75 protein-coding genes and 3 tRNA genes (1 of these 78 cut by a window edge) are annotated in these 51,790 nt (G+C 63.1%); 46 read left to right on the forward strand and 32 right to left on the reverse strand.

Going from position 1 to position 51,790, the window contains the following annotated elements; genetic code table 11:
- Window positions 1-428 precede the first annotated feature (428 nt).
- The 24 genes from ACTJK4_RS13925 to ACTJK4_RS14040 form a co-directional block, all read right to left on the reverse strand.
- Complete coding sequence (locus tag ACTJK4_RS13925) at window positions 429-1,499, reverse strand: tyrosine-type recombinase/integrase (RefSeq protein WP_440818163.1); 1,071 nt, start codon at window positions 1,497-1,499, stop codon at window positions 429-431.
- A 4-nt stretch (window positions 1,500-1,503) separates the two neighbouring features.
- Window positions 1,504-1,752, reverse strand: coding sequence for a DUF4224 domain-containing protein (locus ACTJK4_RS13930; protein ID WP_440818164.1), 249 nt, complete (start codon window positions 1,750-1,752; stop codon window positions 1,504-1,506).
- 52 nt (window positions 1,753-1,804) lie between these two features.
- Entirely contained in the window at window positions 1,805-2,440 is a 636-nt protein-coding gene (locus tag ACTJK4_RS13935; protein WP_440818349.1) for a hypothetical protein, read from the reverse strand.
- Between the two features lie 35 nt (window positions 2,441-2,475).
- Window positions 2,476-3,087: a J domain-containing protein gene (locus tag ACTJK4_RS13940; protein ID WP_440818165.1), complete on the reverse strand. Its 612-nt coding sequence runs from the start codon at window positions 3,085-3,087 to the stop codon at window positions 2,476-2,478.
- A complete protein-coding gene (locus ACTJK4_RS13945) occupies window positions 3,080-3,325 on the reverse strand; it encodes a hypothetical protein (RefSeq protein WP_440818166.1) in 246 nt (81 codons plus the stop codon). Before ACTJK4_RS13945 ends, ACTJK4_RS13940 begins: the two co-directional genes overlap by 8 nt.
- On the reverse strand, window positions 3,322-5,226 hold the full coding sequence (locus tag ACTJK4_RS13950) for a DNA cytosine methyltransferase (protein ID WP_440818167.1): 1,905 nt from the start codon (window positions 5,224-5,226) through the stop codon (window positions 3,322-3,324). The genes ACTJK4_RS13945 and ACTJK4_RS13950 overlap by 4 nt, the downstream gene beginning before the upstream one ends.
- Window positions 5,223-5,768, reverse strand: a complete 546-nt coding sequence (locus ACTJK4_RS13955; protein WP_440818168.1) for a hypothetical protein — start codon at window positions 5,766-5,768, stop codon at window positions 5,223-5,225. Before ACTJK4_RS13955 ends, ACTJK4_RS13950 begins: the two co-directional genes overlap by 4 nt.
- 9 nt (window positions 5,769-5,777) lie before the next feature.
- Window positions 5,778-6,164, reverse strand: a complete 387-nt coding sequence (locus ACTJK4_RS13960) for a hypothetical protein (RefSeq protein ID WP_440818169.1) — start codon at window positions 6,162-6,164, stop codon at window positions 5,778-5,780.
- A gap of 69 nt (window positions 6,165-6,233) precedes the next feature.
- Window positions 6,234-6,551, reverse strand: a complete 318-nt coding sequence (locus ACTJK4_RS13965) for an HNH endonuclease signature motif containing protein (RefSeq protein ID WP_440818170.1) — start codon at window positions 6,549-6,551, stop codon at window positions 6,234-6,236.
- 226 nt (window positions 6,552-6,777) lie between these two features.
- Window positions 6,778-7,425: a hypothetical protein gene (locus ACTJK4_RS13970; protein ID WP_440818171.1), complete on the reverse strand. Its 648-nt coding sequence runs from the start codon at window positions 7,423-7,425 to the stop codon at window positions 6,778-6,780.
- 25 nt (window positions 7,426-7,450) lie between these two features.
- Window positions 7,451-7,819 (reverse strand): hypothetical protein, encoded by a 369-nt coding sequence (locus tag ACTJK4_RS13975; protein ID WP_440818172.1) that lies wholly within the window; start codon window positions 7,817-7,819, stop codon window positions 7,451-7,453.
- A complete protein-coding gene (locus tag ACTJK4_RS13980; RefSeq protein ID WP_440818173.1) occupies window positions 7,816-8,019 on the reverse strand; it encodes a hypothetical protein in 204 nt (67 codons plus the stop codon). The genes ACTJK4_RS13975 and ACTJK4_RS13980 overlap by 4 nt, the downstream gene beginning before the upstream one ends.
- Window positions 8,016-8,237: a hypothetical protein gene (locus ACTJK4_RS13985; protein ID WP_440818174.1), complete on the reverse strand. Its 222-nt coding sequence runs from the start codon at window positions 8,235-8,237 to the stop codon at window positions 8,016-8,018. Before ACTJK4_RS13985 ends, ACTJK4_RS13980 begins: the two co-directional genes overlap by 4 nt.
- Window positions 8,238-8,374: 137 nt before the next feature.
- Complete coding sequence (locus tag ACTJK4_RS13990; protein ID WP_440818175.1) at window positions 8,375-9,181, reverse strand: hypothetical protein; 807 nt, start codon at window positions 9,179-9,181, stop codon at window positions 8,375-8,377.
- A complete protein-coding gene (locus ACTJK4_RS13995) occupies window positions 9,138-9,755 on the reverse strand; it encodes a hypothetical protein (protein WP_440818176.1) in 618 nt (205 codons plus the stop codon). Before ACTJK4_RS13995 ends, ACTJK4_RS13990 begins: the two co-directional genes overlap by 44 nt.
- Window positions 9,755-10,210, reverse strand: coding sequence for a hypothetical protein (locus ACTJK4_RS14000; RefSeq protein WP_440818177.1), 456 nt, complete (start codon window positions 10,208-10,210; stop codon window positions 9,755-9,757). The genes ACTJK4_RS13995 and ACTJK4_RS14000 overlap by 1 nt, the downstream gene beginning before the upstream one ends.
- Window positions 10,207-11,235 carry a hypothetical protein gene (locus ACTJK4_RS14005; protein ID WP_440818178.1) on the reverse strand — a complete coding sequence of 343 codons (1,029 nt, stop codon included), beginning with the start codon at window positions 11,233-11,235 and terminating at the stop codon, window positions 10,207-10,209. The genes ACTJK4_RS14000 and ACTJK4_RS14005 overlap by 4 nt, the downstream gene beginning before the upstream one ends.
- 30 nt (window positions 11,236-11,265) lie before the next feature.
- Window positions 11,266-11,559 (reverse strand): KTSC domain-containing protein, encoded by a 294-nt coding sequence (locus ACTJK4_RS14010; protein WP_440818179.1) that lies wholly within the window; start codon window positions 11,557-11,559, stop codon window positions 11,266-11,268.
- 30 nt (window positions 11,560-11,589) lie between these two features.
- A complete protein-coding gene (locus ACTJK4_RS14015) occupies window positions 11,590-11,796 on the reverse strand; it encodes a hypothetical protein (protein WP_440818180.1) in 207 nt (68 codons plus the stop codon).
- On the reverse strand, window positions 11,796-11,972 hold the full coding sequence (locus ACTJK4_RS14020; RefSeq protein ID WP_440818181.1) for a hypothetical protein: 177 nt from the start codon (window positions 11,970-11,972) through the stop codon (window positions 11,796-11,798). The genes ACTJK4_RS14015 and ACTJK4_RS14020 overlap by 1 nt, the downstream gene beginning before the upstream one ends.
- Window positions 11,973-11,981: 9 nt before the next feature.
- Entirely contained in the window at window positions 11,982-12,674 is a 693-nt protein-coding gene (locus ACTJK4_RS14025; RefSeq protein ID WP_440818182.1) for an SGNH/GDSL hydrolase family protein, read from the reverse strand.
- A 24-nt stretch (window positions 12,675-12,698) separates the two neighbouring features.
- Entirely contained in the window at window positions 12,699-12,848 is a 150-nt protein-coding gene (locus ACTJK4_RS14030; protein ID WP_440818183.1) for a hypothetical protein, read from the reverse strand.
- Window positions 12,845-13,189 carry a hypothetical protein gene (locus ACTJK4_RS14035; RefSeq protein ID WP_440818184.1) on the reverse strand — a complete coding sequence of 115 codons (345 nt, stop codon included), beginning with the start codon at window positions 13,187-13,189 and terminating at the stop codon, window positions 12,845-12,847. The genes ACTJK4_RS14030 and ACTJK4_RS14035 overlap by 4 nt, the downstream gene beginning before the upstream one ends.
- A gap of 138 nt (window positions 13,190-13,327) precedes the next feature.
- On the reverse strand, window positions 13,328-14,134 hold the full coding sequence (locus ACTJK4_RS14040) for an XRE family transcriptional regulator (RefSeq protein WP_440818185.1): 807 nt from the start codon (window positions 14,132-14,134) through the stop codon (window positions 13,328-13,330).
- 44 nt (window positions 14,135-14,178) lie between these two features.
- On the opposite strand from ACTJK4_RS14040, the gene ACTJK4_RS14045 reads away from it, so the two are divergent.
- Window positions 14,179-14,424: a helix-turn-helix domain-containing protein gene (locus tag ACTJK4_RS14045; RefSeq protein WP_440818186.1), complete on the forward strand. Its 246-nt coding sequence runs from the start codon at window positions 14,179-14,181 to the stop codon at window positions 14,422-14,424.
- A gap of 13 nt (window positions 14,425-14,437) precedes the next feature.
- On the opposite strand, the gene ACTJK4_RS14050 is transcribed toward ACTJK4_RS14045, so the two are convergent.
- Entirely contained in the window at window positions 14,438-14,767 is a 330-nt protein-coding gene (locus ACTJK4_RS14050) for a hypothetical protein (RefSeq protein WP_410843479.1), read from the reverse strand.
- 86 nt (window positions 14,768-14,853) lie between these two features.
- On the opposite strand from ACTJK4_RS14050, the gene ACTJK4_RS14055 reads away from it, so the two are divergent.
- From ACTJK4_RS14055 to ACTJK4_RS14265, 43 genes are all read left to right on the forward strand, one after another.
- Window positions 14,854-15,231: a hypothetical protein gene (locus tag ACTJK4_RS14055; protein ID WP_440818187.1), complete on the forward strand. Its 378-nt coding sequence runs from the start codon at window positions 14,854-14,856 to the stop codon at window positions 15,229-15,231.
- The gene (locus tag ACTJK4_RS14060; protein ID WP_440818188.1) at window positions 15,228-15,392 is read left to right on the forward strand and encodes a hypothetical protein; all 165 of its coding nucleotides are present in this window, start codon (window positions 15,228-15,230) and stop codon (window positions 15,390-15,392) included. Before ACTJK4_RS14055 ends, ACTJK4_RS14060 begins: the two co-directional genes overlap by 4 nt.
- Window positions 15,389-15,979 carry a hypothetical protein gene (locus ACTJK4_RS14065; protein WP_440818189.1) on the forward strand — a complete coding sequence of 197 codons (591 nt, stop codon included), beginning with the start codon at window positions 15,389-15,391 and terminating at the stop codon, window positions 15,977-15,979. Before ACTJK4_RS14060 ends, ACTJK4_RS14065 begins: the two co-directional genes overlap by 4 nt.
- Window positions 15,972-16,922, forward strand: coding sequence for a hypothetical protein (locus ACTJK4_RS14070; RefSeq protein ID WP_440818190.1), 951 nt, complete (start codon window positions 15,972-15,974; stop codon window positions 16,920-16,922). The genes ACTJK4_RS14065 and ACTJK4_RS14070 overlap by 8 nt, the downstream gene beginning before the upstream one ends.
- A 28-nt stretch (window positions 16,923-16,950) precedes the next feature.
- The gene (locus ACTJK4_RS14075) at window positions 16,951-17,676 is read left to right on the forward strand and encodes a hypothetical protein (protein WP_440818191.1); all 726 of its coding nucleotides are present in this window, start codon (window positions 16,951-16,953) and stop codon (window positions 17,674-17,676) included.
- Window positions 17,673-18,146 carry an XF1762 family protein gene (locus tag ACTJK4_RS14080; RefSeq protein ID WP_440818192.1) on the forward strand — a complete coding sequence of 158 codons (474 nt, stop codon included), beginning with the start codon at window positions 17,673-17,675 and terminating at the stop codon, window positions 18,144-18,146. Before ACTJK4_RS14075 ends, ACTJK4_RS14080 begins: the two co-directional genes overlap by 4 nt.
- Complete coding sequence (locus tag ACTJK4_RS14085; RefSeq protein ID WP_410817612.1) at window positions 18,143-18,571, forward strand: hypothetical protein; 429 nt, start codon at window positions 18,143-18,145, stop codon at window positions 18,569-18,571. Before ACTJK4_RS14080 ends, ACTJK4_RS14085 begins: the two co-directional genes overlap by 4 nt.
- The gene (locus tag ACTJK4_RS14090; protein ID WP_440818193.1) at window positions 18,568-19,281 is read left to right on the forward strand and encodes a hypothetical protein; all 714 of its coding nucleotides are present in this window, start codon (window positions 18,568-18,570) and stop codon (window positions 19,279-19,281) included. Before ACTJK4_RS14085 ends, ACTJK4_RS14090 begins: the two co-directional genes overlap by 4 nt.
- Window position 19,282: 1 nt before the next feature.
- Complete coding sequence (locus ACTJK4_RS14095) at window positions 19,283-19,465, forward strand: hypothetical protein (protein WP_440818194.1); 183 nt, start codon at window positions 19,283-19,285, stop codon at window positions 19,463-19,465.
- 2 nt (window positions 19,466-19,467) lie between these two features.
- On the forward strand, window positions 19,468-19,671 hold the full coding sequence (locus ACTJK4_RS14100) for a hypothetical protein (protein WP_440818195.1): 204 nt from the start codon (window positions 19,468-19,470) through the stop codon (window positions 19,669-19,671).
- A 37-nt stretch (window positions 19,672-19,708) separates the two neighbouring features.
- Complete coding sequence (locus tag ACTJK4_RS14105; RefSeq protein ID WP_440818196.1) at window positions 19,709-19,870, forward strand: hypothetical protein; 162 nt, start codon at window positions 19,709-19,711, stop codon at window positions 19,868-19,870.
- Between the two features lie 44 nt (window positions 19,871-19,914).
- On the forward strand, window positions 19,915-20,340 hold the full coding sequence (locus tag ACTJK4_RS14110) for a hypothetical protein (protein ID WP_440818197.1): 426 nt from the start codon (window positions 19,915-19,917) through the stop codon (window positions 20,338-20,340).
- Complete coding sequence (locus ACTJK4_RS14115) at window positions 20,337-21,806, forward strand: PBSX family phage terminase large subunit (RefSeq protein ID WP_440818198.1); 1,470 nt, start codon at window positions 20,337-20,339, stop codon at window positions 21,804-21,806. Before ACTJK4_RS14110 ends, ACTJK4_RS14115 begins: the two co-directional genes overlap by 4 nt.
- Window positions 21,807-21,851: 45 nt before the next feature.
- A complete protein-coding gene (locus ACTJK4_RS14120; RefSeq protein WP_440818199.1) occupies window positions 21,852-22,340 on the forward strand; it encodes a hypothetical protein in 489 nt (162 codons plus the stop codon).
- A gap of 17 nt (window positions 22,341-22,357) precedes the next feature.
- Window positions 22,358-23,974 carry a DUF1073 domain-containing protein gene (locus ACTJK4_RS14125; RefSeq protein ID WP_440818200.1) on the forward strand — a complete coding sequence of 539 codons (1,617 nt, stop codon included), beginning with the start codon at window positions 22,358-22,360 and terminating at the stop codon, window positions 23,972-23,974.
- Entirely contained in the window at window positions 23,974-24,786 is an 813-nt protein-coding gene (locus tag ACTJK4_RS14130) for a phage head morphogenesis protein (protein WP_440818201.1), read from the forward strand. Before ACTJK4_RS14125 ends, ACTJK4_RS14130 begins: the two co-directional genes overlap by 1 nt.
- Window positions 24,767-26,002 carry a DUF2213 domain-containing protein gene (locus tag ACTJK4_RS14135; protein ID WP_440818202.1) on the forward strand — a complete coding sequence of 412 codons (1,236 nt, stop codon included), beginning with the start codon at window positions 24,767-24,769 and terminating at the stop codon, window positions 26,000-26,002. Before ACTJK4_RS14130 ends, ACTJK4_RS14135 begins: the two co-directional genes overlap by 20 nt.
- A 12-nt stretch (window positions 26,003-26,014) precedes the next feature.
- Window positions 26,015-26,713 carry a structural cement protein Gp24 gene (locus tag ACTJK4_RS14140; protein WP_431068195.1) on the forward strand — a complete coding sequence of 233 codons (699 nt, stop codon included), beginning with the start codon at window positions 26,015-26,017 and terminating at the stop codon, window positions 26,711-26,713.
- Entirely contained in the window at window positions 26,710-27,720 is a 1,011-nt protein-coding gene (locus ACTJK4_RS14145; protein ID WP_440818203.1) for a major capsid family protein, read from the forward strand. The genes ACTJK4_RS14140 and ACTJK4_RS14145 overlap by 4 nt, the downstream gene beginning before the upstream one ends.
- A 1-nt stretch (window position 27,721) precedes the next feature.
- Window positions 27,722-28,132, forward strand: a complete 411-nt coding sequence (locus tag ACTJK4_RS14150) for a hypothetical protein (RefSeq protein ID WP_440818204.1) — start codon at window positions 27,722-27,724, stop codon at window positions 28,130-28,132.
- A 2-nt stretch (window positions 28,133-28,134) separates the two neighbouring features.
- A complete protein-coding gene (locus ACTJK4_RS14155) occupies window positions 28,135-28,548 on the forward strand; it encodes a DUF4054 domain-containing protein (protein WP_440818205.1) in 414 nt (137 codons plus the stop codon).
- Window positions 28,535-29,014 carry a hypothetical protein gene (locus tag ACTJK4_RS14160; protein ID WP_440818206.1) on the forward strand — a complete coding sequence of 160 codons (480 nt, stop codon included), beginning with the start codon at window positions 28,535-28,537 and terminating at the stop codon, window positions 29,012-29,014. Before ACTJK4_RS14155 ends, ACTJK4_RS14160 begins: the two co-directional genes overlap by 14 nt.
- A complete protein-coding gene (locus ACTJK4_RS14165; RefSeq protein ID WP_440818207.1) occupies window positions 29,011-29,403 on the forward strand; it encodes a hypothetical protein in 393 nt (130 codons plus the stop codon). The genes ACTJK4_RS14160 and ACTJK4_RS14165 overlap by 4 nt, the downstream gene beginning before the upstream one ends.
- A gap of 4 nt (window positions 29,404-29,407) precedes the next feature.
- Window positions 29,408-29,791, forward strand: a complete 384-nt coding sequence (locus ACTJK4_RS14170) for a hypothetical protein (RefSeq protein ID WP_440818208.1) — start codon at window positions 29,408-29,410, stop codon at window positions 29,789-29,791.
- A gap of 3 nt (window positions 29,792-29,794) precedes the next feature.
- A complete protein-coding gene (locus tag ACTJK4_RS14175) occupies window positions 29,795-30,340 on the forward strand; it encodes a phage neck terminator protein (protein ID WP_440818209.1) in 546 nt (181 codons plus the stop codon).
- A 3-nt stretch (window positions 30,341-30,343) separates the two neighbouring features.
- Window positions 30,344-32,065 (forward strand): DUF3383 domain-containing protein, encoded by a 1,722-nt coding sequence (locus tag ACTJK4_RS14180; RefSeq protein ID WP_440818210.1) that lies wholly within the window; start codon window positions 30,344-30,346, stop codon window positions 32,063-32,065.
- Window positions 32,066-32,076: 11 nt separating this feature from the next.
- Entirely contained in the window at window positions 32,077-32,511 is a 435-nt protein-coding gene (locus ACTJK4_RS14185) for a phage tail fiber protein (protein ID WP_440818211.1), read from the forward strand.
- Window position 32,512: 1 nt separating this feature from the next.
- Window positions 32,513-32,962: a hypothetical protein gene (locus tag ACTJK4_RS14190; protein WP_440818212.1), complete on the forward strand. Its 450-nt coding sequence runs from the start codon at window positions 32,513-32,515 to the stop codon at window positions 32,960-32,962.
- A gap of 14 nt (window positions 32,963-32,976) precedes the next feature.
- Window positions 32,977-33,129, forward strand: a complete 153-nt coding sequence (locus tag ACTJK4_RS14195) for a transcription elongation factor GreA (protein ID WP_440818213.1) — start codon at window positions 32,977-32,979, stop codon at window positions 33,127-33,129.
- 2 nt (window positions 33,130-33,131) lie between these two features.
- Window positions 33,132-35,108 (forward strand): glycoside hydrolase family 73 protein, encoded by a 1,977-nt coding sequence (locus tag ACTJK4_RS14200; protein ID WP_440818214.1) that lies wholly within the window; start codon window positions 33,132-33,134, stop codon window positions 35,106-35,108.
- Between the two features lies 1 nt (window position 35,109).
- Window positions 35,110-35,760, forward strand: a complete 651-nt coding sequence (locus ACTJK4_RS14205; protein WP_440818215.1) for a phage baseplate protein — start codon at window positions 35,110-35,112, stop codon at window positions 35,758-35,760.
- The gene (locus tag ACTJK4_RS14210) at window positions 35,760-36,059 is read left to right on the forward strand and encodes a phage baseplate plug family protein (protein ID WP_440818216.1); all 300 of its coding nucleotides are present in this window, start codon (window positions 35,760-35,762) and stop codon (window positions 36,057-36,059) included. The genes ACTJK4_RS14205 and ACTJK4_RS14210 overlap by 1 nt, the downstream gene beginning before the upstream one ends.
- Window positions 36,056-36,922, forward strand: coding sequence for a baseplate hub protein (locus tag ACTJK4_RS14215; RefSeq protein WP_440818217.1), 867 nt, complete (start codon window positions 36,056-36,058; stop codon window positions 36,920-36,922). Before ACTJK4_RS14210 ends, ACTJK4_RS14215 begins: the two co-directional genes overlap by 4 nt.
- Window positions 36,915-37,685: an oxidoreductase gene (locus ACTJK4_RS14220; protein WP_440818218.1), complete on the forward strand. Its 771-nt coding sequence runs from the start codon at window positions 36,915-36,917 to the stop codon at window positions 37,683-37,685. Before ACTJK4_RS14215 ends, ACTJK4_RS14220 begins: the two co-directional genes overlap by 8 nt.
- On the forward strand, window positions 37,685-38,038 hold the full coding sequence (locus ACTJK4_RS14225; RefSeq protein ID WP_410843784.1) for a hypothetical protein: 354 nt from the start codon (window positions 37,685-37,687) through the stop codon (window positions 38,036-38,038). The genes ACTJK4_RS14220 and ACTJK4_RS14225 overlap by 1 nt, the downstream gene beginning before the upstream one ends.
- Window positions 38,039-38,046: 8 nt before the next feature.
- Window positions 38,047-39,279, forward strand: a complete 1,233-nt coding sequence (locus tag ACTJK4_RS14230; RefSeq protein WP_440818219.1) for a baseplate J/gp47 family protein — start codon at window positions 38,047-38,049, stop codon at window positions 39,277-39,279.
- Window positions 39,279-39,935: a DUF2612 domain-containing protein gene (locus tag ACTJK4_RS14235; protein ID WP_440818220.1), complete on the forward strand. Its 657-nt coding sequence runs from the start codon at window positions 39,279-39,281 to the stop codon at window positions 39,933-39,935. The genes ACTJK4_RS14230 and ACTJK4_RS14235 overlap by 1 nt, the downstream gene beginning before the upstream one ends.
- A gap of 2 nt (window positions 39,936-39,937) precedes the next feature.
- A complete protein-coding gene (locus tag ACTJK4_RS14240) occupies window positions 39,938-41,944 on the forward strand; it encodes a hypothetical protein (RefSeq protein ID WP_440818221.1) in 2,007 nt (668 codons plus the stop codon).
- Window positions 41,945-41,952: 8 nt separating this feature from the next.
- Window positions 41,953-42,153, forward strand: coding sequence for a hypothetical protein (locus ACTJK4_RS14245; protein WP_440818222.1), 201 nt, complete (start codon window positions 41,953-41,955; stop codon window positions 42,151-42,153).
- A 66-nt stretch (window positions 42,154-42,219) separates the two neighbouring features.
- Window positions 42,220-42,591, forward strand: coding sequence for a hypothetical protein (locus ACTJK4_RS14250; RefSeq protein WP_440818223.1), 372 nt, complete (start codon window positions 42,220-42,222; stop codon window positions 42,589-42,591).
- Window positions 42,588-42,815: a hypothetical protein gene (locus tag ACTJK4_RS14255; protein WP_440818224.1), complete on the forward strand. Its 228-nt coding sequence runs from the start codon at window positions 42,588-42,590 to the stop codon at window positions 42,813-42,815. The genes ACTJK4_RS14250 and ACTJK4_RS14255 overlap by 4 nt, the downstream gene beginning before the upstream one ends.
- Window positions 42,790-43,275 carry a lysozyme gene (locus ACTJK4_RS14260; RefSeq protein ID WP_440818225.1) on the forward strand — a complete coding sequence of 162 codons (486 nt, stop codon included), beginning with the start codon at window positions 42,790-42,792 and terminating at the stop codon, window positions 43,273-43,275. Before ACTJK4_RS14255 ends, ACTJK4_RS14260 begins: the two co-directional genes overlap by 26 nt.
- Window positions 43,272-43,805, forward strand: coding sequence for a DUF2514 family protein (locus tag ACTJK4_RS14265; RefSeq protein ID WP_440818226.1), 534 nt, complete (start codon window positions 43,272-43,274; stop codon window positions 43,803-43,805). The genes ACTJK4_RS14260 and ACTJK4_RS14265 overlap by 4 nt, the downstream gene beginning before the upstream one ends.
- A gap of 12 nt (window positions 43,806-43,817) precedes the next feature.
- Here ACTJK4_RS14265 and ACTJK4_RS14270 read toward each other — a convergent pair whose 3' ends face one another.
- The 3 genes from ACTJK4_RS14270 to ACTJK4_RS14280 form a co-directional block, all read right to left on the reverse strand.
- Window positions 43,818-45,884 (reverse strand): acyltransferase family protein, encoded by a 2,067-nt coding sequence (locus ACTJK4_RS14270; RefSeq protein WP_440818227.1) that lies wholly within the window; start codon window positions 45,882-45,884, stop codon window positions 43,818-43,820.
- A 196-nt stretch (window positions 45,885-46,080) separates the two neighbouring features.
- Window positions 46,081-46,156 (reverse strand) — tRNA-Lys (locus tag ACTJK4_RS14275).
- Window positions 46,157-46,195: 39 nt separating this feature from the next.
- Window positions 46,196-47,122 (reverse strand): LysR family transcriptional regulator, encoded by a 927-nt coding sequence (locus ACTJK4_RS14280; protein ID WP_316868750.1) that lies wholly within the window; start codon window positions 47,120-47,122, stop codon window positions 46,196-46,198.
- Window positions 47,123-47,214: 92 nt separating this feature from the next.
- Here ACTJK4_RS14280 and ACTJK4_RS14285 point away from each other — a divergent pair, with 92 nt between their 5' ends.
- Window positions 47,215-48,318 carry a YeiH family protein gene (locus tag ACTJK4_RS14285; RefSeq protein WP_440475876.1) on the forward strand — a complete coding sequence of 368 codons (1,104 nt, stop codon included), beginning with the start codon at window positions 47,215-47,217 and terminating at the stop codon, window positions 48,316-48,318.
- Between the two features lie 149 nt (window positions 48,319-48,467).
- Window positions 48,468-49,202: a DUF899 domain-containing protein gene (locus ACTJK4_RS14290; RefSeq protein ID WP_440818228.1), complete on the forward strand. Its 735-nt coding sequence runs from the start codon at window positions 48,468-48,470 to the stop codon at window positions 49,200-49,202.
- A 39-nt stretch (window positions 49,203-49,241) separates the two neighbouring features.
- On the opposite strand, the gene ACTJK4_RS14295 is transcribed toward ACTJK4_RS14290, so the two are convergent.
- The 4 genes from ACTJK4_RS14295 to recJ all read right to left on the reverse strand — a co-directional run.
- Window positions 49,242-49,332, reverse strand: a tRNA-Leu gene (locus ACTJK4_RS14295).
- A 79-nt stretch (window positions 49,333-49,411) separates the two neighbouring features.
- A tRNA-Asn gene (locus ACTJK4_RS14300) sits at window positions 49,412-49,487 on the reverse strand.
- 110 nt (window positions 49,488-49,597) lie between these two features.
- The gene (gene fdxA / locus ACTJK4_RS14305; protein ID WP_004626101.1) at window positions 49,598-49,927 is read right to left on the reverse strand and encodes a ferredoxin FdxA; all 330 of its coding nucleotides are present in this window, start codon (window positions 49,925-49,927) and stop codon (window positions 49,598-49,600) included.
- 178 nt (window positions 49,928-50,105) lie between these two features.
- A protein-coding gene (gene recJ, locus ACTJK4_RS14310; protein WP_440818229.1) for a single-stranded-DNA-specific exonuclease RecJ crosses the window boundary here: on the reverse strand, window positions 50,106-51,790 show its 3' portion. The gene runs 10 nt beyond the window's last position; 1,685 of the gene's 1,695 nt are visible here — the last part of the coding sequence; its start codon lies beyond the right edge, outside the window; its stop codon occupies window positions 50,106-50,108.

Raw genomic sequence — 51,790 nt, forward strand, 5'->3', positions numbered from 1 at the left:
GCTTGCTGTCGTGTGTCGAAGGTGCGGTAGATGGGCTTGTGTCCGCGCTTGCGGACTTCGGCGCGCCAGTAGGCGCCGCGTTGGCTGATGTATGCCATTCCGGAGACTCCATGCGAAAGGTTGATGTTTCGCTTGGCCCGGTTCTCCGTTCCGGCAGAATTCCGGCAAAGGGCACGGTTTCGGCACTGCGCCCCTCGCTAGGGACGAAAAAAAAGCACCGACGATTGCTCGCAAGTGCTTGATTTTCTTACCCTTGGGGAGGGTGGTGGGGCGTGAGTGACTCGAACACTCGACCTACGGATTAAGAGTCCACCCCAATTTATAGGTGCGTCAATCACTTAGGTATAAAGACCGTTCCGCAAAACATCCGGACGAGGTGCCCGCAGACCCGCATTCCACCGTATGGCGAGCCCGTTTTGCGGAACGGTTTACCGGGTAGGTTTCACCTTGTCGCCGCGGCGCTGCCGCACGTAGTGCTCGGTCATGGCGAGAGATGAGTGGCCGAGCTGGATCTGCGCCTGGCGAATGTCCCCCGACATGTCGGTTTTGTCCGTGCCAGCCTTTGCGCGCAGGTCGCGAAACTGGAACGCATCCTTGTCGATGCCGGCAGCCTCGCGTGCCTTGTCGAAGCGCGAGCGCAGAGCGTCGCGGCCCAGCCGCTGCCCCGACTCGTTGACCACCAGCGCAGTGCTCACGACCTTGTAGCCCTTCTTACGCGCGCGGATGCGCTCGACCACGACGGCCAGCTCGCCCACCACGGCAATGCGCAGCTTCTTCTTCGTCTTGCCCTGCTGGATCTCCAGCTCGTTGGTGCCGTTGATGTGGCGCTCGTCGAAGCGCAGGGTGTCGGCCGGGCGCTGACCGGTCAGGTAGGCCAAGTCCATTGCGTCGCGCAGCGGCTGATCGGCAGCCTTGTACACGGCGGCGAACACGTCATCTTCGACGTACACATCGCGACCTTCCTCGGCGTTGCGCTTCACGCCCGCGCACGGGTTCGGCGCCTTTGTGAGGCCAGAGTCGCGGGCATAGTTGAACACGTGCGAGAACAGCGCGACCTCCCGGTTTGCACGCACATGGCCGGCGTCGTGCGGTGCCGTTCGGCCTTTCTCCTCGTACCACTTACGCGCTTTCTCGGCGCGCCAGCGGAAATAGGCCCGAACGTGCGTCGGTTCGATCTCGTCGAGCGGCGCGCCCGCGAAGAACTCGCGCAGGTTGTCGAGTTCCTTCACGTTGTCGCTGCGCGTGCGCGGTGATTTGGTGGGCAGCACGTCGCCAACATAGCGGGTCGCCGCCTGGTCGAATGTCACAATCGGGCCGGCGGGAGCCTTGGCCTGCTCCAGCTCGGACCACTTTCGCACGGCCTCGACGTAATCGGTACCCAGCGAGAGTTCCTTGCGTGGCTTGCCGCCCAGGTCGTAGAAATAGTAGGTCTTCGCGCCGCGATGGCGCGCACGCATGCCGGCAGGCAAGTTGGTGTTGCGCGTCGGTTTCCTGCCCATGATGTCAGCCTACGAGCGAAAGGGTGGGGGGCTGCCACTTCTTCTTCGGTTCGGCGGCCGCGACCTCGGCGGTTCGGCGCCCCTCGATCGCGGCGCGCGCGACGATTGGCCGCCCGCGCGCATTTTCCCAGAACGGGATGCCAGCCGCGCGCAGCCAATCGATCTGCAGTTGTTCGCGCTTGCGGTTGTTCTTGCCGGTCTTCACGCCGGTCAGCTCTTCGATTTCTTGAGGGGAGAGGAAGGTGTCGCTCATTTCAGGCCCCAGTCTCGTTTCGTCGTTTCGATGATGCGTTGTGCTGCTTCTTTCATACCTTCTTGAACTCCACCACCCACACCCAGGGGTTCGAGGCCCATGAGCCGTTGCCGTTGATGGTGTCCCACAGATGCTGATAGCCAAAGCGGAAGCTTCCCGCGTTGGATGCGCCCGGGAATAGAACCTCGCGTCCGCTGACTTCATCCACGCACACGGCGCCCTCCGCGCGAGCGTCTTCATCGCTGCAGTCGTTCAGCCGTTCGACGCGCACGCCGGTGACTTCCAAGGTGATGCGGCTCGCCCAACGCGGCATATGCAGCGATGGAACGGTGCGCCCCTTCAGAGCCGCTTGTGGCATGTACCAATCGTCGGGAATATCGCCGCCGCTGAAGTGTTTTCCTTCACCGCCTGCAACGTAATCAACCCACACGTTGTCGCAGTCGCATCCCATGTCGTAGCACGTATGCACGATTCGTGGCGACCATGTTTCGCGAACCCACAGGCGGTCACTGGGCTTGCCATAGGGGCAGCGAATCGGTGACGCGAGGGTCGCACTACCCACGTATAAGTCCTGACCCTCATCGTCAGTGGCCAGCGTATGACGCGACGCAAAACCGGGGTGCATTGGTTGCGGCTTGAGGATTCGTCGCGTCTGCGTCTTCCGGCCATCGAGAATGGCGCGCACCATGGCGCCGCTGAACAGGATCGGACGTTCTTTTGCGCTCACGGTGCCACCCCCAGTTCAGCCTTTGCCTGCTGCCACGCCGCATTTACCGCTGCCATCCGCTCAAGCGAGCCGCCGCGGTCCGGGTGGTGCTCGGCAGCTTGTCGGCGGAACGCCGCGCGCACGGTGTCGATGTCGCGCTCACCAGCGGCCACGCCCAGCACCTCGCGCCAAGTCTTCTCGGCGCCCGGCGCGGCCAGCGCAGCGAAGCCGGTGAAAGCCGCCTCCAGCATGTCTCCAGTGCCCCAGCGCGCGATGCCGCGCAGCGCCTCGATCGTCTTGGCGATGGCCTGCATGTTGTGCTCGATCTTGCGCCAGCGGTCGCAGGCGAACGACATCTGGCGCTTCTTGTAGACGAAGTAGACGGCCACGCCCACGTCATCCGGCTGGCGCTGGTTGGCGAGCGGCAGGCCGTCGCGGCGCAACGCCACGTTCGTGCTCACGACGATCTGCGGATCGGCAGCGAACCGGCCGCCGCACAGCAGCGTCACCTCGCGCACGATGTTGTCGCGCGCACGGGCGAACGTCACATCGAACTTCGCTGCTTCGCGGTTGTAGGCGAGGGTGCGCGGCCGGCCGGCGGGCCACTGCAGTGGGTATGCGTCAAACATTGCTCTCTCCGGTGGCTGCGGCTTCGAACACATCGTTGATGGCGCGTTTGACTTTCGGCAGGCAGTCATCGCACAGATCGAACGAACGACTTGCATCAGCCACGGCCATACCCTGAAAGTCGAGCCCGTTCTCTTTGATCTTGATGCCACCATCGAGACGACTGTTTTTTCCGGTCATCTCGACGCCGCAGCAATCGCAGGTCGTGATCGTGCGCGCCGGTATCGTCTTAGTTGTCATGCGGCCCCCAGAATCTGTTCGACCGACAGCGCCACCGCGACCGGCCGCACCCAGACAGGCGTCGCGGAAAGCTGGAAGGTTTCGCCGGATTCCGCCAGCAGCAGGGTGGTGCCCATTACTCCGCCAATTGCCTTCCCTGCGAGCTTTGGCACTGCGTTGCCGATGCGCTCGCGCCACGCTTGATCGCTCAGGCCGTCCAACTCCAGGTACTCCTCGGGCTCGATCAGCGACTGCAGTGCAGCCAGCTCAAGCGTGGTGAACGGACGGTGCCACGTGCCGTCAAGCGCGCGGATGATCGCCACCAGCTTGTCATTTGGTGCCGGCATGCGCGGATCGGCGACCGACCATCGGCCGTTGTCGTGCCCAGCCGCCGCCGATACAGCGCCGCTCGGTTGATCCCAACCTACAACGCCGTAGTGGCCGCCGGTCAGGTAATTGTCGCCGCGCTCGCGGCGCATGCCGGGGCGCGGGTCTGCCACTGCAAGTGCGCCACTGCCAAAGCGAGCACCTGTCACCGTCGCAGCAGGCTCATCGAAGGGCGTGACCTTCAACTTGCTGGCGTGAGCCGATTCAGGCCAACCGGTACGCGGATCCGCCACCGCGAAAGCGCCCTGGCCAGTCGTGCTGCCAGCGATGATCGTTCCCGTGGCATCGCCCCAGGGCGTCACAGCGTATTTGCCGAACGTTGGGCCGTCACGGCGCGGATCGGCCACGCATTGACCGGTACCGTGCGCACTGGTGACGGCGCCCGCGGCCTGCGTCCAAGGGACGATCCGATATTCGTTGCTGTGCTTCTCAGGCCCCATGTGGCGTGGATCGGCCACGCTGAACGTGCCTTGGCCCGGCGACTTCACGCCGATGATCGCGCCTGAGGGCTCCTGCCAATTGAGCACGCCGTACTGCTGGTATTGGGCGGCGTTCGCGGGGCCACGCGGATCGGCAATCGAGAACGTGCCGTTCGTGGGGCCGCTACGGCCGGCAATGGTGCCGCTGGGCTCGCCCCAATGACCGACACCCAGCACGCCGTTGTGCATTTCCGGCACGATCAGATAGTCGCGCAGGTGGCCGTTCTCGATCGCGAGCTTGTTCAAGCTGCGCCAGTCGCTTCCGGCCTCGACGAAGGCCAACCGTACCCACGTCTTCCACTGCAGCGAGGGCACGCGGTGCATCGGGCCGCCGGCCAGGTCGCCCGGCAGCGGCATGCGGCCGAGCACGGTGCCTACGCCCTGCAGGCGCTTGACGGGCGGCTCGTACAGAAACGCCGGCACCTTCGCTGTGTGTCGCGCGACGAGCAGGAAGCGCTTTCGGCTCTGGGCAAGGCCGCCGATCTCGCCGCAATCGTGCGTCGTCTCGTTCACTGCGTAACCATAGTGGCGCAGAATCTGTCCGATTTGGTCCAGCAGGTGGCGCCCGCGCGTAGCTAAACGCGGCACGTTTTCGAACACGATCAGCTCGACCGGATCATCCTTCCATGCCTCGCACATCAGCCACACGCAGCGCAGCGTCAGTTCGTTGAGCGCCTGGTACTTCGGCGTGCGGCTCAGCGTTTCCGAAAGTAGACCCGAAGCGCCCTTGCACGGCGACGAGATGAAGACGCAGTGCGGATGCTGGTAACTAGCAGCTCGGCGGACGTCTTCGGCAGTCGCTTCGCGCCATTCCTTCGGCGGTTCGGCGCCGTGAAACGCGGTGTACTGCTGGCGTGTGAAGAGGTCCATCAGCGTGCAAGGAACGCCCACCAGCTTTGCGAAGTCACGCACGGCGGCTGGGTCGTTGTCGATGCCGCCGATGCAGGTCCAGGTCGCCGTCATGTTGCCGACCTGTGAGACAGCTTCCTGAAAGCCTTTGGCGCCGCCGCCCAGGCCACTGCACATGGTGAAGACGTTGTAGTTGCGGCGGATCATGCTGCACCGCCCTTGCCGTTGATCGGCGGAAGCGGGCGGGTTACGCCGGCGCAGGGAGGCGTTTCTGTGATGAAAGCGACCGGCCTCTGTGAAATCGCGGCAGCTCGATCAAGGTAAGCGTGTTGGCTCTTCTCGCGCGCGCCGCGCGGCGAGTCGTTCTTGCCCTTCGTCTTCAGCTCAGCGACGCCATTGGTCGCCACGTCGGCCGGGCGCCATTGGTGGCCGCACGAATGGCACATATGCGAGCGGTGCGGCGGGTTGCTCCAGGTCACCACCTCGGTCTCGGTGAGCGTGTCCAGGCCCGAGCGCGACAGCGCGGTACCGGTCTCGACGGCATCGACGTGCTGCATGCCGCAGTTCGGGCACAGCAGCACCATGTCGACGGGCTTCGTGGCCGCCGCCAGCGCGGTGAGCTGCTCGTCGACCCAATCGGTCATGGTGGCGCCCGGCGGGCAGCCGTGCCGTGCCAGCACCGCCTCGATGTCTTTCAGTGCCATCCGCATGGCGTCGTACAGCGCGCGGGATACGGTTTCGTTTTGCATGTGTTCCTCTCAGATCCAGGCGGCCTCTGGCGCGCGGTGCGGGCGCCAATCGCACATCCATTCCTCGTGCGCCGCGGCAATGTCGGCTTTCATCTCGGCTTCTTCCGGGTCGGCGCGCAGCGCTTCGACTGCCGGGTCTTCCGGCCCGTACACCCACACGTCGATGAATCGGTTCTTGATCGCGCGCGGCTTGCCCAGATGCACCTCCTGGCGGTCGCGCATCTTGTGGATGTGCACGAGGCACGTTTGCGGCGACAGCCCGGTCCATGCAGCCAGCTCGCGCGTGGTGCATCCCTTGGCTTTGGCAGCCATCAGCGCAGTGCACACCTTGTGCGCGTTGCGCTCGCCGCGCCGCTTGCCGCCGTTGACGATGTTCTGCAGGTTGAGGTGGGCCATGGCCGTGCTCGATGGAAAGAAAAAGGGGCGGCGCCGACGGGGGAGTGCGCCGCCCAAAGGGGGGGATCGTTACGTTGGATGAAGATCGTGCTTGTGTTCACGTGCATGCTCTGCTCTGGACAGGCACTCCAGGTTTCCCGGCGCATCGTTCATGGAATCCTTATCTTTGTGATGGACTACGCAGCCCTTCGGCACCGGGCCGTTAAGCGATTCCCATACAAGAACCGCCCGCAAACGCCACACGTTGGGTTCGGCGACTTTCCGATACACGCGAGAAGCGCCAGACCCTTTGTCTCTCCTGATCGTTTCCGATCCAACTGGAAGGCGGTTGTGGGTGGTGCGGCCCTTCTTGAACTCGGACTTCGGGCTCAAGTGGATGCCCTTCATGCCTTTGTTCCAAGAACCGATTTCGCGCTGAAGGCAGCCGCAAGACCTGCAATCGCCGTTGAGTAACGAATAGGCTCTGACGGTTTTGGAATTCCCGCAGTCACACGCGCAAACACACCATGTGCGGCGAGGGCGGCTTACCTTCTCGACCACGGTCAGTTTCCCGAATCGTTGGCCGACTTCGAGTTTCGATCTGGGCATTCCCACAACGCTCTCCAGAATCCGGCTACGCAGTGATCTTGGTGTGGTCCTGCGCCAAATCAGAATTGGCAAAGGGATCGTCGCTGCCGCCTTTCTTCTCGGCCGCCGTCTTCTTGCTGGCGCTCTTGCCGTCGGCCGGCTTGAGTTCCTGTTGCCGTTCTTCCGGCGCGATCAGGCTGATCTCGATTTCGGTCTGTGCCATGTGGTCGATGCGGCCCTGCACGTCGGCGCCCGGCTTCGAGTAGGCGTTGAAGACGACGGTGACGGTGCCGCCCGGTTGCAGGTTCACTGCGAAGTCGGACAGTTCCACCTCGGCCAGGCGGATCTCCGACGCCTCGCTGGCGCCGCAGTGGTAGATCAGTTTGTAGCCGGCCAGCTCTTTCGCGAGCTTCAGCGGCATGTTGACCAGCGGCAGCTTGCGCTGCGTGAGGTCGACGTCCTGTCGCGGCAGCGACATCTCTTCCTGCCCCTTGTCATTGGTCTGCGTCTTGCCGTTGTCCTTCTCGTAGAAGGCTTTGCGCAGGCCAGGCTCCAGCACATCGAGCACCATGTTGCTGGTCTGATACTCGAATTTCACGCTGCATGCGTGCTCGCGTTTGTCGCCCTTGAACTCGGCGACGTTGGTGACGCTGCGGACTTTGACCAGTTGCCGGTCGATCTCGAACATGTTCATGGTGGTGCTCCGTGGGGGTGGGGTATCAGTAGGGCGTGTCGTCGTCTTCGAGCAGCTCGGGCTGCGTCGCGGGCATTCCGCCGATCGACGGCAGATCCTGCAGAGAGCGACGCAGCTCGTACGTGTTGATCGGCTGCACGCGCAGTTGACGCGCGGCCATGCATGCGGTGGCCTCGTCGACGAAGCTGATGCCGTAGATGGCACCGTTGCCGAAGAGCTTCGTGAAGGCCTGCGTGGCCGGGTTGCTGCCGGCTGCATCGCAGGCAGGCACGTCAATGCGCACGAAGGCACAACCGCCGATGGTCTGCTCGGTCACACGGCCGGCGATGCGCTGGTGGCCGAACAGCTCGACGATGGCCCACTGGTCGAATTTCTCTGCGGTGAGGGTGGTCATTGCGGGTTCCTGTTCTTGGGGAGACGGGCGTCGATGTCGCGGATGCGCGCGACGACGCGCTCGGGCACGGCGATCACTTCAACGTCGTTCTCGATCGTGCGCACGGCTGGCCGCAGCAGCTCACGGTCAATGGGTGGCAGCGTTTCGAGGTGCGGAGCGATCCGCGCGAGCGCTTGGCGGATGGCGCAATCGGCGGTCATGCAGCACCCCGCGCACGCAGCATTGCGTCAGCGCGCATCACGCGCCAGGCAGCGCGGAAGTCGGCCTCGAACTGGAGCACCGCCAGCCAGCCGTCGACGGGGCCGCTCGGGCAGGGGCGGCCGACGAGCAGCGCCTTTACCGAGTCCGCGTAGTCGCACCCTTCATCGCCCTGATTCTCGTCGCCGATGTGGGCGATGAAGTAGTCGCGGAGAGACATTCCAGGGGAGTTCGCAATAGATCGCTGCGATCCATCTCGACGCTGTTCGACGACCATTTCGCCGCTCGGAAACGCCGAGCCGCCGTCTGAAGCCACGTCAGTGCACTCACGGTAAAAGCGGTTTTCGGACTGGTCCATTACGCGGCCCTCGCAGCGAGAACGGCGTCTTCGAACACGCGCACGCCGTCCAGCGGGCAGTTCTTCTTGAGAGCCAGCGCGATCTTGTTGATCGCCGGCATGTTGGCGTCGAGCAGATCGACGTACTCGGGGTGCGCGGCCACGAAGCGCACGAGCGCAAGCTTGTCGGTCACCTCGGCTTTCCACACCATGCGGGTCGACACGCCTTTCGTCTGCGGGATGGAAGCGACGACCGGCGCGGTGATGAGCGTGGCGGTCTGCTGCAGCGTGGCGGCCTCGGCAGCGCCTTGCTCGACGCGGCTCTCGGCCTCGGCGTTCAGGCGCGCTGCGGCTTCCACATCGCCCGCCGCGGCAGCGGCCTGCGCCTTGCGCTGGATCTCCTGCGCCTCGGCCTCTGCGGCGGCGGCAGCGGCGGCGGCCTCGGCTTCCATGCGTGCGCGTTCCTGGCGGGCCAGCTCTTCAGCCTTGGCCTGTTCCTCGATCCGCTTGCGCTCTTGCTCGCGGTCATAGGTCGTGATGGCCTGCTTGAGCAGCACCTCGGCCTGGTCGAGATAGTTGGTCGGCGCACGGAACAGATCCATCACCGCTTTCTTCGCGGCGTCGATGGGCTGCGTAATGCCCTTACGCGTTTCCTCGACGGCCTTCTGCAAGCCCTTGATCTTCGTCAGCTCACGCGCGGCCAGATCGCGCACCTGCGGGCTGTCGATCGTGTACGCCTGGGCCATTTCCAGCGCGGACGTGGCCTGTTTAAATAGCGCCTGCTCAGGCTGCGGCACTTGCAGGTTCACCAGCGGTTTCGTATCCATGTTTTTCCTTCCAGTTGCGGGTGGTCAACAGCGACAGGAACACAGGCCAGTCGCTCTTATCGGTGTAGGGTTGGAGGCGGTAGGTGCCGTCGGCGCGCAGGCCCAGCGCATAGCGGTCCTCGACGTGCGTGCCGTTCTTCTCGAACAGTTCCTGGTAGGCGGCGAGCTGCAGCCCGATCACCGGGCCGAGATAGAGCATCTTCTTGATGTCGATCACGGCGCGGCGGCGGTTGATGAGCCCAGAGCGGTCGGGCGTGCCGGCGAAGCGCAGGGCGGGGTGGTAGAGCCGCTTTTCGATCGTCTCGGGCACGAAGCCGGTCTCAGCGCGGAACTTGATCCACGCGGTGAGATACGGCCGCAGCTCATCGGCGAGGTCGTCCATGTCCAGGTCGTCCAGATCGTAGAGTTCCGTCATGCGGTGTACGGCCGAGCCGAGCTGCCGTGCGCGTTCGAGCACGGTGCGCGGCACCTGGGAATAGTCGACCAACGGCGCGAGGATCTGCGTCACGCTGGGCACGCGCTGTGCGCCCACCGTGTACACGTGCCCGACAGGATCGAATTGCAGTTCAGTCATCATTTCCTTCGACGCGAAAACTGGGTTGCCAGAGGTGTAGTAAGAGCCCGCTCAACACTCCATCCGAGATACAGACGGCGCTGGAGCGTCAGCCGGTCAATCCCGATGGCATCGGCCCATGCGGAGACACACTTGCTTTCACCGCGAAAGTTCAACACCCGGTTGCTCCGCCGATTTCTTGCCTGCTCAGCCGGTGTAGCCCATCGGCAGTTGGTCGGCTCGTAGTTGCCATCTGTGTTCGGATACCGGTCGATCGAGTGCCTTCGTGAAGGGCGTTCACCCATGTCGGCGAGGAAGTTCTCGAACAGATTCCATCGCTCGCAAACACTGATGCCTCGACCGCCGTAGTCCGAATAGCTCCGGCTCCCCGGGTTGCCGCAACGATCGCGCATGGATCGCCACGATTTCCATGTGGGCGAATTGCTTTGCCCATGGCGTTCGTTGGGATGGCTCATGCTGGGCACTCAGTCCAGGCCACCACGTCGTTGTAGTTCGCCGTGGTCACGCCGTCGTAGCCGAAGCCGAAGTGCTTGCGCATGTCGGCCTCGCCCAGCGCTGCCTGCTCCATCTTGGTCTTGAGGATGCGGATGACGCTCTCGCTGGCCGGCGTACCGGCGGCCTGCTCGAAATCATCATCGGAGCCGGGTTCGCGCGCGGCAGGTGCCGGGGCCGGCGCGGGGGCACGGCGCGGCGTGCGCACGGCAGCCGGGGCGGGCGTCGGTACGGGCTGAGCTTCGCCAGTCGTCGGCAGTTCTTGCTGCAGCGTGTTGGGCTGCGATGCCTCGATCGCGGCTGCGGCGCGCTCGCTTTTCGATTGCGGCTGCGGCACTTCGACTGCGGCCGGAGCGCGGCCGCTCCCTTCTTCCACGCCGCCGAAGGAAACGGTGCCGTCGGGGCGCACGTCGATGATGTCGTGCAACTCCTCCTGTGTCGGCAGGCCCATGGAGATCTCGGGCGCTGCCGTGTTGATCATCCAGCCGGCGCTGCGATACATGAGCATGAGCTGCGGGATGGTCTTCCACTTCGAGCTGGTCTTGTTGTACCAGCCTTCTTCCTTCGCCATCTTGATGGTGATGTCCGGCCCGACGATGCGCTCGCCGCTGCTCAGCTCAACTGACGATGCGCGGCAGCCCCACTCATCGGTATTGGGCTGGCCGAAGAACTCGTACTTCACAGCCGTGAAGCGCCCGCAGTGGTTGAAGGTGGCGATCAGGAACTTCGCCGACCAGCCGGGCCGGCCGTGCACGATGTACAGGTTCTGCATCACCATCAGCGCGTCAGCCTTGAGCCGCTCGGCCAGGTTCAGCGCGATCATGCAGTTGGCCATGTTGCCCTGGAACTGCTGCGGCACTAGCGTCGACGAGGCGAACGCCTTTGCAACGCGCTGGAGCAGCTCGAAGCCTTCGAGGTCGAAGAAGCCGGCGCGCACGGGCACATTGGCCGTAGCGCTGGCAGGAACTGGGAGAGTGGTAGCGGTCATGCGATTTCTCTGGGAGTGGCGGTTGCGGGATTACTCGGCGTGCGCCACCGGTGCGGGCATCTTCTCGACGCACACGTACGGGAAGCGCTCTTTGTTCGGCTTGATGAAGCGGCCGAAGTGGGAGCCGAACGACTCGGCGTTGCGGAAGGCGTCCCAGTTCTCCGGCGTGAAGTCGAAGTAGTGGTAGAGCGACGTGGGCGCGCCGGTCTTGCGATCCTTGAAGCGGATGGCGCAGGTCTGGCTGGCCGAGTCGTAGCCGATCGAGTGGATCTGCGACGACTCGACTTCATCCATGGCGATAACGGGTGCGGCGGTGGTGGTCATGCTGGTGCTCCGGTGGTGGGCAGGGGGAATTCAGGCGCCGGGGCCGGCGGCGAAAGCGACGACGAGGTACAACGTCACGCCGACACCGATGCCCACGCAGATGGCGCCGAGCCAGTTGAGCGTGCGGTCCGACAGGTGTTTTCCGTGCTCGACGTTCAGCTCGGCATACGGGCCGAAGGCCTCGTTCAGCGAGCGCGCGACGCGGTAGTCGCGGGTGCGGTAGTGGTTGGTCAGCATCACAGAACCCCTTGCTTAATCAGTGCGCTGACCACTTCGGCGGCCACGACGCATACGACTGAGCCCAGCATCACAACCAGCAAAAGCACGTTGTTGAGTTTGCGGCGCGCGTATTCCATGAGACGGTTTTCGCGATCGGCCTGGCGGGCGGCGGCTTCGTTGTCGGTGAGGTGCATGTCAGGCTCCTACTGCGCCAGCGCCTTGACCATCGGCGCGAGCACGTTGGCGTTCATCTGTGCGATCTGCGCGTAGAGCGCGGGCGACGGATGCGTGCAGTCGGGCAGCAGCTTCTGCCAGTCAGGCATGGCCAGAATTGCGGAGTAGTGCGGCACCAGCGGAACGTTTTGATCCTTGGCGACAGCGCGCAGCTTGGCGACGTAATCCGGAAGCGGTGCGCGCACGGCTTCGCAGGAAGGGTTCGGTTCATAGAGCACGACCGTCTTGCCGGCGCCGCGGGCGATCTGCACCAGCATCGTCACCAGTTGGGCGTAGCGGTCAACGCTGACCCCGTTTGGCTGATAGGCGTCGTTCATGCCGACGTTGATCGTCACGATGCGGGCCTTGGAATCGGCCATCGCCTTTGCCCACGGCAGGTTGTAGAAGCTGTCCGATGTCCAGCCACCGTGCCCCTGATTGCTCACCACCGCGGTGTCGCCCAACAGCGTTTGCAGCACGGCCGGCTCGCTTGTGGACAGGCCGCCGCCGTACGTGGTGGAGTCGCCGTATTCCTCGATCAGGACCGGCGCGGGCTTGGTTGCTGGCGCAGGCGCGGCAGTCGTTGCAGTGCTGTCTGCGCCGCTGTCACCGCCGCCGCCGCAACCTTGCAGTGACAGAGCCATCAGGGCGAGCGCAGCGCCCGCGATCAGATTCTTTTTCATCGTCTACCTCGGTTTTTTTGTTGGTCAGTACCGGCCGCGCTGCGAGCGCTGGTCGTCGTGGTGCTCCATGGGATCGGCGAGAAGCTCGCCGGCCAGCTTGTTTACGAGGGCGATAAAGCCCCAGACCAAGGCGAGAGTGGTCAGCAGGCCGATAGCTGCGTAGACGTAGATCACGCGGCCTCCTCGATGGCGATCTGCGCTTGCTCGTGCAGGTCTTGCCATTGCTTGTCGTTCAGCGAATTGATGAGGCTGATCTGCGTGCCGGCGATGGCCGCATCGTCGAGGTCGACGACGATCCCAGTGCGCAGGCGGTGCGACGTGCCATAGAGGTCGACGCGCACGGCGCCGAAATAGGCGTTGCAGAGGAACGTGGCGTTGGCCGCAACCAGCGGTTGGCCGTCGTGGAGGGCCGTCGTGGACTGCGCCGTCGCCTTGGCGGCAGCCTTCGCGCGGATGCGGAAGATCAGCGCCGCGCCGATAAGGTGTCGGTGGTTTCGCGTCTGTGTGGTCTTCATCGCCTGCGCTCCGTCATACGAATGTGTATGAGCGGAATTATACGAACGCGCATTGCGATGTCAATACGATTTCGTATGATTTAGGCGAAAAAAAAGCCGGGGCATGCCCGGCATCGGTTTGCTTGCTGCTCGGCGCTTCTATCCGCCTTGGCGGTAGACGAACTCGCCGACGATCTTCAGCAGCTCGGCGTGAGAGGGGTGAATGGCCTCATCGGGGTATTGGCGCTTGTCGGCATTCCGACTCTCAAGGATCCACGAGCCGTCGATACTGCGACGCAGTTGCTTGATGCGTAGGCCCTCAGGGTGCTCGATCAGGAAGATGCGCCCGCTGCGCGGTTCAGTCTTCGAGCGGTCGAAGATCACGATATCACCGTCGACTATGAAGTCGGCCATGCTATCGCCATCGGCATAGATGGCCACCGCGTTGCTCGGCTTCAGGTGGTACTTCTTGAAAAAGCTGGCCTCTTTGATGAGGTTTCCCGACGGGTGATCTTCCCAGTTCATTCTGCCGCCGCCGCACGATCCCTTCGCATCCCAGTAAGGGATCTCGCCGGTGGGCTCGTCGGTATCGTCCGCTGAAACGAGGTTGCGCATCTTCGGCACGCGCTGGAACACCAGCATCGATTGAGGCAACCCCTCCTTTGTGAAGTCGTGCTCGCGCAACGCCGCCACTGTCACACCGAAGAAGTCGGCCAGCGGCTGGAGGCTGGATGTGCGCGGGTCGCGGCTCTCGCCGCTCTGAATGCGAAAGATGGTCGGTTGCGGCACGGGCGTGCCAAGGCGCGCCAGTTCAACCGCAAGCGAATTCGCATTGAGGTTCTTCCTCTCCATTAGCCACGTCAGATTCGCGGCAACCCTTGATTCTTCGACCTTCGACATGCCCGGCAATATGCGCGTGCGCATGTTGCCTTGCAATGGTTTATCCGATTCCGCATTGACGATCATACGATTTCGTATAGAATTTGGTGCGTTACATACGGAGCAAGACCATGCAGACACCCCGACAGCTCATTCAGGCAGCCATCGATGCCGGCATGACGCAAGCCGAGATCGCATCCGCTGCGCGCGTGACGCAAGCCACGATCAGCCGAATCCTGAGCGGTGATCACACCGATCCGCGATCCAGCACCGTTGAAAAGTTGCGCGCGCTGAAGATCAAGAAACCGCGCCGTGCCAAGGCCGCGCCGGCACCCGTCATCGCTGAACCCGCTCCCGCAGAGCAGGTGGCCGCATGAACACCCGCACTTATCACCACACCACCGGCACAACGCCCAAATGCGCGTTGAGCCCCTTCGGCGTTAGCACCGGTCCCTCTCCCCACGACAGCCGAGCCGGGTGAAACAGGTCATCCGGTCCGCTGGACCGGAACAGCTCGACCAGGTTCGAGCGCAGGAACCCGAGGTAGTGGAGATACAGCACATGCATGAACAGCGTCTCGCGATCGCCGCCGGCCAGCTCGCCGAGCACCTTGTCGGGCTCGGGAAGCGGGTAGGGGAAGTGCACCGCCAGCGCCGCGAGGATCTGCATCAGCAGCTCGTGCTCAACCTGGTAACTGCCGCTGCGCGTCTTCGTCGTCATTGCTTTTTCGCTGCTCCGTTGATGGGTCGAATTTTGACCGCACTCCATTGATAACTGGCGAGAACGAAAGATAAAAGGTGTTATCCGTGGCTATCAAATCCCGATCCCAAACCGAAAACCAGCTCGTGCTCGACTTCGAGCCCGGCTTGACCGAGCGCTACAGCAGCGCGCGCGATGTGGTGGCCACCGGCGTCTATCGACGCGGCCTCAAGCGCGTGGCCGGCGATCTGGATCAGGCGCCCGGCAATCTCAGCGTGCAGCTTTCGGACGACCCGACGCGCCATTTCTCGCTGGATTCCTTCGAGCGCTATCTCGAAACGAGCGGCGACATGACGCCGCTGTACTACCTTTGCGAGAAGTTCCTGGGCGACAGCCGCAACGGCAAACAGGCCGCGCTGGAGCAGATCCAGGCGTTGGGCCCCGAGCTGCTCGCGCTGCTGAAGAAGGCCGGGGTGGGGGTATGACGCGCTGGACTACCACCGAGCTGGCGACGCTCGTGCGCGAGTATCCGCAGGCCAAGCGCCTCGACGCGCTCGGCAGGCTGATCCCGCGGCACACGCTCGCCGGCATTTATGCGAAGGCGCGCCGTTGTGGTCTGGCGCTGCTGCGGGGGAAGAAGGCATGAGCGACTTCCCCTGGACCGAAAAAACGATCGGCCGCGCGCTCGCGCAGAAGACGTTCAACCGCAAATATCTCGTCGTCGTGCCGAACTGCACGTGGACCGGTTACGAGGCCGACCTGCTCGCGGTTACCGAGAACCTCCGCTTGATCGATGTCGAAATCAAGATCAGCCGTTCCGACCTGAAGGCCGACGCCGCCAAAGACAAATGGGTCAAGCGCACGTTCGCGGGATACGGCCCTGAGCAGCGTGTGGAACGCAACGGCACGCTGCACAGCGTCCATCGCCCTGCGGTGTGGGATGAGCTTCGCCTGACATGGCCGCGGAGAATCTGGAAGCACTACTACGCATTGCCCGCCGCCATCTGGATGGATTCCTTGTTTGACAACCTGGGCAGCCCCGCATCGGGCGTCCTGTTGCTAAGCCAGGGCGAGCGAGGCCTGGAGGTCAAAGTGGCCCGGCCAGCAAAGCCCAACAGGGATGCGAAGCCAATCTCGCCGGCCGCCGCTGTGGATCTCGCGCGGCTGGCGAGCCTGCGTATGTGGGAATCCTACGCGCAGCTCGATGCGATGCAGGAGGTCGCCCATGCGTGATTACGCGAAGGTCGCCCCGAAGTTCTGGACCGGTCAAACCGGCAAGGACATCCGCAAAGGGGGTTCGGAGGGGGTCATCGTCGCCCTCTATCTGATGAGTTCGCCGCACTCGAACATGCTCGGCCTGTTCTACCAGCCGCTGCTCTACATGGCCCACGAAACGGGCCTGGGCATCGAAGGGTCTAGGAAGGGGCTTCAGGTGTGTATCGACGAGGGCTTTTGCGCCTTCGACGAGAAGTCGGAAATGGTGTGGGTCTACGAGATGGCTTCCTACCAGATCGCCAATGAATTAAAGGATTCGGACCTCCGTTGCAAGGGCATCCAGAAGGAATACGACGCCCTGCCTGTGTGCCCGTTTCTCGGCCCGTTCTTTGACCGCTATCAGGCTGCGTTCCACCTCAAAAAACGCCGGTCTTCTGATACCCCTTTCATAGCCCCTTCAAAGCCCCATCGAAGCCAAGAACAGGAACAGGAGCAGGAACAAGAGCAGAAACAGGAGCAAACACACTTGTCGCTCACGTCCGACGAGCAAGCGCCTCCTGCATCGAAAGCCGACGACGAGATCGAGCAGATCTTCGCGTACTGGCAGAAGACCATGGATTCGCCGAAGTCGCGCCTCGACGACAAGCGCCGCAAGGCCATCAAAGGCGCCATCGCCATGGGTTACTCGCCTCGCGATCTCTGCCGGGCCATTCGCGGTTGCAGCCTGACGCCGCACAACATGGGCGAGAACGACCGCGGCCAGCGCTACAACGGCATCGCGCTGATCCTGCGCAGCGCAGACCAGATCGACCGCTTCATCGCCAACGACGTTGCACCGCCGCGCGCCAACGGCCACGCGAACGGCGTAGCGGCCCACAACGATGCGCTCGTCGCCGCCTACCTAGCACGAGGCACCTCGCAAGCCCCTTCCGACCCCCTTACCGTCGACATGGAGCACTGACATGCACCCGTCAGACCAATCCGAGTTCGTGAAGCTGCTCAACCTCTGCTACTCGACGCTGCTGCGCCCGCTGCCGACGTTCGAGGCGATCGACCTCTGGCAGACGATCCTCGCGCCGTATTCGATCGAGCAGGTACGCGCGGCGCTGTCGGCGCACATGCGCGAGAGCAAATTCCCGCCGGTGCCCGCCGACGTGGTGTCGCGCATGCCAAAGCCGTCGAATGGCCGCCCCGAGGTCGACGAAGCCTGGGCAATCGCCATTCGCGCCGCCGACGAGAGCGAAACCGTCGTGTGGACGACCGAGATCGCCGAGGCGTGGGCAGTCGCCCAGCCCGTGTTTCACGGTGACGAAATCGGGGCCCGCATGGCGTTCAAGGCCGCATATGCCCGGATTACCGAGCGGAATCGCGGCTTGAACACGGCGCCGCAATGGGTCGTTTCGCAGGGGCACGACAGCGCGCGTCGCAAGGAAGTTCTCGCACAAGCGGTGCGAGAAGGGCGGTTGCAGCTTGAGCATGCAAAGGCTGCTGTTCCTTTGCTGGCAGGGCCTGGCGGCGAAAAGGACGAGCCCACGCCCGATGCGAAAGCGGTTGAGAACTTGGCGCGCATCCGGGAGATGCTGAAGGCGGGGAGTACCGCCGTCGATCGTCTCCAGGCCGAAAGGGAGCGCCGCGCACGTGAGACGGCGCAGCGCTTCGTGGAGATGAAACGCGACATCGACCAGCGCGTCGCCGCGTATCAGGGGCGAGCATGAGCCTGCTCATCGTCCCCATCGCGCTCGACGAGGCCAACGCATTCGTGGCTGCCCACCATCGCCACCACGCGCCGGTGGTAGGCCACAAGTTCAGCATTGCTGTCGCGGATGACAGCGTGCGCTGGGCAGGCGACGACAGGCCGGTGATCGTGGGCGTGGCGATCGTTGGTCGCCCTGTTGCACGCGGCAACGACGATGGGATGACCCTCGAAGTCAACCGCTGCTGCACCGATGGCACTCGCAACGCATGCAGCGCGCTCTACGGCGCCGCGTGGCGTGCCGCCAAGGCGATGGGGTACTTGCGCCTCATCACCTACACGCTGGAAGCCGAAGGTGGCGCGAGCTTGCGCGGTGCCGGCTGGCGTCTTGTCGGCCTGCGTGGTGGCGGCAACTGGAACACACCAGCTCGGCCTCGCGTCGACACTGCGCAGCTGCTGCGCGGGCAAAAGCTGCTTTGGGAGGCCGTATGAGCGACTCCGACGCTTCCTGGGGCATGTGCGAGGCCTACGGCTGCAAGCTGCTCGGCACCATCGGGCACGGCGGCAAGTGGTTCTGCTTCTGCCACGCCGGCAGCGAAGGCCGGCGCGATGCGATCACGGCCGCGCTCGCCAAGCACGAATTCCTCGTCAACGCCACGCTCGACATCCGCCGCTACTACGGCACGCCCGACTGGCAGACCGTCTATCGCGGCGTGCACAAGCTGCTCACCGACAACGGCCGGCCCGATCTGCTGTTCACGCAGGCCGACAACGGCGTGCGCCGCTGGCTGGCGCGCCTGGAATCCGCGCTCGTCACCCTGACGCGCGAAGCCGGCAAACAGCAACCCCTCACCCCCACTGGAACCGTCACGGGCCCGACCAGCGCGCCTGTGCACTTTGCGGAGACCGACGCATGACTGCGCACCTTGCCCCGGCCGCTTGGCCCTTCCCCCGCGATCGAGCTGCGGACAGCAAAGCGCAGGTTTCTGCGTCTTCCTGTCCGGACACCAAGAGCGGCATTCCGCCGTTCCCCTTCGCCGCTGAGTGCGATGCCTGGAAGCGCAAGCAGGCGGAAAAGGCGACCTTGCGCAAAAACGCAAACTCGCATGTTGAGCCCGCAGAACTGGGTACGCCCGAGGCTGCAAAGCCAGCACTGACGCCGGTCAACATCAACATCCTGGCGCTCGACCTGGCCACGCAATCGGGCTGGGCGGTGATGACGCGCGATGGCACTTTCCGCAGCGGCTCGGTGCGCTTCGACTCGAACCGCCTGGGCGGCAAAGGGCATCGCTGGCTGGCCTTCCGCAAGTGGCTGATGGACACCGCGAACGAGTGCGGCGGCATCCAGGCCGTGTACTACGAGGAGGTGAAACAGCCCTTCGCCTCGAACCTTGCGGCGCGTGCGTACTGCGGCTTCCTGGCGATCCTCGAAGCCTGGGCGGCGATCAACAACATCCCGATGCACGGCGTGGGCGTGGGCACCGTGAAGAAGGCGTGGACCGGCAGAGGCAACGCGTCGAAGTCCGAGATGGTTGCGGCGGCGCGTCAGCGCGGCATCAAGGTCGTCGACGACAACGAGGCCGACGCCGTGGCGATCTTGTCGCTGGCGCTGCAGCAGGAGGCCTGACATGGCACGCGTCTACAACATCACGGTCAGCTACCACTTCGCCTGGTGGTGGAAGCCGTATGTGCTGCTGCTCAAGGCGTTCGTCATGACGACGGGACGCCCCATCAGCACCACGCACATCGAGAAAGCTGTGCATCTCGCCATACGCACCGAGATCGCCACCACGCCCGCCGAGGAGGCCTGACCATGCGCCAAGAAATCCACATCTGGGGCACGTACCGCCTCTTCTTTTTCCACGACATCCGCATCTCTTGGTGGGTCGCGCCGTATCTCAAAGCCGTGCGCTTTGTCGCGCTGGTCACCGCCATGGACCCTGACATTCGCAAGGTGACGCGCCGGGTTATGCGCGGAGTCAGAGCGAAGACGATCAACCGCCGGCCGAACCACTGAGCACCAGCCCTTTCCACACCAACAGGAGAACCCTGCCATGAGCAAGAAACACCACCAGCGCAGCCGCACCAACAAGCTGGCACGTCGCAGCCGTATCAACGGCGGCCAATTCCTCGTGACCGCTGCCACGCGCCGCGCCATGCGGTCGAAGTACATGCCGCACGACGGTGGTGGCGGCTACGTCTCGGGCCGCCGCTGATCGATCACCGCCACACCACCGAAAGAACGGTAAAGGAAACGGAAATGAGCAACGTAGCAACGCGATTCTCGGCTGACCGCCAACCCGCCCGCCGCCGCGGCAAAGAGATGCGCACCAAGATCCTGGAGGCCATCAAGGAAGAGACGAAGCTCAACGAGAAGGGCTTCTACAAAGCCGTCGCCAAGAAGGCGCTCTCGGAAGGCGACACGATGATGATGAAGGAGCTGCTCACCCGCGTGGCGCCGGCCGCCAAGCCCGTCGCGCCCGCCGTGCAGTTCGACTTTCCGGAAAACGGCACGCCTGTCGAGCAGGTCGACGCCGTGCTGCGTGCCGTCGCCGCCGGCAAGGTGTCGCCCGACGTGGGCCAGCAGCTCGTCGCGATGATTCGCGGCAAGCTCGACGTGCTGGAGATCAGCGAACTGGCCGACCGCCTGGCCGCCATCGAGGCACAGCTCGCTGAGGGCAAATGAGCCGACGCCGGATCTCGCGGGGGGCGATCACCCGGGTCGAACGCTACTTCAAGGGCATCGCCACCAAGGCAGAGCCGGCGGTGTTCGGCATCTGCAACATGCAGCGCGAGATCATCAAGCGCGTTGACATCGATGGGAATGAGACGGACGCCGAGCCGACCGTGCTCATTCCCGCCAAGCTGGAACGCCTCATCTACCCCAAGCGGCTGAAGATCGTCTACGGCGGCCGGGGCTCCGCCAAGACGCGCACCGTTGTCTCCATCCTGACCGCCCAGGCATCGGCGCGCCGTGAGCGCGTCCTGTGCCTTCGCGAGATCCAGGCATCCATCGAAGAATCCAGCCTGGCCGAGCTGTCGGAAGAGATCGAGCGCCGCGACCTGTCCGACTCGTTTGTGGTCGGCCGCAAGACGATCCGGGTGCCGGCCACGCGCAGCAGCTTTTCGTTTCGCGGCCTGCTGCGCAACGTCAACGGCATCAAGGGCTTCGCCAAGGCCACCCGGGCATGGGTCGAAGAGGGCGAGACCGTTTCCCGCGAGTCGTGGCAGGTGCTGATGCCGACCATCCGCGAGCCGGGGTCCGAGATCATCGTCACCTTCAACCCGAACAAGGCCACCGACCCGACGTGGGTCGACCTGATCGGGCCATACGAGCATCTGCTGGACGCCGACGGTTGTTACGAGGATGACGACGTGCTCATCATCCGCGCCAACTACACCGACAACCCGTGGTTCACCGACGAATTGGAGTTGGAGCGCGCCAAGATGGAGCGCACCGATAAAGACCGTTACAACTGGATTTGGCTCGGCAAGTTCAATAAACGTTCGGACGAACTCATCTTTTCGGGTAAATGGCGAGTCGAGGAATTTGAAACGCCGGCCAATGCGCGTTTCTTCTTTGGCGCAGACTGGGGCTTTGCAAAAGACCCGACAACCCTCAATCGGTCATTCGTCAAACGCAATACGCTTTATGTCGACTACGAGGCCCATGGCGAGCAGGTGGACCTCGACGAAATCTGGAAGCTGTTCGCCGGGAAGGAGGGAATGCGCGACGAGCAGCGATCGAAGTGGCGCATGACCGATGAGCTGAAATACACCGGCATACCAGGCGCCCGCCGCTGGAAGATCAAGGCCGACTGTGCGCGGCCCGAGACGATCAGCCTTGTCGCAAAGCAGGGTTTCAACATCGAGGCCGCGAAGAAGTGGGGCGGCTCTGTAGAGGATGGAATTACGTTTTTGCGCGGTTTTGACGCGATTATTATCCATCCACGGTGCGTTAAAACCATTGAAGAGTTTGAGCGCTATTCATACAAGGTCGATAAAACAACAGGTGAGGTTCTGCCTATAATCGTCGACGCATGGAATCACCACATCGACGGTATCCGCTATTCAATGGACGGCTATATCCGTGGACGTGGTACTGGCCTGAATATTTCGGAAGACGCTTTGCGTGCCGTAATGGGGTCTTAAATTCCATTTTCCGCGTGATTTAAACCACCTAACGGAGTATCAGAAATGCGCACGCTCTCGCTGCTCGCCGCCGTCATCGGCCTGTCCCTCACCACGTTCCGCATGGCTGACGATGCCCCGTCGGCTGCTCTTGCCGATGCCCAGGCGCCGGCCGACACCACTCCGACCACCGACACCACCGCCGACGCTGCTGCCGCTGCGCCGGTGGAATCGGGGGAGTCCGTGGCCGCTGCATCCAGTGCGGCCGATACCCCCGCAAGCGACACTGCGTCGTCTGTGACGACTGCCTCGACCGACGCCGGCACCGTGGGCACCGATGACCCGTTGCCCGCCGTTGCGATCGATGTGGAAGACCATGCCGAGGCACGCGAGCGCTTCGCCGGCCTGATGGCCAAGCTGCATGCCATCGAGGACGAGGTGATCGCGGAGGTGAAAGCCGAACTGCACACCATCGGCACGCTGCTGCACCTGCATTCGGTTGCTTCCACGCAAGCCGATGCGACCGGCGACTACACGCCGGAAAACCTGTCGTAATCCTTCCCCGGCACGCCATGCTCGAAAAGATCCGTTCCTTCATCGGCGGCGTGCCGCTCGTACCCCCGGCAGCAGCGCCCGCCAGCGCTGCGCCTCCTCAACGCATCGAACCCACCTTTCCCGCTCTCGTTGGTCCCGAGCGGCGGGGCCTGAAGATCAGCCCGACGGTGATCGATGCACTGGTCGCCCAGGACGCCGCCGCAGGCGCTGCCGTCGACTGGACGGCGAAGTTCAAGCCACCTGTTGTTGCGCCCGGCACCTTCAAGAAGGGCGAGGAAGCGCCCGAGGTGGCGATGGACTCGGTGTGCGACAACCTGGCCGCCACGCTGGGCACATGCGGCGGCTTCAACCAGCTCAACGGCGTCGACTTCATCGGTTACGCCGCGCTGTCGCTGCTCTCCCAGCATCCGCTCATCCGCGCCATGGTCGAGACCTTGGCCGACGAGATGACCCGCAAGTGGATCGAGTTCAGCGGTCAGGGCAGCGAGGAATCGGATGCCGAGCGCGTGAAGGCGCTGCAGGCGGCCACCGAGCGCTACCACCTCAAAGCCGCGTTCAACACGGCGATGAAGAAAACCGGCTACTTCGGCGGCTGCATGCTCTTCATCGACATGGGCGATGACACCAGCACGGATGCCGGCCTCGCCGAAGTCCGAACGCCTCTCACCCTCGACTCGGCGAAGATCAGCAAGGGCTCGTTCAAAGGTTTCCGTGTGATCGAGCCGATCAACTGCTACCCGGCGCCTTACAACGCCGACAACCCGCTCGCGCCGGACTACTACCGGCCCAAGGCTTGGCTCGTGCAGGGGCGTACTGTGCACGCCTCGCGCATGCTGCACTTCATCCAGAATGAGCCGCCCGTCCTGCTCAAGCCGGCCTACAACTTCTTCGGGATCCCGCTCGCCCAGATGGCGCTCGATTACGTCGACCGGTTCGACACCGTGCGCATCTCGGTCGCCAAACTCATCAAGCGCTTCAGCACGTCGATCCTGAAGACCGACATGAGCCAGATCATGAACGGCGGCGGCTACGATGACGCGGCATCGCTCAAGGCCCGGGCGTTGATGTGGAGCCTGCTGGGCTCGAACGAAGGCCTGATGGCCCTCGACAAGGAAGCCGAGGATTTCGTCCAAGTCAACACGCCGCTGTCCGGGCTGGCCGACATCGTGTCGCAGCAGCTCGAACTGCTGGCCGCGATCAGCCGCACGCCGGCCGTGAAGCTGCTGGGCATCTCGCCGAAAGGCTTCAACTCGACCGGCGAGTACGACGAGGCGAACTGGTACGACCACGTTGCCAGCCAGCAGGCGAACGTCTTCAGCGACAACCTCGCCAAGGCCATCAAGATCATCCAGCTCTCTGAAACCGGCACGATCGACGACGATCTCACGCACCGCTTTGTGCCGCTGCACGAGCAGTCGGAAACCGAGAAGGCGACCAACCGCAAGGCCAACGCCGATACCTTCGCCGTCTACTACGACCGCGGCGTGCTGAGCGCCGAAGAAGAGCGCGCCCGCCTGGCGGCCGACCCTGACAGCGGGTATGACTCGATCGATGTCGATGATCTGCCCGAGCAGCCCGGCGGTGGTCAGATCGGCGAGGGCCTGGACGACGGCGACCCAGCAGGGGACAACTGATGCCGGCGCGCGCACCGAAAGCGCGCGGCGAGATGCGCCCGGCGCGGCCCAGCGCCACCGCGCGGATCAGCTACCAACGCGCCATGGAGCGGCTCATCGATGAGATGCACCGCTCGACCCTCTACTGGTTGACCGCCGCCTACCGAAAGCGCGAGAGCGAGATTGCCACCGACGCCAGCCCGGCCCGTGCCCTGGCTGATGAGCTGCGCAAGCGCTCCACCCAGTGGCGCAAGATGTTTGCCGACAAGGCACCCGACCTCGCGCAGTACTTCATCGGGAAGGTCGACCGGCACGCAATGAACGCCGTGCGCCAGTCGGTCGTGTCTGCCACCGGCATGGCCGTCAGTGTGAAAGACACGCTGCTCACGAACACCGTGATGCAGGCGACCGTGCAGGAAAACGTCTCGCTTATCAAGTCGATCCAGTCGGAGTACGCCAGCGAGGTGGAAGGGCTCGTGATGCGCAGCGTCGCCTCTGGCCGCGACCTGAAGACGCTCACCGACGAGCTGCAGCAGCGCTACGACATCACGCGGCGGCGCGCCAAGCTGATCGCGAACGACCAGAACAACAAGGCCACCGCGCAGATGGCGCGCGCCCGCCAACTCTCGCTGGGCGTCACGAAAGCGCGCTGGATGCACACCGGCGGCGGCAAGACGCCGCGCCCGTCGCACGTGCACGCCAATGGAAAGGTTTTTGAATTGTCGAAGGGTCTTTTTATTGACGGGAAATGGACTTTTCCCGGCGAAGAGATAAATTGCGGATGTGTGGCTGCGCCAATCATTCCTGGTGTTGATGACGAAGAAGATGTATAAATCAGATGTAATTCTCGCTTTTGATAAGAAATCAGTTCGTAATTACGATGCTGACGGTCGTTTATTCATCGAGCGTTCGCACATCTCCAAGGCAGGCGTTAATCCGTACTGGGGTCGCGAGATCCCCGGTTGGGAGGAACTTGGCCTCGATCCCGATCGTGTCTACAACGTCTTCCGTCCGCCGGAAGAGTTGGAGAAGGGCGCTTCCACGTTCAACATGCTGCCCATCCTGCTGGTGCATAAGCATGTCACCGCAAAAGACCCAAAAACCGAATTAATCATCGGAACGACGGGGCAAAATGCGGAATTTAAAGGCGAATATCTGGATAACGGATTGGCTTTTTGGTCCGAAGAATACATCGACAAAATTGAAGACGATGAGCAACGAGAGCTGTCCAGTTCTTATCGTTACATTCCAGTTTTAGAAATTGGCTCATATAATGGCCAGCCATACGAGTTAAAGATGACGCAGATTCAGGGTAATCACGTCGCTTTGGTCGTAGAGGGCCGCGCCGGACCGGATGTGCTGGTCGCCGACTCACAACCCCACCTCCCTGGAAAGGTACGAACCGTGAAACTGAACCCCAAGCAACTGGCCGCGCTGAAGAAGCGCATGCCGCAGCTCAAGGTGGCGATGGACGAGGGCCTCGACACCGAAGCCGCCGAACAAGCGCTGGAAGAGGCTCTCGAAGAAGTGCAGGCGCTCGGCGAGCCGACGCAAGCACAGGACGACGGCAACACTGAAGTCGTGGGCCTGCTCAAGCAACTGCTGGCCAAGCTCGAAAACAAGGGCGCCAACGACGAAGACGACGAGGAAGCCAAGCGCAAGGCGGCCCAGGACGAGGAAGCCCGCGCCGAAGAAGCCCGCAAGGCTGACCAGGCGAAGAACGCTTCGGCCATGGACGCCAAGATCAAGGCGGCCACCGATGACGTGAAACAGTCGATCGAGGGCCGCTTCCGCGCTGCCGACAAGGTTGCGCCGATCACCGGCAAGATCGATGCGATGGCCTTCGACTCTGCCGAGGCGATCTACGCCCACGCGCTGAAGGTCGGCGGCATGGATCCCGAGAAGCACGACAAGGTGGCCTATGCCGGCATCGTCGACGTGCTGATCGCCAGCCGCGGTGCCAACCCGGTGCACACCGCCAACGACGAGAAGACGGATGCGGAGCTGCACAAGCTCTTCCCGGCCCTCGCCAAGATCAACCACGCGTAAGGACGACCGACCATGCCTTTCCCGAATGCAGTACGTCTCCAACCGGAGATCGGCACGCCGGGCGCACGCGCCTCGATGAATCCGATCTCGGTCATCTCGCGCATCGCGCAGAACGCTGTGACCGTTGCCGCCTTTGTGTGGCCGGGCACCGACACCGACAACCAGGTCACCAACAGCGGTACCGGCAAGCCGCTGGGCTTCGCTGTCACCGACCAAACCGGCGTGATCCCCAACTACCTGCAGGAATACAGCATGCAGGTGCCGCAGGGCTTCCCGGTGCAGGTGGCTCAGCAGGGCGAATGGTTCGCGAAGTCGGCAGCCAACGCCGCGACGTTGGGCCAGAAGGTCTACGCCAATTACGGTGACGGCTCGCTGTCGTTTGCCGCAACCGGCTCGGCCTCGACGAACGCAGGCATCACGGCCAATACCACCAGCGGCAGCAACGTCCTGACGGTGACGGCCAACAGCGGCGCCAATATCCAAGTGGGCCAGCCGATCAGCGGCACTGGCATCCCCGCCGGCACGTACATCTCGGCGCTAGGCACAGGCACTGGCGGCGCCGGCACCTACGTCATGAGCCAGAACGCAACAGCTTCTGGCACCGGCGTCACCGTGACCTCGACCCTGAACGTTGAAACGCCGTTCAAGGTGGAGCGCGGCGGCGCTGCCGGCGCCGTCATCAAGATCTCGACCTGGAGCAACCTGGCATGAAGCTCGACCAACTGAAAGAATACGGCGTCCACCTGCCGCGCGGTGCAGAGCTGCTGGACGGTCCGACCCGCACCAAGCTGGTCGCCGCAATGGATGCGGCAGGCCCCATGGTCACGCAACCCAACAACGGCATCCCCGCGATGCTCACCAACTACTTCGATCCACGCGTGATCGAGGTGCTGGTGGCGCCGATGAACGCCGAGCTGCTCTATGGCGCCGTGCAAAAGGGCGACTGGGCAACCAACACCACGACCTTCATGGTTGTGGAGTCGGAAGGTGAAACGGCGACCTACGGCGACTACAGCGAGAACGGTCAGTCGGGCCACAACACGAACTTCCCGCAACGTCAGTCCTACGGGTTCCAAACGAACACGCAGTGGGGCGACAAGCAGATGGACGTGGCCGCAAAGGCTCGCCTGAACTATGTGCAGCGCCAACAGGTCGCCTCTGCCCTGATCCTGCGCAAGAAGGAAAACAACATCTTCTTGTTCGGCGTGAGTGGCCTGCAGAACTACGGCCTGATGAACGATCCCTCGCTGATCGCCCCGGTGGCACCGACCACCGGCGCAGGCGGCAACACGTGGGCGCAGAAGACCTCCGACGAGATCTATGCCGACTTCGTGCTGCTGTGGGCGAACGCAATCGCCCAGGGCAACGGCCTCATCAACACGAAGTCCAAAGCGACCGTGGGCATTCCCAACGTCGTCGAGCAGAACCTGACCAAGCAGAACGCCTACGGTCAGGTGCTCAAGGATCGGCTGAAGCTGGCTTATCCGAACATGACGATCGAGACGATCCCCGAATTCGCCACGGGCAGCGGCAACCTGGTGCAGATGATCATCCAGGATGTCGAAGGCCAGCCGACCGGCGAACTCGCCTACGCCGAGCGCATGCGCGCCCACGGCGTGGTCCGCCACTCGTCCTACTACTCCGAGAAGAAGTCGGGGCATGCATGGGGCGCAGTGATCTATTACCCGAACTTCATCGCCCAGATGCTGGGGGTCTGACATGGCAGAAATCCAAGAAACGAAAGCCGCGAAGCCGGTCAAGGTGTACTGCAAGCTGCCGCATGGCATCCGCTATGTGATGCCGGGCGGCCGCGAGGTGCGCCTGATCGGCATGTATGGCGATGAGCGCTCTGACCTGCAGGTGACCGACATGCCCGGCCGCAACTCGGTGATGGGCTTCGGTGTAACCACCGTGGACGCCGACGACTGGGAGCAGATCGTCAAGGATCACGGTCAGTCTGCCGCGCACGTCAACGGCTTCATCTTCGCTGCCAAGGACGACAAGTCCGGTGAAGCGCAGGCACGCGAGGCTGAAGACGAAAAGACCGGTTTCGAGGGCTACGACCCGAACGCAAACCGTGAAGACAAGACGGTCGACGGCACCAAGTCCGGTGCTCTTGAGAAGCGCTAGGCATGACCACGGGTGTCGTCACCTTTGACCCGGCCGCCTTCAGGGCGGCTTTTCCTGCTTTTGCGGGGCAGAGCGACGACACCCTCAACGGCTATTTCGCATCAGCCTGCGTTTTCCTGAACAACTCCCCCGCATCGGTCGTGCAGGATCTGACCGTGCGCGCGCAATTGCTCAACTACATCACCGCCCACATCGCGTTCCTCATGGGGCGCGCCAGCGCTGGTGATGGTTCCCAGGCCGCTCTGGTCGGCCAGATGACCGGCGCCACCGAAGGCACGGTGAACGCCACCTTCGCGCAGGTGCAGGCGCAGAACGCGGCCTTCTGGGCACAGAGCCAGTACGGGCTCCTCTTCTGGCAGATGGCGCTGCCTTACCGCACGTTCCGGTATTTCGCCGCCCCCTATGTGTGCAGCTAAGGTCGCCGGCGGCACCAAGCTGGATGCCGCTCTCGCGCAGTACCTGAAGGGGACGAACAAGACCATGCGCGCCGGCATCCTCGAAGGTTCCGAATACCCCGACGGCACGCCGACGGCCATGGTCGCCTTCTGGGACGAGTACGGCAGCACGCGCGAGGTCAACGGCAAGACTGTCGTGACGCCCCCGCGCCCCTTCATGCGCACCACGGCCCAGGAAAAGGGCACGCGGTGGGCGAAGGTGGTAGGCGCGACGGTGGAGCGGAACGGCGGCGACTTCGAGGCAGCGATGCGCCTGGCTGGCGAAGCTGCCATGACGGACATCAAGCGCACGATCGCGACCTTTACGAATCCACCGAACAAGCCATCGACCATCAAGAAGAAGGGGCATAACCAGGTGCTGCGCGACACGAAGCACATGATGAACTCGGTGGCCTACGACATCGTTGATGGCGAGGTGTCGGAATGAACCTGCACGGCATCGTCTCTGGCGTGATCGGTGCGGTGAACCCGCATGTGCCGGCCACTCTCCAGCGCAGCAACGGCTATGCGACCGCGCCGGACGGCGGGCGTACGCCGGCCTACGTCACTTCGCCGCAGTCGGTGCAGGTGCAGGCACTGTCCGCGAAAGAGATCCAGCACCTCGACGGCTTGAACATCTCGGGCGTGCTGCGCAAGGTCTATCTCAATGGTGACTGGCGCAGCGTGTACCGCCCGGGCAATCAGGGTGGCGATCGCTTCCAGTTCGGCGCCACCGGCGTGCCGGTCAACCTCCAGGGCACGACGTGGCTCGTGGTGCAGGTGCTGGAGACGTGGCCGGATTGGTGCTCGCTGGCGATTCAACTACAGATGGGGTGAGGCCATGGCCAAGGCTACGATCGTTCGTGATAACGAAGGCAGGTTCTACGGCATCAAGATTCTTTGTCCTGCATGCCGCTGGCCTGATGGTAAGGCCATGCTCAAGGTGCTGCCTGTTACGTGGCTCCCTGCAGGCGAGACGGAAGAGTCCCCGCATGTCGCAGGAATGCCGCACTGGTCGTTCAACGGTGACTTCGAGAAGCCGGTGCTCGGCCCGAGCGTTCTGCAGTGGTGGGGCGAAGAAGGGTCCGACAGATACCGGCGGTGTCATTCGTTCATTGGCTGCAACGGCGCGCAGCCCGGTCAGATCACGTTCCTAAGCGACTGCTCGCACGCGCTCGCAGGTCAAACGGTCGATTTGCCGGATACGGTCGACGGGGACGAATAGCACATGCCCGCGACCATCACCATTAAGGAAACCGATGTTTTCACGGCGCTGCGCTCGTTCCTGATCGGCATCCTGCCGACTGGCGTCGAGGTCGTGAAGGCGCAGGAGAACGGTGTGGCCGAGCCGGTTGGCGCCGATTTCGTGACGATGAACGCGATCACGATGCCGCGGCTGTCCACCAACGTCGACACATTCAACGATCCCGGTACCGGCCTGGGCACGCGCAACTCGCTCGCCTCGATGGCGATGCACGTGCAGCTCGACGTGCACGGACCGAACTCTGCCGACAACACGGCGATCATCGCGACGCTGTTCCGCGACGAATATGGATGCAATTCTTTTAGCTCCGTAAATTCGCAAATTCAACCGCTTTATTGCGAAGAACCGAAGCAAATGCCGTTTATTAACGGTGAAAACCTGTTTGAACAGCGTTGGATTATTGACGCTGCTATTCAGTACAATCCAATCACTCAAACGCCGCAAGATTTCGCAGAAGCCGTTACGGTGCAAATCGTCAGCGTTGATGCGGCATATCCACCCGGAGCCTAAACCATGTCGATCCCGGCATCCCTTATCGCGTCTGCGATTCCGAGCGTTATCAGCGCGGGCGGCTCGGCGCTCGATCTGGTGGGGATTATCCTCACAACGAACCCGCGTGTGCCGATTGGCAGCGTGCCGACTTTCCCCACGCAATTGGCTGTCGCCAATTACTTCGGGTCTAATTCGCTTGAAGCGTCTTTGGCCTCTGTTTATTACAAAGGCTTCGATAATTCGACGAAAAAGCCGGGCTCTCTCGGCTTTATGCAATATCCGACTTCGCCGGTTGCAGCTTATCTGCGCGGCGGCTCTCTGGCGGCAATGACGCTTTCGCAGCTCCAGGCGCTGTCGGGCTCGCTCTCGGTGGTGGTGGATGGCTTCACCTGGACAGCTGCGTCGATCAACCTGGCGAGCGCGTCGAGCTTCTCGGCAGCCGCTGCGACGATCCAGTCGGCACTCGCAGGCACCACACAGACGGCCGCCGCCTTCACCGGCGCGATCAGCGGCACGACGCTCACTGTGTCCGCTGTGTCGGCCGGCGCGATTGCCATCGGCCAGCAGCTCGCCGGCACGGGCATCGCGGCCGGTACCGTCGTCACGGGCTTTGTCTCGGGCACCGGCGGCACGGGCACCTACACGGTGAACAACACGCAGACGGTGGCGAGCGGCTCGATGACCGGTTCGTTTATCGCGCCGGTCGTGACATTCGACAGCGTGTCGAGCGCATTCGTGGTCACCTCGGGCATCACCGGCGCCGCATCGACGATTGCCTACGCTACGGGCACTCTGGCCGCTGGCATCTCCCTCACGCAGGCCACCGGCGCCGTGCTGTCGCAAGGCGCAGTTGCTTCGACGCCGGCCAACGCGATGAACGCCCTGGTGCGCCTGACGACCAACTGGGCGTCGTTCATGACGGCGTTCGATCCGGACAACGGCGTCGGCAACGCGCAGAAACAGGCCTTCGCGACCTGGACCGCACAGCAGCCGAATCGCTACCTGTACGCCGCGTGGGATCCGGACCAGAGCCCGACGACTGTCGTGCCCGCCACCACGTCGCTGGGCTACATCGTCGACCAGGCGAACATGTCGGGCGTCGCGCCAATCTACAAGGACGTGAACCAAGCAGCGTTCCTGATGGGCATGATCGCCTCGATCGACTTCAGCGCGCGCGCCGGCCGCATCACGACCTCGTTCAAATCGCAGTCGGGCTTGGCCGCCACCGTGACCGACCCGACGGTGTACACGAACTTGAAGGCCAACGGCTACAACTGCTACGGCGCCTTCGCCACGGCGAACCAGCAGTTCACGTTCTTCACGCCTGGCCAGATCGCAGGGCAGTACGACTGGATCGACTCCTACGTCAACCAGATCTGGCTGAACAACCAGTTCCAGCTCGCGATCATGAACGGCCTGACGCAGGCGAACTCGGTGCCCTACAACGCCACGGGCGACGCCCTGATCGAGGCGTGGCTGATGGACCCGATCAACCAGTTCGCAAACTTCGGTGGCTTGCAGCCTGGCGTGCAGCTCTCGGCCGCACAGATTGCCGAGGTGAACAACGCCGCAGGCCTGGCGATCGACAAGACGCTCTCGACGCGCGGCTGGTACCTGCAGGTGCTCGCTTCGACGACTGCGGCGCAGATCCGCGCCGCCCGTCAATCTCCGCCGGTCAATTTCTGGTACATGGACGGCGGTAGCGTCCAAGTCGTCCAGATGGCCTCGGTCATGGTTCAGTAAGGGGAAACAACATGGCAGGCACCATCACCAGCGCAAACAGCCAGATCTTTCTGGGTGTGAACCCCATCTTCCCGAGCGCCCAGCAAATCCAGGGCTACGCGGCGGAAGACATTTTCGACACGGATGACGTTGAACTCGCGGAAGTCGCGCTGGGTCTCGACGGCAAGCAGGCAAGCGGGTGGATTCCGCACAACGTCAAGTGGCGCATCACATTGATGGCGAACTCGCCATCGATCGCGTTTTTCGACGCTTGGATCAACGCACAGGACGCACTGCAGGACGTGTACACCGCGACCGGCATCGTGCTGCTGAAGGGTCCGGGTCGGAAATACGCCATGGGCAACGGCACGCTCACGCGCGGCAAGGTCATGCCGGACGCCAAGAAGACGTTGCAGCCCCAAACCTACGAGATCACCTGGGAGTCGGTGCGTCCGGCACCGGTCTGATATGGCGCGCAAAACCACCACCTTCATCGCCACCGACGGCCGCGACAAGGGCAAGCGGTTTCTCATCACCGAGATGTCGGCCTACCACTCGGAAGAGTGGGCGGCCCGCGCGCTGTTCGCAGTCATGCACAGCGGCGTCGATGTTCCCGACGAGGTGCTGTCGGCCGGCTTCGCGGGCGTGGCGGCTATCGGCATCAAGGCACTGACCAAGGTGCCGTTCGAGCTGGTCAAGCCGCTGTTCGACGAGATGATGAGCTGCGTGCAGTTCGAGTTCGCCGCAGGCCAGCAGGGCGGCGCCCGGGCGCTGATCGAGGGCGACAACGGCGACATCGAGGAAGTGGCGACGCGACTGAAGCTGCGTAAGGCGATCCTCGAACTGCACATGGAGTCTTTTATCGCCGCCGACCCATCGAGGCAGGCTTCTGGGTCGGCGATTCAATCGGCGGCCTGATCGACTATCCGAACGTGCCGCGCAGCATTGGCGCGGTGCTGTCGAGCAGGCGTGCCAGCCTGCTGGAACTCCAGACTTTCTACGGCCAGGAAGACCTGCATGACCTGCTCGAAATAATCATCGTCGACAGCCACAACGAGCGCGTCACGATGGAACGGAGAAAGTAACCGTGGCGACTATCGTCGATGCTCTGGTTGTAACCCTCGGCCTCGATGCCGCAGCGTTCAAGCGCGGCAAGGCCGAGGCCTCGCAGGCAACCAAGAAACTCACAGCGGAAGAGATCCGCGCCGCCAAAGAGATCGAGGCGCGTAACAAGCGCGCCGCCGACTCATTCAAACGACTGCGCACCGAAGTTCTGGCGCTCGTCACCATCTTCACCGCCGGCCTCGGCATCAAGGGCCTGGCCGACTACACCGCAGACACCATCAAGGGCGCCATTGCCACGGGCCAGCTCGCCCGCGAGCTGAACATGGTGCCGGGGCAGGTGCGCGCCGTCGAACAGAGCTTCGACCGGCTCGGTGCTTCGGCCGGGGATGCCGACGACGCACTCAAGAGCATTCAGGAACAGGCAGCCAAGCTGCGATCCGGCGAGCTGGATAAGCGGCTGGAGGCCTACCTTCTGAACGCCAGTCGGGCGGGCGTCAGCGCTGATGTGAGCGACGCCAACGACCCGATCAAGAAGATGGAGCGCGACGCCGAGATCGCGCAGAAGCTCGCCAAGACGCAGGGCACCGGCTTCGCCATCCTGGCCATGCAGCAGGAGGGCTACACGCGGGCGATGGCCTACGCGCTCATGCAGGGCCCGCAAGCGCTGCGCGCGGAGATGGAGCGTCAGCAGAAGCTCAACGAGCTGTCGGAGCAGGAAACTGACCGCCTGCGCGCGCTGAACAACCGCTGGAAGGATTTCAAGGAAGGTATCGGCAACACCATGCAGCGCGTGGTGATCGCCATGGCGCCCGGGTTCGAGACGATCATGGGTCTGCTCGAACGCCTCTCGAATTGGTTCTCTAACCATTCCGACGAGATCGGCACGCAAACGGCAGAGATGGCCGAGAAATTTGCGGCCTGGGTGACCAGCATCAACTGGTCGCAGCTCATCGCCGACGTGAAGGAGTTTTTCCAGGAACTCGACAAGGCCGTGCAATCGCTGGGCGGCTGGAAGGTCGTGCTGATGGCGCTGCTCGGCCTGAAGATCATCTCGATGGTGAGCCCACTCCTGCAGCTCGCTGGCGCGCTGGGCGGCCTGGGCACTTCGCTGGGCGTGATCGGACGCCTTGGGCCTGCGGCCATCGCTGTGCTGGGCGGCCTCGGCATCGCCAAGCTGCTCGGGCTTCCCGACGCTGACAAGTCGAAGGGCCTCGAAGACATCAAGAACGGGAAGTGGTGGGCGGCTTCCGCCGACCTGCCGGCCGGCGACTTCCTCACCGCGCTGGCGGCGAAGGCTACCGGCAAGTCGAATGCAGACGTTGCCGCGTTCCTGACGCTGCCCGATGCGCTGGTCAAGAAAGCGGGCCCCACGGCAGTCGACGCGGCGCTGGCCACCCAGGCGAAATACGGCGTGCCCGCCGCGGTGACGCTCGGCCAGTACGGTCTGGAGAGCAGCTTCGGCAAGCGCATGCCGGCTGGCAGTAACAACCCGTTCGGCATCAAGGCGACCGCCGGCCAGCCCTACGTCGAGGCGGAAACCACCGAAGTCATAAACGGCGTCAGCCAGCGCGTGAAACAGCGCTTCGCCAAATATGACTCACTCGCCGACGCCTTCGACGCGCACGGACGCCTGCTGGCCAACGGGAAGGCATACGAGGAAGCGCGCAAGCACACCGACGACCCCATGGCGTACGCCGCTGCGCTGACCGGCAAATACGCCACTGACCCGCAGTACGGCGCCAAGCTGCAGGCCATCATGGGCTCATCAGCGCTGCGCCAGGCGAATGCCGCCCAGATCGCACAGCAGAGCGCGCTCGCCGGCACGGCCGCGCTGCCAGCCGCCGGCGCGCCCAGCAGCACGTCGACCAGCGAAACCAACATCAACGGGCCGATCAACGTCTACACGCAGGCCACGGACGCCAACGGCATCGCGCGCGACTTCGCGCCGGCCGTGCAGCGCCAGTCGATGGTCGCCCAGGCCAACACGGGGATGAGCTGATATGCCGATGCCTGACATTGAAGTCCCTGAGTACCCCGACGTGCCGGATATGCCGGGCGTGCCGCCGGTGCTGCGCAACCCGCTTGCCGATCCTGGCCGCTTGATTCCGCAGCTCCTGAGCGGTGACGTGCTCGGGATCCTTGACGACGTGCTGCGCCCGGTCTGGGGCATCTTCGACGAGACGGGCGCGCCGATGGCGGTCGCCGATACCGTCAAGACGCTGGAGTATCGCGGCGACTCGCGCGTCTCCGACTATCCGCAGGAAGAGGGGGCGTTCGAGTCGTACAACAAGGTGCAGTTGCCCTACGAGGCGCGCGTGCAGCTCGTATGCGGCCGATCTGTTGCTGATCGCTCGGCGTTCCTGAGCGCGATCGAGGCGGCCAAGCAGTCGACCATGCTTTTCAACGTGGTCACGCCAGAGGGCGTCTATGCGAACGCCAACGTGGTTGCCTACGACACGCGACGCGAGACGCGCGACGGCGTGACGCTGCTCAAGGTCAACACGCATCTGGAAGAGATTCGGGTGACGGCCACGGCGGAGTTCGCCAACACGCAGAACCCGGCATCCGCCGACCCTTCATCACAGGGTCAGGTGCAGCCACAGACACCGACCGCCGAGCAGACAGCGCTCATCGGATCGAAGGGGGCGTGATGCTGATTGTTCCCATCCCTGCCAAGCCGGCACCAAAGCTGTCTGCGCTGCTCGCCGGCCAAAACTGCCAGATCAACGTCTACCAGAAGACGACCGGGCTGTATCTCGACCTGGCGATCAACAACGTGCCCATCAAGAGCGGCATCGTCTGCCGCGATCGCGTTCGGTTGATCCGCCATTCCTATCTCGGCTTCGTGGGCGATCTGATGTTCGCTGACACGCAGGGCACCAGCGACCCGACATATGACGGCCTCGGCACGCGGTTCCTGCTGGTCTACCTGGAGGCGTCCGACCTATGAGCTTCACCCGCAAGCGCATCGACGTGACGCTTTTGCTCGGTACCGGCACTTTCGGCGAGAGCGATGCGGATACCGTCACCCTCACAGGCCTGCGTGTGCACGCGATCATCCAGGCGACCTACGGCGAGGCGATGCCAGCGGCGCACGTGCGTATCTTCGGGCTGACGCTGGATATGCTGAATCAACTCACGTCGGTCGGCCTCATCAATTCCGGCGTGCGCTTCAAGAACACCATGCTGCTGGCAGCCGGCGACGACGAAACAGGGCTCAGCACGATCTACAACGGCACCATCAACGAATCATGGGCGAATCTGGATGGCATGCCCGAGTCGTGCCTGGAGATCATCGGCGTGGCCGGCCTGGCGGCATCTCTGAAGCCCGTGGGCGCGCTGAGTGTCCAGGGGCAGGCGGACGTGGCGACGATCATGCAGTCGCTCGCCACACAGATGGGCTTTGCGTTCGAAAACAACGGCGTGCAGGTGCAGCTCTCGAACCCGTATTTCCCGGGCACCGCGCTGGAACAAGCGAAAGCATGCGCTCGGGCGGCCGACATCTCAATGACAATCGACCGCGGCACCCTGGCGATCTGGCCGAAGTTCGGTTTCCGCGCTGATCCGGACGGGCCGCCGCTGATCTCGCCCGCCACGGGCATGCGCGGCTATCCGCGCTACTCGAGCAACGGGATCGAGGTGTCGACCCTGTTCAATCCGAAAATCAAGCCGGGCGGCCAGATTCAGGTCGAGAGCCAGCTCCAGATGGCATGCGGGAAGTGGCTCGTGTCTGCCGCGACGCATGTGCTCGAAAGCGAGACGCCGAACGGCCAATGGTTCACCGGCATCCTGGGGAGTCTGAAAATTGGCTGACACTCAGGACAACGCCTATCTCGGCGCCGCCACCCAGGCCACGGGGGCCGACGACACCAATGTGCAGTCGTTCCTGATCTGGCAGATCCTGCGCAAGATCAGCGGCGCCAAGCTGGTGCAGATCGTCGCCGTGACCAACAGCGGCGGCGTGAGCCCCGTTGGTTTCGTTGATGTGCAGCCGTTGGTCAACCAGCTTGACGGCTGGAACAACGCGACGCCGCATGGCACCGTCTATCACCTGCCGTATTTCCGTCTCCAGGGCGGCGCCAACGCGGTCATCATCGATCCGCAGGTCGGTGACATCGGCGTGGCGGTTGTCGAGGATCGCGACATCTCGTCGGTGAAGGCGAACAAGGCGCAGGCCAACCCCGGCTCGAAACGCATTTTTGACATTGCTGACGGCCTCTACCTGGGCGGCTTCCTGAACGGCACACCGCAGCAATACGTGCAGTTCTCGGCGGCGGGCATCGCTGTCGTTTCGCCGACGAAGGTGACGTTGCAGGCGCCGCTCGTAGAAGTGGATGCTTCCTCGACGTTCACCGTCAACTCGCCGCAGTCGACATTCAGCGCCGCTGTGACGATCGACGGGCTGCTCACCTTCCTGGGCGGCATGGTCGGTAGCGCAGTGTCCGGCGCGGCAGCAACCATCACTGGCGTCTTCAACTTCGTCGGCCAGGTCTTCGCGAATGGCAAACGAATTGATGACACCCACACGCACAACGGCGTTCAGCCGGGCAGCGGCAACAGCGGGAATGTGAACTGATGGCCTCGACCCTTCTTCTCGATCGCACCCTTTGGGATTTGTGCCTCGACGCCAACGGCAACATCGCCATGGCAGACGAGCCGTATGCCATCGCCCAGGACGTGGCGAGCGCCGTGCGCACGTTCCTCGGTGAGTGCTGGTTCAACGTCAAGGATGGCGTGCCGTACTGGTCGGAGATCCTCGGCCAGCGGCCGCCCCTGCAGCTTGTCAAATCCCGCATGGTCGCCGCGGCGATGACCGTCAAAGGCGTTGTCGCCGCGCAGTGCTTCATCACCGGTTTCGAGGGGCGCGTGCTCTCGGGCCAGGTTCAGGTGACGACCGATACGGGCGTCACGCTGCCGATCTCCTTCTGAGGTTCCACATGGCCAATCCTTCTTCCAGCGTTCCGCCGATCAACTGGGCACCTACGGGGCCCGTCGTTCCCACCGAGTCGGCCATCCTGGCCGGCGCCCTGGCGGACGCCAACGCCGCGTTTGGCGGCAACCTGAACACGACCAACGCTGACGGCTCGCCGAACACCAAGACGCCGCAGGGGCAGATGGCATCGAGCCTGACGGCCATCATCGGTGCGAAGAACGACGACATGCTGCAGGTGGTGAACGGTGTAGACCCCGACACAGCCGACGGCCGCTTTCAGGACGGCATTGGGCGCATCTACTTCATCGAGCGCAATCCTGCGCAGCCGACAGCATTGGAGATCGCTTGCGGGGGCTTGGTTGGCACGCCGATCCCGCTCGGCGCCCGAATCGCAGATCAAAGCCAGAACACCTACATCTGCACGCAGGCCGGCGTGATACCTGCCAGCGGTTCGATCACCCTGGCGTTCGCATGCACTGCGACGGGCCCGACGCCTGTTCCGGCAGCGAATCAGATCTCCATCAATCAAGCCATTCCCGGCTGGGACACCGTGAGCGTCGTATCGGGTGTGGCTGGCAATGTGGAAGAGAGCCGCGCTGATTTCGAGTTCCGGCGCCGGCAGTCCGTGGCGCAGAACGCCTCGGGCTCGGTACCGGCCGTGCGCGGGCGCGTACTGAACGTGTCTGGCGTGCTCGACGCCTATGTGACCGACAACCCCAATTCGACGCCGCTGACGATCGGCAGCGTGACGCTGGCGCCGAACTCTCTCTATGTGGGGGTCTACGGTGGTGCCGCGCAGGATGTCGCGAATGCGATCTGGGCAAAGAAAGCCCCGGGCTGCAATTACAACGGTAATACGACCGTTACGGTCTACGATACCGATGGTTATTCTCAGCCTTATCCGCAATATTCCGTCAAATATCAAACACTGACACCGACGCCGATTCTATTCTCCGTTCAAGTGGTGAATAACCCGAATTTGCCATCGAACTATGTGCAATTGATTCAAAACGCGATTATTGCTGCATTTACTGGTGCGGACGGCGGATCGCGCGCCAGGTCCGGAACGACAGTCTTTGCGGGCCGGTACTATCCGGGTGTCATGGCTGTCGATCCATCGGTCGAGCTGTTGTCGATTCAACTCGGTATTAGCGCGGCCAATCTCAATTCAGTTGCGATCGGCATCGATCAAACGCCTACAATATCGGCAGCCAATATTTACGTGACAGCGATTTAATGTTCAACGTCGAACAAACGATCCTTAGTCAATACGCGAATAGCCCGACGCTCGTCCAGTTGATTCAAAACATGGACGACTACATCGATCCAAGCGCTGATATTGATGCCTTTTACAGCCTGATCTGGAATGTGGACACGGCTGTGGGGATCGGTCTCGACATCTGGGGAAAGATCGTAGGCCTGGAGAACGGCCGGAAGCTGACCATTCCGGTCGCCGAGATCCACTTCGGTTTTTCGGAGGCCGGAACCGCAAGCGCGGCCCCCTTCGGCCAGGGCACGTTCTATCCGGGCGCCGAAACTACGCAAACCTATCTGCTCGGCGATGACGCATTCCGCACGCTGATCCTGGTCAAGGCTCTCGCCAACATCTGCGACGGCTCGATCCAGAGCATGAACCAACTGTTGCAGAACCTCTTTGCGGGACGTGGCCGGTGCTACGTGAACGATTTGGGCGGCATGCGCATGCGCTACACGTTCGAGTTTTACCTGCAGCCATGGGAGGAGGCGATTGTTACGCAGTCGGGTGCGCTGCCGCGTCCCACTGGCGTGCTGGCCTCGATTCTTCAAGTTCAACTGCCCGACGTGTTCGGGTTCGCCGAGGCGGGTGCAAGCGCCGCGCCCTTTGATCAAGGCGTTTTCTACGCAGAAGCCTAACTATGCAATCGTCCCAGACACCGACCCTTATCCCGCTCGCCTTCGCGGCCAACGGCACGAAGAACACGATTCCGGAAGCCTCTCAGATCGGTATCACTGACGGCGCTGCCTCGCTCAACGATGGCTTCCCGCCGCTGACATTCACACCGATTGCTGCAGGCGGCAAGCCGCCGGCCGGCAAGGACATGAACGGCATCCTGTTCCTGGCGACCGCCTCGATTCGCTGGCAGCATGCGGGCGGCCTCTACGGATTCAACTCGGCGTTCGCATCCGACTCCAACGTCGGCGGTTACCCGAACGGTGCGGAGCTGATGAGTGCCGATTTGCAGGGTACGTGGATCAGTACCGCCGACAACAACACCGACAATCCGGACACCGGCCCGGGTACGAAGTGGGTGCCAGGCCGCGCCTACGGCGTGACTGCCATTGCTGGCCTCACAAACGCCAACGTCACACTCACGCCAGCTCAGGCAGCCAAGAACAAGATCACGCTCGCGGGCACGCTGACCGGCAACATCCAGATCATTCTGCCGACGTGGACCCGCGACTGGACGATCGTCAACAACACGACGGGCGCATTCACCGTAACCGCCAAGACCGCCTCGGGCTCGGGCGTTGCGCTGGCCTCAGGACAGCAGAAGGTCACGGGTGACGGCACCAACATCATTCAGAACGCCGAATCCATCGCAGCCGCTACGCTGGGCACGCAGCCCGCCACGCTGTCGCAGGTGCAGCAGGGCGGTGCCACGTATGCGGGTGACGCCGGCTCGGCAAATGCCTATGCAGTTGCCTATTCGCCGGCCGTCACCTCGGTTTCCGATGGCATGCGTCTGCGCTTTAAGGCGACCAATGCGAACACGGGTGCATCCACCTTCAGCCCGGGGCCAGGCACCATCGTGGCCGCGCCGATCTGGGGCGCGAATCACTCGCCTCTGCAAGGCGGGGAGATTGCGCCCAACAGCGATGTTGAGGTTGTCTGGAACAGCTCGCTGAACGGTACCGGGGCATGGGTGCTGCTGGAGAACACTGGCGGCGCGCTGCAGGTCTCGCCAGCAGTTAAGTCCTCTCAGGCCCCGCAGTTCAGTCAGATCGCCGCTGCGCTGGGGGCGGTGAACGCCCGCGTGTACACGGCCGCCGCTTCGTCGTTCACGCTGACCGCTGATCGCGTTGCAGCACAAACTGCGCTGGCTGGCGGCATGGCCTACGCCGCGTCGGGTTTCAGCAAGACGATCAACCTGACGACCACGGGCGCAGGCGGGGTGGATACCGGCAGCATTCCCACCAATGGCTATGCGGCCATCTATGCGATCTGCAATCCGCAGGCTGCGGTCTTCACCGGGTCGATCAGCGGAACGACCTTGACGGTTACCAGCGTCACGTCTGGCACATTGGCGGTCGGCCAGTATGTGCAGGGCGCTGCCGGTGGCACCTGGATTACTGCCCTGGGCACTGGCACCGGTGGTACGGGTACGTACACGGTCGGGCTGTCCCAGACCCTGGCGAGCACCACGCTGACTGCCGCGAACTGGGCTCTGCTGGCCACAAACGCGACATCTGCGGCCGCGCCTGAGGTCTATTCCGGCGGCTCCATGCCGAGTGGTTACACCGCGTCGTGCCTGGTGTCGGTGTGGGGTACGACCTCGACGGCGAACCAGTTCCGGGCGGGTCTGCAGCGCGGACGACATGTCTCTTTCCCTGCCGTGGTTGCGCTTTCAACCAGCACGACGCAGGCCTCGTATACGTCATTGTCGATCGCGTCCTCTGTTCCGCTGAATGCAACCGAAGCGTTCGGGCAAGGGAATCCGCAGTCGTCAGCTACCTCCGCTCTTCTGTTGCACGTTGCTGGGGACTCCGCAGGCGTTGACGACAACTACATCTCAAATACGGGCACCGCGATCAGCGGCATCTGGCGCGCCTTGCTGTCGGTTGCACAGACGATCTACTACCAGTGGTCGAACAGCGCCGGCACGCCGTCTTTGGGTATCACCGTCACGGGCTACAACTTCTAAGGACCACCATGGCCACCACCCTTTACGCTGCGTTTTCGGACGCCAAGAAGACCGTCATCACCTCGGTATTCACGTGTGCCCAGTCTGCAGACTCATTTCCGTATCAGGATGAAGTTGCCAGTGATGACGCGCGTTACGTCTCCTACTACAACCAGCAAACGGAGCTGTTCCCGAGCCTCGCCTACTTACTCGTGAAGCCGGGCGAATGAAGGGGGTCTCCAAATGCACAAGAACAGAAAACCTTTCCACCCGGGGGCCAACCAGTGAGCGAAGAGATGGCAACCGATGCGGCAGTGCAGGTGCTCACCGAGCGCGTCAGCAACGCAATCGATGATCTGAAGGAGATGAAAGGGCAGTTGACCTCGGTCAGCCAAAGCATCGTGATGATGGTCTCCCTTCAGGAGCGCGTGAACACCCTAGACAGCAAGACAAATCGGCTCTTTGACGTCAGCGATGCGACAAAGACCCAGGTGGAGAACCTAAATTCACAGATGCATGTGCACAGCCGGATGTGGAAGCTGATCGGCGCCGCAGTGCTTGCTTGCGCTGGCGTGATTGGCTGGGCCGCTACGCAGTACGGAACCTTCCGCGAACTGACAGCGCGCGTCGCTGTACTGGAGCGCGTTACTCAGGAGCGCACGAAATGACGCTGATCGACGAATGGCGTCGCTGCCATCGGCTGTATTCCCAGCAAATCAACGCTGTCGGCATCGCACTCTCGACCACCTACGCGGTGATGTACGAGCAGATCCGCGACGTGTTGCCGGCCCGGTATCTCGCGATCCTCACAGCCGTGGTGTTTGCCGGCGGCTTTGTTGCTCGCCTCATCAAGCAGGGGAAGAAGAGTGCCGACACTGAAGCGACCAACTAGGCCACTCGCGGCCATTGTCGGCACTGCCGCGGCGGCCGGTCTGCTGGCCATCGTGCCGAAGTTCGAGGGCACGAAGCTCACCACCTACCGCGACCCGATCGGCGTGCTGACCTACTGCACCGGTGCGACCGAGGATGCCGCGTGGGGCAAGACCTATTCGCCGGCCGAGTGTCGCGAGCAGCTCGATCGCGATCTGGCGCGCCACGCTGATGGCGTGATGGCCTGCATCAAGACGCCAATGACCCCTGGCCAGAAAATCGCGTTCGTCGACCTTGCGTACAACGTGGGCGTGAGCGCGGTCTGCAACAGCACGCTCGCACGTAAAGCAAATGCTGGCGATCTGTCAGGCGCTTGCGCCGAATTGTCAAAGTGGGTACGCGCTGACGGCAAGGTTTTGCCGGGTCTCGTCAAGCGTCGGCAGGCCGAACGCGATCTGTGCGAGGGGAGGGCCAAGGCATGACCATCGATTGGGTGAAGTGGGGCGGCATCGCCGCCATTGCCGTGGGCGTCCTGCTCGGCCTAACGGCGTTGCACCACCACGTCTACAAGCAAGGATATGAAGCTGGCGCTGCCCACGTGCAGCAGCAGTTTGATGCGGCCAAGGAAGCGGCCGAGCAGAAGCGCCTAGCCGACGTGCAGGCCGCCCGCGCCGAAGAGCAACGGCGCACCAATGCCCAAGCGGAGATTGCCAATGAAGCCACAAAACAAGCTGCGGCTGCCGCCGCTGATGCTGTTGCTGCCGGCGCTGCTGCTGACAGCCTGCGCGCACGAGTCGCCCGACTTGTCGCCGCCGCCCGCGCATCCGGCCATCCCGCCGCTGCCGGCGCAGGCCCGGACCAGCCTGGTGGCGATCCCCTCGATGTGCTCGTCGACGTGCTCGGCCGGTCTGACCAAACTTCGGGAGAGTTGGCTGGCTACGCCGACAAGCTCAGAATCGCCGGTCTCCAATGTGAGCGAGACTACGACGCGCTGATGCCCGCTCAAAAATAGGAATTGACCGTATCACTGCGTAGCGTCTCGGGGCGCGGGTGCAGTGGTGGGGCGGAGATCAACACCGGTATCCGCCTGAAGCCGAGGCGGTTTAGAGTTGGAAAGAACCGACTTCAGAAGCTGCCGCCCATGCTGCGCGAGGTATCGACCGCCCCGTTCCGAGATGTGCCCGCTGTCGGAATATAGAACGGCACGATCCACGGATACCCGACACGACTCGGCCTCGCACATGATGCGGAACGGATCGAAGACGGGCACTCCCCTCGATGCAAGGTAGGGGATGATCTTCAACCGATAGTCGGAATCTCCCCGCAAGGCATTTGCAATCGGATAATTGCAGTTCGGGGGAGGCGTCCAGTCCCGCAACTCGAACCGGCGTGCGACGCAACTGCGCGGATTGGTGTCCTGCGGAGTGGCCAGAAAGACGGCAACATGCTTGCCAAGCCGCTGATAATGCTCGACGGTCGCCGTGAATGCGTCCATGAACTCCTGATGCGTCTGTTTTGGGCGCAGCCCGTGATAGTCCTTTTCCGAGTAGTAGGCGGGCCAGTTGGATGCCAAGATCACGGTGTGCACGCTCGGCGTTTCGGCGATGTACTTCTCTGCCGCTGCCGTCACCTGTTGGCAATACTCGGGGCCATAGCCATGCAGCATTGGACATTCCCCGCGGCCAAACTGCGCAAAGTCGGAATTTCGCATGCCCTCGGCCTCATCGAACGCACGCACGATCGTCGAGGCGGCATTAGCAAAGCTGTCGCCGATCATGACAGTTTCAGGCATGCCCGCTGAGAGCGTGTCCGCGTTGCACCAGTCTTCGCGGAACGTTGTGCCCATGAGCGGCCGGCATGAGTGCTTATATGGGTAGTCGAAGCGATTGCCGGCGGCATCCGCTGCTGCAGCGCGAAATTCGATTCCCCGCATCGCCTCGGTGATGGCCCCCATCAGCCCGATGCACGCGACAACCATTGCAAGGGCAACCGGCAACCTAGGAATCGCCCGCGCAGCGCGCGCGGGACGCTCAGCAAATAGGTATGTCGCCCATGCCAGCCCCAGGCTGATCGCCAACGCCACCGCACGCAGCCACACAGGTGGCGTGCCAGATTCAAGGATCCGCGCGAACGACAACAGCGGCCAATGCCACAGATACAGCGGATAGCTGATAAGGCCCACCCAGACGAGCGGGCGCCAGGAAAGAATGAACCGGTTGACCGGCGAACCGTGGCCCGAGGCGATCAGAAGGCCAGCGCCGAACACCGGAAGGAATGCGCGCCAGCTTGGGAAAGGCGTGTGCTTGTCGAGCATCAACGCCGCATAAACGATCAGGGCAATGCCGATCGCCGGTGCCAGCACGACGAAGGTCGAGCGCAGCGCTTTGGGAATCTGCGAGAGGGGGCGGACGTACGAAACCTGGCAGTAAGCGATCAGGGCCCCAGTGAGAATCTCCCACGCACGCGTATGCGGCAGATAGAAGGCCTGGACGCTGTATTGCTCAAGGTCGGAAAGATAAAGGCACATAGCCAGCGAACCAGCCCAGAGCAGCCCCGTCACCAGCCCCTGGTTCAGCCTAGCGCGCAGGCAAGCCCACGCGATCAGCGGGAAGGCTAGGTAAAACTGCTCTTCGACCGACAGCGACCATAGGTGGAGCAGTGGCATGGACTCCGAAAGGGAGTTGAAGTAGCCCGCCTCATGCCAAAGCTGAAAGTTCTGCGCGAACAGCGCGCCGGCCAGAATTTGCCGGCCAAGGCGCTGAAACTCATCGGGGAAAAGGGTCAGCCATCCGAGCACGTAAGTCGTGACCAGCACGATAATCAGCGCTGGGAATATGCGCTTGACGCGTTTGGCATAGAACTCGGCAAACGAGAATGAGTCTGCGCTCAGGCTTCGGAAAATGATCGTCGAGATCAGGTAGCCGGATATAACAAAAAAGACATCCACGCCGACAAAACCGCCGGGGAGCAGCGACGGAAATGCATGGAACAACAGCACGGCGATAACCGCGATTGCTCGAAGACCGTCAATGTCGGGCCGATAGGCTGGGTGGACGTTGTGCTCGTGCGGCTGGTTGATTCGATCGATCATTCGAACCTGGGGGCCGCCTTCATGGGCGGCGCTGGAATTTGCGGGAGGAAAATTGCCTGCGCATGATACTGCACGCTCGCTTTGACCCTATCGCGATAGGGGCGCAATACCGACCGTCTGTCAGCTTTTGCGGAAAACGCTCCAGATTGCGGAAAAGCAAAAGGCCCGACAGTTGCCTGTCGGGCCTTTCATATTCTGGTGGGGCGTGAGTGACTCGAACACTCGACCTACGGATTAAGAGTCCGCTGCTCTACCAACTGAGCTAACGCCCCGCGAAGAAGTGAGACTATATCAACCTTTTTCGGATCGCGCTAGTCCTCTGCGCGAATTTTTTTCGAATCGGTTGTGTGACCGCGCAGCACGTCGATGAATTGGGTGAGCCCGTGCGTCGGATGCTTGTCGCGATGCCGCACGATCAGCAGCGGCCGGGCGATACGCGGCAGGCCGCTGTCGACCTCGACCAGCCGGCCATCGCGCAAGGCGTCGGCCACCACGTGGCGCGACAGGCAACTGATGCCGTAGCCTGCCGCCACCGTGCGCTGAATGGCCTCGGAGTGGCCGAGTTCAAGTGCCACATGCAGCGGCCCGACCACCGAAGCGATGCGGCTGTCGATCAGTTCGCGCGTGCCGGAGCCGGGTTCGCGCATCAGCCAGCCCGCTTCGCGCAGCGCCGCGTGTGAGACGGGCCCGGTTCCTCGCGTGAGTGGATGCCCCGGCGCGGCCACGATCACCATCTCATCGTCGATCCACGTTTCGATTTCCAGCGCTTCGCCGCGGCAGGTGCCCTCAATCAGGCCGATGTCGACCTCGAAACGCTGCACGGCATCGACCACGTCCTGCGTATTGCCGATCAGCACATCGAGCTGGCTGTCGGGTGCGATCTCGTGCCGGAAGCCCGCGAGCAGGGCGGGCAGCACGTAGTTGCCGATCGTGCTGCTGGCCGCGAGCTTCAGGCGCACGTTCGGCTGGGCGGTCGCGTGTTCCAGCGCATCGGCGTGATCGAGCAGCGCCTGTGCCTGGGGCAGAAGCTGTCGGCCCAGCGCATTCAGATGCAGACGGCGCGCATGCCGGTCAAACAGCGGATGTCCGAGGGTGGATTCCAGTTCCGCCAGCGCCGCGCTGACGGCCGATTGCGACAGGCCAAGAGCTTCACCGGCCGCAGTGGTCGTTTCACTGCGTGCGATGGCGGCGAAGACCGCCCATTGCCGCAACGTGACGCGAGGCGCCTTATTATCCATAAAAGTGGTTGGAATTACGAAAATTACCTGTTTTACATGTTATCACGATCCGCATATCGTTATGCGTATAGCGAATAAGCAAGGCGAATGTGATGACGATTGCACAGAAGCAGTTGGCGCCCCAGGGCGTGACAGCAGGATTCGACGGCCGGACGCTCGTCAGCGTGGGGGTGTTGTTCGGGTGTGCGGGGATTGCGGTGGCGCTCGGTGCCATGCCGTGGGCAGGGCATCTGGGCTTGAGCGCACTGACGCTTGCCATCCTGCTCGGCATGGCCGTCGGTCATGTGCCGGGGCACCAGCGTTGGCTGACCCCAGGGGCAATCCAGTTTGCCCGCCATACACTGCTGCGCGCGGGCGTGATTCTCTACGGCGCCCGGCTGACGCTGGCGCAGATCCACGATCTGGGGACTTCGGGCGTGGTGATTCCTCTGCTGGTATTGGCCGCGACGATGCTGGCCGGTACGTGGATCGGCACGCGTTGGTTTAGCCTCACGCGCTCACAAGCTGTGTTGGTGGCAGCTGGCAGTGCGGTGTGTGGGGCGGCGGCCGTGCTGGCCGTTGCGCCAGCGGTGAAGGCCTCACCACGCGAAACGGCCGTGGCGATCGCCAGCGTGGTGCTGTTCGGCACGATCGGCATCTTTCTGTATCCGTGGCTGTACGCGCTTGTTACGCATGCCGGTGTGGCCATCACGCCAGAGCACTTTGGTGTCTACATCGGTTCGACGATGCACGAGGTCGCGCAGGTGATTGCCGCCGCGCGTCCGTTAGGCGACGACGCCACCAACGCGGCGGTCGTGAGCAAGATGGTGCGTGTGCTGGCGCTGGCTCCTTTGCTCGTGGTGCTTGCGTGCACAACCCCCGATCAAGGTCAAAGTTCGTCTTCGTCGCCTTCTGAGAGTGCGCTTCGCAAGGCCGCTGGCCACGCCTGGAAAGCGATGCCCTGGTTTGCGGTGGGGTTGCTCGTCGTGACACTGCTGAATTCCGCTGGCGCGATTCCCGCCGCATGGCATGCCCCCATCGACGCCATCGACACCGCCATGCTGGCCTGCGCGATGTTTGCCATCGGCACGCAAACGCATGTGCCGATGCTGCTGAAGTCCGGTGTGCGTCCGCTGCTGTGCGCCGCAATTCTGTGGGTGGGGCTGGTAGGTGGCGGTGCGCTCCTCAACGTGGGCGTGCGCTGGCTGGTGGGCTGATCCGGCACCTGAAGTTGGATGTGCTGAGGCGGTTGATTCTCTTCGATGGCGCGCAAGTCGCATCCGGTTGGCGACTTGCGCGCCGCGGCTTTTCATTCGAACGCAGCCGCCTAGTATGAAGTCCTGAGTCTTAGGACAGAGGGGCAATCATGCAAACGCATCCCGTAGTTTCAAGAGACGAATGGTTCATCAAACGCCGAGCGTTGCTGGCGCGCGAGAAAGAGGCCATCCACCTGCGCGACGCTGTCAACGCCGAGCGCCAAGCGCTGCCGTGGGTCAAGGTCGAGACGGAATACGTATTTGAATCGTCGGAAGGCAAGAAGGCGCTGGCCGAGCTGTTCGACGGCCGCAGCCAGTTGGTGGTCTACCACTTCATGTTTGGGCCCGACTGGGATGCGGGCTGCCCAGGGTGCTCCTTCTTCGCCGATCATATTGGCGGCATGCTCACGCATCTGAACCACCATGACGTGACGTTCGTCGCCGTGTCTCGCGCGCCGATGGACAAAATCGCCGCCTACAAGAAGCGCATGGGCTGGCAATTCCCGTGGGTCTCGTCGTTCGGCACAACGTTCAACCACGACTATCGCGTGAGCTTCTCGCAAGACGAACTCGCCAGCGGCTCGGTCGACTACAACTACACGGCCACGCCCCGTGAGCAAGCCCACGACGAACTGCCCGGCATGAGCGCGTTCTACAAGGACGAGGCGGGCGACGTCTTCCACACGTACTCGACGTATGCGCGCGGCTTGGAAGACATGGTGGGGACACTGCTGCTGCTCGACCGCGCGCCACTGGGTCGCAACGAGACCGGCCCGCTGTCATGGGTGCGCCGTCACGACGAATATGAAGATGCACCGAAGGTGCGCGGCTGCTGCGCGACGTAAGGGACTGAAGCGCAACGGAGGCAGAAGCGAAGAGGGGATTGGTGCCCGGAGCCGGGATCGAACCGGCACGCGCCGATTAGGGCGCAGCGGATTTTAAGTCCGCGGTGTCTACCAATTTCACCATCCGGGCATGACGATCGATGCAGACAATACACGCACCAATGCCACAAATGAAAACGCCCCGCACGAAGCGAGGCGTTTTGTTATTTTGGCTCCCCGACCTGGGCTCGAACCAGGGACCTACGGATTAACAGTCCGGCGCTCTACCGACTGAGCTATCGGGGAATCGCTGCAACAGCGAAGAAATGAATTCTAGCTAGTTTCTGATCTGCCCGTCAACACCTTTTTTGCGATGCACTACAAAAAGTGTGTCGGGCAAGTGCGCTCTATCGCGTTCAGCCGCGGTCGAGATACTGCTCCTTGTCCTTCACGTCCTTCCAGTCGTCCGCGTCGGGCAGGGGTTGCTTGGTCTTGGTGATGGAAGGCCAGCCGGCTTGAGCCAGCTCGACATTGATGGCGATCCACTTCTGCTGATCAGCGGGCACGTCTTCTTCCGCATAGATGGCGTTGACCGGGCATTCGGCCACGCAGACGGCGCAGTCGATGCACTCGTCCGGATCAATCGTCAGGAAGTTCGGGCCTTCACGGAAGCAGTCGACGGGGCAGACGTCCACGCAGTCGGTGTACTTGCAGCGGACACAGCTTTCGGTAACGACGTGAGTCATTTCGCTTGGAAGTTGAAGCTAGGAATTCGTGGGGCGCGCGACCATGGATGCTTACGCGCCTCCATGCCGGCAGTCCCGCATTGTAACGCACCGACCGTGCCCGACTGCTGCGTCATTGGTGCGCCGTCAGACAGTTTTCGCATGTGTTTATGCGTTGGCGCAAGGTTTGACCCATCCGCTATTGCGCATGCTCGATCACCATCTGGACGCGCGTGATGCCGTTGAAGGTGTTGTTGTCGAGCCGGTAGGCCACATACGCCGAGGCGCCGAGCGGCTCCGCGTGGTTGAACCAGATCGCGTCGAAATGCTGCTTGCCGCGGCCGAGCTTGAGCTTCAGGTGCTTCTCTTTCAGTACGGCCTGCGACAGCACATCGAACTCGCCGCAGAAGCTTGGTGCTGGAAAGCCCTGACCCCAGACCTGGGTTTCGAGCAGCTCGACGAACTGCGGTGTGAAGCATTCGGGGTCCGCCTCGCCATCGGTCTCGAGCACGCGTGAGAGCAGCGCCTCGGTCAGCCATTCGCGGCCGACGGCCTCGAAGGTGGTGACGAATGCATCGAAACCGTCTTCGCGCAGCGTGAGCCCAGCCGCCATGGCATGGCCGCCGAACTTCACGATCAGTCCCGGGCTGCGCTTGTGTACGGCGTCCAGTGCATCACGGAGGTGGAAGCCGGGAATCGAGCGGCCCGAGCCCTTGATGACGCCGTCGTCGCCGGGTGCGAAGGTGAAGACCGGGCGGTGGAATTTGTCCTTGATACGCGAGGCGACGATGCCGATCACGCCCTGGTGCCACGTTTCGTTGTAGACCGCGATGGTGTGCCGACCGGCGCCATCGAGGGCGTTCATGCTGTCGAGGATGGCGAGGGCTTCCTGCTGCATGCCGGCTTCGATCTCGCGGCGCTCGCGGTTCATGCCGTCAAGTTCGGCGGCGATGGACATGGCGCGGTCGTAGTCGTCGGTGAGCAGGCATTCGATGCCGAGCGACATGTCGGCCAGCCGCCCGGCGGCGTTCAGGCGCGGGCCAAGGCCGAAGCCGAGATCGAACGTCGACGCGCGGCGCGCCTCGCGGCCGGCCACGCGGAACAGCGCGGCGATGCCCGGGCACATCCGCCCCGCACGCATGCGCTTGAGACCCTGCGCGACCAGCAGACGATTGTTGGCGTCGAGTTTGACCACGTCGGCCACGGTGCCGAGTGCCACCAGATCGAGCAGCGCATCGAGGCGCGGCTGATCTTGCGGCGTGAACACGCCGCGCTTGCGCAGCTCTGCCCGCAGCGCCAGCAGCACGTAGAACATCACGCCCACGCCCGCCAGATTCTTGCTCGGGAAGCCGCAACCCGGCTGGTTCGGGTTGACTATCACGCGCGCCTCGGGCAATTGCGCGCCGGGCATGTGGTGGTCTGTCACGACAACGTCGATGCCCAGCGCGTTGGCGGCCGCCACGCCCGCCACGTCGGCGATGCCGTTGTCGACGGTGACCAGCACGTCGGGCTTCTCGCGCGCAGCGAGCGCCACGATTTCGGGCGACAGGCCGTAGCCATACTCGAAGCGGTTCGGGACGATATAGCTGACCTGCGCGCCCAGCATGCGCAAGCCACGCACGCCCACGGCGCAGGCGGTGGCACCGTCGCAGTCGTAGTCGGCAATGATCAGCAGGCGCTTGTTGGCGGCGATGGCGTCGGCGAGGTAGTGGGCTGCGTCGTCAATGCCCTTGAGTTGCGCGGGGGGCAGGAGGTCGGTCAGCTCGGTCGATAGTTCGTCGGGCCGGGCGACGCCCCGGGCGGCGAGGATGCGTGCGAGGACTGGATGGATGCCGTGGCCGGCCAGCGTGGTGGCGGCGTCTGCGGAATGCGAACGGACAGCGA

The sequence above is a fragment of the Ralstonia sp. 22111 genome, from assembly GCF_052045895.1.
Lineage (GTDB): Bacteria > Pseudomonadota > Gammaproteobacteria > Burkholderiales > Burkholderiaceae > Ralstonia > Ralstonia wenshanensis.

Coding starts and splice junctions, on each gene's coding strand:
- ACTJK4_RS14135 (WP_440818202.1), top strand. CDS start 24,767: ATGACGAAGAAGATGTATAAATCAGATGTAATTCTCGCTTTTGATAAG.
- ACTJK4_RS14280 (WP_316868750.1), bottom strand. CDS start 47,122: ATGGATAATAAGGCGCCTCGCGTCACGTTGCGGCAATGGGCGGTCTTC.
- ACTJK4_RS14235 (WP_440818220.1), top strand. CDS start 39,279: ATGTTCAACGTCGAACAAACGATCCTTAGTCAATACGCGAATAGCCCG.
- ACTJK4_RS13970 (WP_440818171.1), bottom strand. CDS start 7,425: ATGAACATGTTCGAGATCGACCGGCAACTGGTCAAAGTCCGCAGCGTC.
- ACTJK4_RS14090 (WP_440818193.1), top strand. CDS start 18,568: ATGACTGCGCACCTTGCCCCGGCCGCTTGGCCCTTCCCCCGCGATCGA.
- ACTJK4_RS14000 (WP_440818177.1), bottom strand. CDS start 10,210: ATGAGCCATCCCAACGAACGCCATGGGCAAAGCAATTCGCCCACATGG.
- ACTJK4_RS14005 (WP_440818178.1), bottom strand. CDS start 11,235: ATGACCGCTACCACTCTCCCAGTTCCTGCCAGCGCTACGGCCAATGTG.
- ACTJK4_RS14125 (WP_440818200.1), top strand. CDS start 22,358: ATGCTCGAAAAGATCCGTTCCTTCATCGGCGGCGTGCCGCTCGTACCC.
- ACTJK4_RS14180 (WP_440818210.1), top strand. CDS start 30,344: ATGTCGATCCCGGCATCCCTTATCGCGTCTGCGATTCCGAGCGTTATC.
- ACTJK4_RS14215 (WP_440818217.1), top strand. CDS start 36,056: ATGAGCTTCACCCGCAAGCGCATCGACGTGACGCTTTTGCTCGGTACC.
- ACTJK4_RS14065 (WP_440818189.1), top strand. CDS start 15,389: ATGAGCGACTTCCCCTGGACCGAAAAAACGATCGGCCGCGCGCTCGCG.
- ACTJK4_RS14290 (WP_440818228.1), top strand. CDS start 48,468: ATGCAAACGCATCCCGTAGTTTCAAGAGACGAATGGTTCATCAAACGC.
- ACTJK4_RS14085 (WP_410817612.1), top strand. CDS start 18,143: ATGAGCGACTCCGACGCTTCCTGGGGCATGTGCGAGGCCTACGGCTGC.
- ACTJK4_RS14145 (WP_440818203.1), top strand. CDS start 26,710: ATGAAGCTCGACCAACTGAAAGAATACGGCGTCCACCTGCCGCGCGGT.
- ACTJK4_RS13940 (WP_440818165.1), bottom strand. CDS start 3,087: ATGTTTGACGCATACCCACTGCAGTGGCCCGCCGGCCGGCCGCGCACC.
- ACTJK4_RS13965 (WP_440818170.1), bottom strand. CDS start 6,551: ATGAAGGGCATCCACTTGAGCCCGAAGTCCGAGTTCAAGAAGGGCCGC.
- ACTJK4_RS13995 (WP_440818176.1), bottom strand. CDS start 9,755: ATGACTGAACTGCAATTCGATCCTGTCGGGCACGTGTACACGGTGGGC.
- ACTJK4_RS14205 (WP_440818215.1), top strand. CDS start 35,110: ATGCCGATGCCTGACATTGAAGTCCCTGAGTACCCCGACGTGCCGGAT.
- ACTJK4_RS14190 (WP_440818212.1), top strand. CDS start 32,513: ATGGCGCGCAAAACCACCACCTTCATCGCCACCGACGGCCGCGACAAG.
- ACTJK4_RS13945 (WP_440818166.1), bottom strand. CDS start 3,325: ATGACAACTAAGACGATACCGGCGCGCACGATCACGACCTGCGATTGC.
- ACTJK4_RS14175 (WP_440818209.1), top strand. CDS start 29,795: ATGCCCGCGACCATCACCATTAAGGAAACCGATGTTTTCACGGCGCTG.
- ACTJK4_RS14245 (WP_440818222.1), top strand. CDS start 41,953: ATGGCCACCACCCTTTACGCTGCGTTTTCGGACGCCAAGAAGACCGTC.
- ACTJK4_RS14105 (WP_440818196.1), top strand. CDS start 19,709: ATGAGCAAGAAACACCACCAGCGCAGCCGCACCAACAAGCTGGCACGT.
- ACTJK4_RS13925 (WP_440818163.1), bottom strand. CDS start 1,499: ATGGGCAGGAAACCGACGCGCAACACCAACTTGCCTGCCGGCATGCGT.
- ACTJK4_RS14035 (WP_440818184.1), bottom strand. CDS start 13,189: ATGAAGACCACACAGACGCGAAACCACCGACACCTTATCGGCGCGGCG.
- ACTJK4_RS13990 (WP_440818175.1), bottom strand. CDS start 9,181: ATGGATACGAAACCGCTGGTGAACCTGCAAGTGCCGCAGCCTGAGCAG.
- ACTJK4_RS14045 (WP_440818186.1), top strand. CDS start 14,179: ATGCAGACACCCCGACAGCTCATTCAGGCAGCCATCGATGCCGGCATG.
- ACTJK4_RS14185 (WP_440818211.1), top strand. CDS start 32,077: ATGGCAGGCACCATCACCAGCGCAAACAGCCAGATCTTTCTGGGTGTG.
- ACTJK4_RS13960 (WP_440818169.1), bottom strand. CDS start 6,164: ATGGCCCACCTCAACCTGCAGAACATCGTCAACGGCGGCAAGCGGCGC.
- ACTJK4_RS13935 (WP_440818349.1), bottom strand. CDS start 2,440: ATGGTGCGCGCCATTCTCGATGGCCGGAAGACGCAGACGCGACGAATC.
- ACTJK4_RS14110 (WP_440818197.1), top strand. CDS start 19,915: ATGAGCAACGTAGCAACGCGATTCTCGGCTGACCGCCAACCCGCCCGC.
- ACTJK4_RS13930 (WP_440818164.1), bottom strand. CDS start 1,752: ATGAGCGACACCTTCCTCTCCCCTCAAGAAATCGAAGAGCTGACCGGC.
- ACTJK4_RS14230 (WP_440818219.1), top strand. CDS start 38,047: ATGGCCAATCCTTCTTCCAGCGTTCCGCCGATCAACTGGGCACCTACG.
- ACTJK4_RS13980 (WP_440818173.1), bottom strand. CDS start 8,019: ATGACCGCCGATTGCGCCATCCGCCAAGCGCTCGCGCGGATCGCTCCG.
- ACTJK4_RS13985 (WP_440818174.1), bottom strand. CDS start 8,237: ATGTCTCTCCGCGACTACTTCATCGCCCACATCGGCGACGAGAATCAG.
- ACTJK4_RS14130 (WP_440818201.1), top strand. CDS start 23,974: ATGCCGGCGCGCGCACCGAAAGCGCGCGGCGAGATGCGCCCGGCGCGG.
- ACTJK4_RS14050 (WP_410843479.1), bottom strand. CDS start 14,767: ATGACGACGAAGACGCGCAGCGGCAGTTACCAGGTTGAGCACGAGCTG.
- ACTJK4_RS13950 (WP_440818167.1), bottom strand. CDS start 5,226: ATGATCCGCCGCAACTACAACGTCTTCACCATGTGCAGTGGCCTGGGC.
- ACTJK4_RS13955 (WP_440818168.1), bottom strand. CDS start 5,768: ATGCAAAACGAAACCGTATCCCGCGCGCTGTACGACGCCATGCGGATG.
- ACTJK4_RS14250 (WP_440818223.1), top strand. CDS start 42,220: ATGGCAACCGATGCGGCAGTGCAGGTGCTCACCGAGCGCGTCAGCAAC.
- ACTJK4_RS14265 (WP_440818226.1), top strand. CDS start 43,272: ATGACCATCGATTGGGTGAAGTGGGGCGGCATCGCCGCCATTGCCGTG.
- ACTJK4_RS14270 (WP_440818227.1), bottom strand. CDS start 45,884: ATGATCGATCGAATCAACCAGCCGCACGAGCACAACGTCCACCCAGCC.
- ACTJK4_RS14160 (WP_440818206.1), top strand. CDS start 28,535: ATGTGTGCAGCTAAGGTCGCCGGCGGCACCAAGCTGGATGCCGCTCTC.
- ACTJK4_RS14020 (WP_440818181.1), bottom strand. CDS start 11,972: ATGCACCTCACCGACAACGAAGCCGCCGCCCGCCAGGCCGATCGCGAA.
- ACTJK4_RS14255 (WP_440818224.1), top strand. CDS start 42,588: ATGACGCTGATCGACGAATGGCGTCGCTGCCATCGGCTGTATTCCCAG.
- ACTJK4_RS14095 (WP_440818194.1), top strand. CDS start 19,283: ATGGCACGCGTCTACAACATCACGGTCAGCTACCACTTCGCCTGGTGG.
- ACTJK4_RS14285 (WP_440475876.1), top strand. CDS start 47,215: ATGACGATTGCACAGAAGCAGTTGGCGCCCCAGGGCGTGACAGCAGGA.
- ACTJK4_RS14010 (WP_440818179.1), bottom strand. CDS start 11,559: ATGACCACCACCGCCGCACCCGTTATCGCCATGGATGAAGTCGAGTCG.
- ACTJK4_RS14150 (WP_440818204.1), top strand. CDS start 27,722: ATGGCAGAAATCCAAGAAACGAAAGCCGCGAAGCCGGTCAAGGTGTAC.
- ACTJK4_RS14240 (WP_440818221.1), top strand. CDS start 39,938: ATGCAATCGTCCCAGACACCGACCCTTATCCCGCTCGCCTTCGCGGCC.
- ACTJK4_RS14170 (WP_440818208.1), top strand. CDS start 29,408: ATGGCCAAGGCTACGATCGTTCGTGATAACGAAGGCAGGTTCTACGGC.
- ACTJK4_RS14210 (WP_440818216.1), top strand. CDS start 35,760: ATGCTGATTGTTCCCATCCCTGCCAAGCCGGCACCAAAGCTGTCTGCG.
- ACTJK4_RS14165 (WP_440818207.1), top strand. CDS start 29,011: ATGAACCTGCACGGCATCGTCTCTGGCGTGATCGGTGCGGTGAACCCG.
- ACTJK4_RS14015 (WP_440818180.1), bottom strand. CDS start 11,796: ATGCTGACCAACCACTACCGCACCCGCGACTACCGCGTCGCGCGCTCG.
- ACTJK4_RS14140 (WP_431068195.1), top strand. CDS start 26,015: ATGCCTTTCCCGAATGCAGTACGTCTCCAACCGGAGATCGGCACGCCG.
- ACTJK4_RS14060 (WP_440818188.1), top strand. CDS start 15,228: ATGACGCGCTGGACTACCACCGAGCTGGCGACGCTCGTGCGCGAGTAT.
- ACTJK4_RS14115 (WP_440818198.1), top strand. CDS start 20,337: ATGAGCCGACGCCGGATCTCGCGGGGGGCGATCACCCGGGTCGAACGC.
- ACTJK4_RS14070 (WP_440818190.1), top strand. CDS start 15,972: ATGCGTGATTACGCGAAGGTCGCCCCGAAGTTCTGGACCGGTCAAACC.
- ACTJK4_RS14225 (WP_410843784.1), top strand. CDS start 37,685: ATGGCCTCGACCCTTCTTCTCGATCGCACCCTTTGGGATTTGTGCCTC.
- ACTJK4_RS14040 (WP_440818185.1), bottom strand. CDS start 14,134: ATGATCGTCAATGCGGAATCGGATAAACCATTGCAAGGCAACATGCGC.
- ACTJK4_RS14100 (WP_440818195.1), top strand. CDS start 19,468: ATGCGCCAAGAAATCCACATCTGGGGCACGTACCGCCTCTTCTTTTTC.
- fdxA (WP_004626101.1), bottom strand. CDS start 49,927: ATGACTCACGTCGTTACCGAAAGCTGTGTCCGCTGCAAGTACACCGAC.
- ACTJK4_RS14080 (WP_440818192.1), top strand. CDS start 17,673: ATGAGCCTGCTCATCGTCCCCATCGCGCTCGACGAGGCCAACGCATTC.
- ACTJK4_RS14120 (WP_440818199.1), top strand. CDS start 21,852: ATGCGCACGCTCTCGCTGCTCGCCGCCGTCATCGGCCTGTCCCTCACC.
- ACTJK4_RS14155 (WP_440818205.1), top strand. CDS start 28,135: ATGACCACGGGTGTCGTCACCTTTGACCCGGCCGCCTTCAGGGCGGCT.
- ACTJK4_RS13975 (WP_440818172.1), bottom strand. CDS start 7,819: ATGACCACCCTCACCGCAGAGAAATTCGACCAGTGGGCCATCGTCGAG.
- ACTJK4_RS14025 (WP_440818182.1), bottom strand. CDS start 12,674: ATGAAAAAGAATCTGATCGCGGGCGCTGCGCTCGCCCTGATGGCTCTG.